This window comes from Rhodanobacter ginsengisoli (assembly GCF_042657065.1).
Lineage (GTDB): Bacteria > Pseudomonadota > Gammaproteobacteria > Xanthomonadales > Rhodanobacteraceae > Rhodanobacter > Rhodanobacter ginsengisoli.
Genome location: NZ_JBHSNF010000001.1, coordinates 1505169 through 1562839, shown reverse-complemented (window position 1 = coordinate 1562839; position 57671 = coordinate 1505169). Strand labels below are relative to the sequence as shown.

Here is a 57671-nt window from a genome sequence, read left to right as displayed (position 1 = left end):
CGCGCCAGCCAGGCGCCGCTGCAGCAGCACTTCAACGAGGTGTGGGACCGCGCCGAACGCGCCAGCGTGCTGCAGACGCTGAATATCTGACCGGCATGGCCCGACCGGCTGAACAGCAGCTGGCCCGATGTTCGCGGGGTCGAACCCCTCCGGGACAACGGCAAACCCCATGAAACAGCAGAGTTCGATGCCGAGGGACGCCGCGCCGTCCGCCAGGATCGCCGCCAGCACTCGCTTCCACGCACTTTGTGGGTTGCCGCGTCGCGGCAGGCCAAGGGTATAATTGTCCGGATTCTCCCCAGTCATCCGTCAGAACGGTCAGTCGGGCTTGAAAACCGACTGAAAACCGCGATTTCCCTGGTCGCACAGATGACTGCAAGCATCCCTTCCCTGCCGGTGGTGACGTGAGTACAAACCTGATCCGCGAGTTCTTCGAATCTTCCCAACTCGCTGGCGGCAACGCCGACTACGTCGAATCCCTCTATGACGCCTGGCTGGCCGAACCCTCGGCGGTTCCCGCAGAATGGGCCAGCTATTTCGAATCCTTCAATGGCCGCGAATCGGGAGATGTCTCCCACCTCGCGGCCATTGCACGTATCGAGGCTGCCCAGAAGCAACGTCACAACGGTGCGGCTGCCGTTCCGATGAGCGACGAGCATGCGCGCAAGCAGGCTGGCGTATTGCGCCTGCTGACGGCCTATCGCTCGCGCGGCCACCTGGCCGCCGACCTCGATCCGCTGGGCCTCGCCGAAAAGATGCAGGCGCCGGATCTCGGCCTCGCCTTCCATGGCCTGAGCGATGCGGACCTGGATACCGAGTTCGATACCGGCAACTACGCCGGCACCGGCCAGCGGATGAAGCTGCACGAACTGCTGGGCCGTCTGCAGAAGACCTACGCCAGCACGATCGGCGCCGAGTTCATGCACATCAGCAACCACGAACAGCGCAACTGGATCTACAGCCGGCTCGAACAGCAGGCCGGCCGCAGCAGCCTGGACAAGGCCGGCAAGCAGCGGGTGCTCGACGGCCTCACGGCCACCGAGGGCCTGGAGCGTTACCTGCACACGAAGTACGTGGGCCAGAAGCGCTTCTCGCTGGAGGGCGGTGACAGCCTGATCCCGATGATCGATGACGTGGTGCGCGCCGCGGGCGACAACGGCATCAAGGAACTCGTGGTCGGCATGGCCCACCGCGGCCGCCTCAACATGCTGGTCAACATTCTCGGCAAGCCGCCGAAGACCCTGTTCGACGAGTTCGAGGGCAAATTCGAGCATCCCGACGACCCGGCCCATTCGGGTGACGTGAAGTACCACATGGGCTTTTCCGCCGACGTCAAGACGCCCAGGGGCAGCGTGCACGTGGCGCTGGCGTTCAACCCGTCGCATCTTGAGATCGTCAACCCGGTGGTCACCGGTTCGGTGAAGGCCCGCCAGACCCGCCGTCACGACACCATGCACCAGCAGTCGATGGCGGTCCTGATCCATGGCGACGCCGCCTTTGCCGGTCAGGGCGTCAACATGGAACTGTTGAACATGTCGCAGGCCCGCGGCTTCAAGATCGGCGGCAGCCTGCACATCGTGATCAACAACCAGGTCGGCTTCACCACCTCCAATCCGCAGGACGCCCGTTCGACCATGTACTGCACCGACCTGGCCAAGATGGTCAATGCGCCGGTGCTGCACGTGAATGCCGACGACCCCGAGGCGGTGATCGAAGTGACCCGGCTCGCCTACGACTTCCGCAAGCGGTTTCGCCGCGACGTGGTGATCGACCTGGTCTGCTATCGCCGCCATGGCCACAACGAGGCCGACGAACCGGCCGCCACCCAGCCGGTGATGTACAAGATCATCCGCAAGCGCCCGACCACCCGCGACCTGTATCAGCAACAACTGGTGAAGGAAGGCGTGCTGGCCGAAGGCGAGGCGCAGCAGCAGTTCGAGGCTTACCGCGATCGTCTCGAAGCCGGCGCGCCGATGACCGAACTGGACACCTCGCCATCGCGCGACGGCCATGTCGACTGGGCCCGTTTCCTCGGCGGCAAGCTGTCGATGCCGGTCGACACCCGCGTGCCCATGCAGAAACTGCAGGCGCTGGCCGGCAAGATCCTCACCCTGCCCGCCGACATGACGCTGCAGGCGCGCGTGGCCAAGATCTATGACGACCGTCGCAAGATGGCCGCCGGTGAACAGTCGGCCGACTGGGGCTTCGCCGAGAACCTGGCCTACGCCACCCTGATCGATGGCGGTCACAACCTGCGGCTGGTCGGCCAGGACTCCGGCCGCGGCACGTTCTTCCATCGTCATGCGGTGCTGCACGACCAGAAGGACGGCCACACCTGGATGCCGCTGGCGACCGTGCGCGATGGTGCCGATGTCGAGGTGATCGATTCGCTGCTGAGCGAAGAGGCGGTGATGGCGTTCGAGTACGGCTACTCCACCACCGACCCGGACACGCTCAATATCTGGGAAGGGCAGTTCGGCGATTTCGCCAACGGCGCGCAGGTGGTGATCGACCAGTTCATCAGCTCCGGCGAGGCGAAGTGGAACCGCCTGTGCGGCTTGGTGCTGCTGCTGCCGCATGGCTACGAAGGCCAGGGTCCGGAACATTCCTCCGCGCGCCTGGAACGCTTCCTGCAGTTGTGCGCGTTCGACAACATGCAGGTCTGCGTGCCGACCACGCCGGCGCAGGATTTCCACATGATCCGCCGGCAGATGCTGCGCAACGTGCGCAAGCCGCTGATCGTGATGACGCCGAAATCGCTGCTGCGGCACAAGCTGGCGGTGTCCTCGCTGGACGAGCTGGCCAACGGCAGTTTCCAGCTGGTGATCGGCGAACATCGCGAATTGGCAGCGAAGAAAGTCAAACGCATCGTGTTGTGCTCCGGCAAGGTCTACTACGACCTGCTGGAGGACGCCGAGAAGCGCGGGCTGACGGATGTGGCGATCGTGCGCGTCGAGCAGCTGTATCCGTTCCCGCGGCCCGAGGTCACGGCCGAGCTGGACAGGTATCCCGCCGCGAAGGAAGTGATCTGGTGTCAGGAAGAACCGATGAACCAGGGCGCCTGGTTCCAGATCCGCCACCATCTGCAGGCCTGCATCGGCAGCAAGCACAGCCTCTCGTACGCGGGGCGCGCGCGCTCGCCGGCACCGGCGGCTGGCCATTTCAATACCCATGTCGCCGAACAGGCGGCACTCGTCGAACAGGCGCTGACCGCGCCCGTCGGCACCGACCACTCTGCAGAATAAAGACACCCAAGGATCGCTATGTCCATCGAACTCAAAGTCCCCGTCCTGCCCGAGTCCGTCTCCGACGCCACCATCGCCAGCTGGCACAAGAAAGCCGGTGACGCGGTGAAGCGCGACGAGAACCTGGTCGACCTCGAAACCGACAAGGTGGTGCTGGAAGTCCCGTCGCCGGTCGATGGCGTGCTGAAGGAGATCCGGCATGAAGTGGGCGACACGGTGAACAGCGAGCAGATCATCGCGATCATCGAGGAAGGTGCAGCCGCTGCCGCGCCGGCGCCCGCGGCGAAGGAGGAACCGAAGGCCGCTGCCGCACCCGCACCCGCCCCCGCCGCGCCGAAGTCCGCCGGCAAGGGCAACGAGGATCTCTCGCCCGCCGGTCTGCGCGTGGCCACCGAAGAGAAGATCGATGCCTCCAAGGTTGCCGGCACCGGTCGCGACGGCCGGGTGACCAAGGAAGACCTGGTCAATTACGGCAAGAGTGGCGGCGCTCCGGCGGCCGCGGCGCCGGTAGCGAAGCCGACACCGGGCGCGCGTCCGGAAGAGCGCGTGCCGATGACGCGCATGCGCGCGCGCATTGCCGAACGCCTGATGCAGTCGAAGAACTCGATCGCGATGCTGACCTCGTTCAACGAGGTGAACCTGGCCGAGGTGGTGAAGATGCGCAAGGCGCTCGGTGACGCGTTCCAGAAGGAACACGGCATCAAGCTCGGCTTCATGAGCTTCTTCGTCAAGGCGGCCGCCGAGGCGCTCAAGCGCTATCCGTTCGTCAACGCCTCGGTCGACGGCAACGACGTGATCTATCACGGCTACCAGGACATCTCGATCGCGGTTTCCACCGACAAGGGCCTGGTCACGCCGGTGCTGCGTGACGTGCAGGACATGAGCTTCGCCGAGGTCGAGCAGGGCATCGCCGATTACGCCACCAAGGCGCGCGCGAACAAGCTGTCGCTGGACGACCTGCAGGGCGGCACGTTCACCATCACCAACGGCGGCACGTTCGGCTCGCTGCTGTCCACGCCGATCGTCAACCCGCCGCAGAGCGCGATCCTGGGCATGCACGCGATCAAGGAACGCGCCATCGTCGAGAACGGCCAGGTCATCGCCGCGCCGATGATGTACATCGCACTGTCCTACGACCACCGCATCATCGACGGCAAGGATGCGGTGCTGTTCCTGGTCGACATCAAGAACCAGCTGGAGAACCCGCAGCGCATGCTGCTGGGTCTTTGATCGCCGTCTCGGCGATCAAAAAATAGGTAACGGAGCTCTGGTGCCGGACGATTGTTGAAGCAACGCTTTTTGAGTTGCTTTCGCGCCACCAGGGCTCATATCTGCTGCATCTGCGAGCGCAGCTCGCCAGTATCAAGGAACGCACATGAGCGACAAATTCGATGTCATCGTCATCGGCGGCGGCCCGGCCGGCTATCACGCCGCCATCCGCGCCGCGCAGCTGGGCCTGAAGACCGCCGTGATCGACGCCTTCGTCGGCAAGGACGGCAAGGCGGCCCTGGGCGGCACCTGCCTCAACGTGGGCTGCATTCCATCCAAGGCGCTGCTCGATTCGTCCAAGCAGTTCTTCAACCTGTCGCACAACCTGCCCGCTCACGGCATCTCGGTGGAGAACGCCAAGGTCGACATGGCGACCTTCATCGGGCGCAAGGACAAGATCGTCAAGCAGTTCACCGGCGGTGTCGACCAGCTGTTCAAGGTCAACAAGATCGTCAGCTTCTTCGGCAAGGGCAAGCTGCTGAAAGGCAACCAGGTCGAGATCACCGGCAACGACGGCAGCAAGCAGACCATCAGCGCCACCAACGTGGTCCTTGCCTCCGGCTCGGTGCCGATCGAGCTGCCGTTTGCCAGGTTCGACGGCAAGCACATCATCGACAACGCCGGCGCGCTGGACATCGCGGACGTGCCCAAGCGCCTGGGCGTGATCGGTGCCGGCGTGATCGGCCTCGAGCTGGGCAGCGTGTGGAACCGGCTCGGCGCGAAAGTCACCATCATCGAAGCGCTGCCCGATTTCCTCGGTACCGCCGATGCGGATATCGCCAAGGTGGCCCAGCGCGAGTTCAAGAAGCAGGGCCTGGACATCAAGCTCAATGCCAAGCTCAGCAAGGCTGAAGTGAAGAAGGACGGCGTGCACCTGACCTACGCCGACAAGGATGGCGAGCAGAAGCTCATCGTCGACAAGCTGCTGGTGGCCGTGGGCCGTCGTGCCTACACCGACGGCCTGCTGGCCGACGACGTGGGCGTCAAGCTCGACGAGCGCGGGCGCATCGTGGTCGACGAGCATTGCCACACCGGCGTCGACGGGGTGTGGGCGGTCGGCGACGCGGTGCGCGGGCCGATGCTGGCGCACAAGGGCTTCGAGGAAGGCATGGCGGTCGCCGAGTGGATCGCCGGCAAGGCCGGTCACGTCAACTACGACACCATTCCGTGGGTGATCTACACCGAACCGGAAATCGCCTGGGCCGGCAAGACCGAGGCACAGCTGAAGGAAGAAGGCGTGCCGTACAAGGTCGGTTCCTTCCCGTTCGCCGCGATCGGTCGCGCCGTGGCGATGAACGAAGCCATCGGCCAGGTCAAGATGATCGCCCACGCCGAAACCGACCGCATCCTCGGCGTGCACATGGTCGGCCCGGGTGTGTCCGAGCTGATCGCCGAGTGCGTCGTGGCGATGGAGTTCAAGGGCTCGGCCGAGGACATGGCACGTATCGTCCATGCGCATCCGACCCTGTCCGAGGCCGTCCACGAAGCCGCCCTGGCGGTCGACAAGCGAGCGATCCACAAGGGCAACTGAGGCTCGTTGCAGCGCTCGGTCACGGCCCGCTCGTGGCAACATGGGCGGGCCGCTCTTTTTTGGAAATGAGTGAAGAGAAATGAGAACAGGAGTGATCAGCCTCTCTCTCGTTTCTGACTCCTCTCAACTCTCAACCCAGGTGCCCCATGCCCAAACCCACCGCCCTGTGCGTCTACTGCGGCTCCAGCAGCGGCAAGCATCCCGAATACGCCGAGCAGGCACGCGCGTTCGGCACCGAGATGGCCCGACGTGGCCTCGCGCTGGTCTACGGCGGCGGCAAGGTCGGCCTGATGGGCACCGTGGCCGATGCGGTACTGGCGGGCGGTGGCAGGGTGATCGGGGTGATTCCGCGCCAGCTGGTGGAGCTCGAAGTGGCCCATCCGGGCCTCAGCGAGCTGCAGGTGGTGGAGACCATGCATCAGCGCAAGACGCGCATGTATGAGCTGTCCGACGCCTTCGTCGCCCTGCCCGGCGGCTTCGGCACGATGGACGAGATGTTCGAGATGCTGACCTGGGCACAGCTGGGCCTGCATCGCTACCCCTGCGCGTTTCTCGACGTGCGGGGCTACTACAGCTCACTCGGCGCGATGATGGATCACATGGTCGGCGAGGGCTTCGTCAAACCGGGCCAGCGCGACAGCATATGGTTTGGCAAGGACATGACCCGGCTGTTCGACTGGATGGAGCGTTTCGAGGGCAGCTACATGCCCAAGTGGATCGACGACAGCAGCGTGAAGAGTTGATGCGCCCGACCGCCCGCCGGCCCCCATTCCAGAAGGAGTCGCCATGACCGCTTCCACCAACTTTCGCGCCTTTCGCATCCACAACGACGACGCCGGCTACCGCGCCGGCATCGAGACCATGACCACCGACATGTTGTCCGCGGGGGAGCTGCTGGTGCGGGTCGCCTACTCGTCGGTCAACTACAAGGACGCACTGGCTGGCACCGGCAAGGGCCGGATCCTGCGCAGCTACCCGCTCAACGGCGGCATCGACGTGGCCGGTCACGTGATGGCCTCCACCGATCCCGCATTCAGGGAAGGCGACGCGGTGCTGTGCACGGGAAGCGGCCTGTCGGAAACCCGCGACGGCGGCTATGCGCAGATCATCCGCCTGCCGGCGGCGTGGACCATTCCGCTGCCCTCGGGCCTGAGCCTGCGCGAGAGCATGATCATCGGCACGGCGGGGTTCACCGCCGCGCTGGCGCTGCTGCGCATGCAGGACAACCGGCAGACGCCGGCACAGGGACCGATCGCCGTGACCGGCGCCAGCGGCGGCGTGGGCATGCTGGCGATCGACATCTTCAGCCGCGCCGGTTACCAGGTGCACGCGATCAGCGGCAAGGCCGGACACTTCGATTTCCTGCGCGACCTGGGCGCCACCGAATGCGTCGATCGCCATCGACTGGCCTTCAGCGGCAAGCCGATCGACTCCGCCCGTTTCGGCGGCGCGCTGGACAATGTCGGCGGCAGCATGTTGAGTGGCCTGCTGCCGCTGATCAGTCCCTACGGCAACGTGGCGATCTGCGGCAATGCCGGTGGGGTCGAATTCGCCGGCACGGTGATGCCATTCATCATTCGCGGTGCGAGCCTGCTGGGGATCGCCTCGGCCGGCACCGCCCGCGACATTCGCGACGACATCTGGCGGCACCTTGCCAGCGACTGGAAACCGCGGCACCTGGATCGGATCGCCACCCGCGAAATCGGCCTCGACGAACTGCCCGGAATATTCGAGCGCATGCTCGCCGGCGACTCGTTCGGGCGCACCCTGGTACGCATCGACCACACGGTTTGACGAAAGCGTGCTTGGAAGTACCATCGTCACGGCTTAGAATCAGCACAACTCGCAGGGAACCTTTACCTTATGGCACGCATCCTGATCGTCGACGACTCGCCGTCGCAATTGCTGGGCATCAAGCGAATCGTCGAAAAACTCGGGCATGAGACGCTCTCTGCCGAAGACGGTGCCGCCGGTGTCGAGGTAGCCAAGCAGGAAAAGCCCGACCTGATCCTGATGGACGTGGTGATGCCCAACCTCAACGGGTTCCAGGCCACCCGCACGATCAGCAAGAATGCCGATACCGCCCATATCCCGATCATTCTGGTGACCACCAAGGATCAGGAGACCGACAAGGTCTGGGGCATGCGCCAGGGCGCCAAGGCCTATGTGACCAAACCGATCAAGGAAGAGGAACTGGTCAAGGCGCTGAATGAGTTCCTGCCTCACTGAGCAGCCACGGCTGCCGGACACGCAGAAACGGCGCCCTTCGGCGCCGTTTCTGCGTGTGGATCTCCCGATCAAGCGCGCGGGTTGTAGTCCTTGAATTGCTCGTGCAGCGCGGCATAAGAGGCACGCTGCGCATCGGTATCCGCCACCGGGGCGCGGATCGACAGCTCCACCAGCTGATCTCCCGGATGCGCGCCCGGCATGCCGCGTCCCTTCAGACGCAGCTTGCGCCCCGACTGTGAACCGGGCGGAATGCGCAGATCGACGGTGCCCGCCAACGTCGGCACCGGCACCGTGGCGCCCAGTGCAGCCTCCCACGGGGTGATCGGCAACACATGCACCACGTTGCGCCCGTCCAGGCGGAAGCGCGCATCGTCGCGTACCCCCACCTCCAGCAGCAGGTCGCCGTTCGGCCCGCCGGCCATGCCGCCCTGCCCCTGCCCGGACAGGCGAATCACCTGCCCCGGCTGGATGCCGGCAGGAATCTTCACCTCCAGCACGCGCTCGCCACCGGAGGGATCATGCATCGCCAATCGCGTGCGGCCCCCGTTGAAAGCCGTCTGCAGGTCGATCTGCACCGACGCCTGCACATCCTGGCCACGGCGCGGCCGCGGCTGGCCGCGATGATGGCCGGCCGCGCCACCGCGACCGAACAGGCTCTCGAAGAAGTCGCTGAAATCACCTTCCCCGGCATCGCCGAAGCCCTGACTGTGTCCCTGCCAGCCCGGCGGTGGCCGGAACTGCTCACCCTGTCGGTAGCCACCGGAACGCAGCTGATCGTAGGAACGCCGCTTCTCGGCATCCTTGAGCACTTCATTGGCCTCGTTGACGGCCTTGAATTTCTCTTCGGCGCCAGCCTCCTTGTTCTTGTCCGGGTGGAATTTCCGCGCCAGCTTGCGATAGGCCGCCTTGATCTCGGCCTCGCTGGCATCCGGCTTGACACCCAGGATTTCGTAATAATCTTTGAATTCCACGCAAGCTCCCGATCACTGGCATCGCACAGCACAAGGCTGCGGTCCGCAGCGGGTCATTATCCACTGCGGACCGCGCATTGATACAGCGTAGCGATTACCCGGCGGTATTGATGGTAATCCTCCGCGGCGTCGTTTCCGGCTTCTTGGGAATCGAAATCTCAAGCACACCGTGCCTGCCGTGGGCGCTGATGCCATCGGCATCGGCGCTCTCCGGCAACGCGAAGCGGCGATGGAAAACTCCGTAGACCCGCTCCTGGCGGGTCAGCTTGCCGCTGTTTTCGTCATTGTCGACCTTGCGCTCGCCCTTGATGGTGAGAATGCTCTTGTCCATGCTCACCTCGATCGAGGCGGGGTCCACGCCAGGCACATCGACCAGGATCACGAAGCGCTTGTCCTCCTCGCGGATATCCACCCGCGGCGCCCACTGACTGGTTTCCACAGTCGACTGGTCGCTCTCGTCCGGGACGAAAAAGCGGCTGAAGGCCCGCCGGAAATCCTCGGGCAGACCATGGTCCGGGTTCCAGATGGAATGACGGCTCAGATTCATCTCGCTGTCTCCTCGTTTGATTGCGGTGCCACCACCGCCTGCACGGGAAAATATGTGCTCCTCCGGTCGATTCAAGGCGACAGCGTATGGTCGGGCGAATTAGCATGCCCGGATATCCCCATCCCCAACCGAGATCGGCATGAGCATCCAGCCTGGTGAAACCCTCCCCGACATCGCCATCCAGGTCATCGACCGGGAGACCCGATCGCACCAGACCGGCGCCCTGTTCGCGGGGCGCAAGGTCCTTCTGTTCGGGGTCCCCGGCGCGTTCACGCCGACCTGCTCGAACAAGCACCTGCCCGGTTACGTAGCGCACTTTCCCGAGTTCCAGGCGCGCGGTATCAGCGTGATGTGCCTGGCCGTCAACGACGCCTACGTGATGCAGGCCTGGGCTGCCGCGCAGCAGGTGCCCGCCGGCCTGCTGATGCTGGCCGACGGCAATGCCAGCTTTACCCGCGCGCTCGGCCTGGAACTGGACGGCACCGCGTTCGGCATGGGTTTGCGGGCGCGCCGCTTTGCGCTGTATGCCGAAGATGGCGTGGTGCGGTTGTTGCAGGTCGAGGCGCCGGGCGAGCTGCGCGTCTCCACCGCCGAGGCGATGCTGGCGGCCATCGACGGCTGAAGCCGCGCGGGAAACCGGCAAAGAAAAACCCCGGCATGACCGGGGTTTTTCTCGTTCAGGTCACGACCCGGACTTACTCTTCGCCAGTGGTCTGCTCCTCGGCAGCGGCATCATCGCCCGCGGGAGCAGGCGCATCGACGACCTCGCCTTCGATATCGTCGCCGTTGTCCTCTTCCGCATCCAGCCGCATCACGCTGACCAGCGTTTCGTCGGCGGGCAGGCGGATCAGGGTGACGCCCTGGGTGTTGCGGCCGAGCTGGGAGACTTCCGCCACGCGGGTACGCACCAGCGTGCCCTGGTTCGAAATCAGCATCAGCTCGTGCGCCTCGGTGACCTGCACCGCACCGACCAGCGCGCCGTTGCGCTCGGAACACTGGATGCCGATCACGCCCTGGGTACCACGGCCCTTCTTGGTGAACTCGCCCAGCTCGGAACGCTTGCCGTAACCCCGCTCGGTGGCGGTGAGGATGTCGCCCTCGGCGGCCACGATCAGCGAGACCACGTGCGCATCCTTGGCCAGTCGCATGCCACGCACGCCGGCCGCGGTACGGCCCATCGAACGCACGGTGTTCTCGTCGAAACGATTGACCTTGCCGTTGGAGGCGAACAACAGGATGTCGCTGTTGCCGTCGGTGAGCTCGACATTGACCAGCGCATCGTCATCGTTGAGCCTGATCGCGAGCTTGCCCTTCTGCAGCTGGAACGCGAATTCGGTCAGCGGGGTCTTCTTCACCGTACCCTGTCGGGTCGCGAAGAACACGAAACGATCTTCGCCATATTCGCGGATCGGCAACACCGCCTGCACCTTCTCGCCCTCGCCCAGCGGCAGCAGGTTGATGATCGGCTTGCCGCGCGCGCCCGGGCCCGCCTCGGGAATCTGGTAGACCTTGAGCCAGTAGACGCGGCCGGTGCTGGTGAAGGTCAGCAACGTGTCGTGGGTATTGACCACCCACAACTGCTCGACGACGTCTTCGTCCTTCAACGCCGAGGCCGAACGGCCCTTGCCGCCACGACGCTGCGAACGGTAGGTGCTGGCCGGCTGGCGCTTGACGTAGCCGGTGTGCGACAGGGTGACCACCATGTCTTCCGGCGCGATCAGGTCGAGTACGTTGAGGTCTTCCTGCGAATGCTGGATCTCGGTACGGCGGGCATCGCCGAATTCGGCCTTGACCGCATCCAGTTCGCCGCGGATCACCTCGAGCAGGCGCCCGGGGTTCTCCAGGATCTCGATCAGGCCGCGAATGGTCTCCAGGATCTGGCGGTATTCGTCGGAGAGCTTTTCCTGCTCCAGCCCGGTCAGGCGATGCAGACGCATCGCCAGGATTTCCAACGCCTGCGCCTCGGACAGCTGGTAGCCGTCGTCCTTCAGGCCATCGCGCGGATCCATCTCTTCCGGACGCGACGACTCGGCGCCCGTGGCCGAGAGCAAGGCACGCACCAGACCGGCTTCCCAGCGCCGCGAGACCATGCGCTCGCGCGCCTCGGCCGGCGAGGCGGACGTCTTGATCAGCTCGATCATCTCGTCGATGTTGGCCAGCGCGACGGTCAGGCCTTCGAGGATGTGCGCGCGGGCACGTGCCTTGCGCAACTCGAAGATGGTGCGGCGGGTGACCACTTCGCGGCGATGCCGGATGAACGCCTCGAGGATGTCCTTGAGGTTCAGCAGACGCGGCTGGCCGTCCAGCAAGGCAACCATGTTGATGCCGAAGGTGACCTGCAACTGGGTCTGCTGGAACAGGTTGTTCAGCACCACGTCGCCCATCGAATCGCGACGGATCTCGATCACGATGCGCATGCCGTCCTTGTCGGATTCGTCGCGCAGCTCGCTGATGCCCTCGAGCTTCTTTTCCTTCACCAGCTCGGCGATCTTCTCGATCAGCCGCGCCTTGTTCACCTGGTACGGCAGCTCATGGACGATGATCGTCTCACGACCGTTCGCCTCGGTTTCCACCTCGGCCCTGGCGCGCACCAGGATGCGCCCGCGACCGGTGCGATACGCCTCGATGATGCCGGACGAACCGTTGATGATGCCGTAGGTGGGGAAATCCGGCCCCGGGATGTACTGCATCAGCTCTTCGATGCCGAGCGTCGGCTCGTCGATCAACGCGATCGTCGCCGCGATCACCTCGTTGAGGTTGTGCGGCGGGATGTTGGTGGCCATGCCCACCGCGATACCGGCCGAACCGTTGATCAGCAGGTTCGGCACCCGCGACGGCAGCACCAGCGGCTCGCGCTCGCTCTCGTCGTAGTTGAATCCGAAATCGACCGTGTCCTTGTCGATGTCGGCCAGCAGCTCATGGGTGAGCCGCGACATGCGCACTTCGGTGTATCGCATCGCGGCGGCGTTGTCACCGTCGACCGAGCCGAAGTTGCCCTGGCCATCGACCAGCATGTAGCGCAGCGAGAACGGCTGCGCCATGCGCACGATCGCGTCGTATACCGACTGATCGCCATGCGGATGGTATTTACCGATGACGTCACCGACCACGCGGGCCGATTTCTTGTACGGCTTGTTCCAGACATTGCCCAGTTCGTTCATCGCGAACAAGACGCGGCGATGCACGGGTTTCAGGCCATCGCGGACATCCGGGAGGGCGCGGCCCACGATCACGCTCATGGCGTAATCGAGATAGCTCTGACGCATCTCGTCTTCGATGTTGACGCGAATGATTTCTTTGGCGAGTTCTGCCATTGATCGGCTTCCCTGTGGACGAAAAAAGGGCGCTGGCGACGCGCCTCAAGCGCATGCGCAAGCGACCCGAAATCAACCTGAGGAGTGTACCACGTAGCCCGTCAAAATGACAGGATTTAGCTCTTTGAAATCAAGAGCTTATGACGACACCTTGGGGCGCTTGAAAAGCATCCCGCGGGCTGTCGAAAAATTGACCAGTGCCGCCACCGCCGACCCGGCCGCGGCGGCCAGTGCCGGCCAGCGATGCAACCATGGAAAGCGCAGCAGGAGCAACGCGTAAACCCCGTAATTGACCAGCGCACCGACGCCCATCAGTCCCAGCCAGTGCAGCCATTCCGCATGCGCCGCACGATCGCTGCGGCGATCGGAAAAGGTATAGCTGCGGTTCCACCACCAGGTCACCGTTGCGGCGACCAGGAACGAGAGCACGCGGGCAAGGTACGGATTCCAGCCGGCCATGCCCACCAGGGCCTGCACGATCGTGGCATCGACCAGCAGGCCGAGCACGCCGCCCACTGCGAACAGGGCGATTTCGCGCGAAATCTTCAGCATCCGAACATCGCCTGCATCGCGATGCTGTTCGGCCGCTCGATCACCCCGCGTTCGGTGACGATCGCGTCGATCAATTCCGCCGGCGCCACGTCGAACACCGGGTTCCACGCCTTTGCGCCCTCGACCACGGTACGCACTCCGGCGGTAGCGAGCAGTTCAGCCGGGTCGCGGAATTCGATCTCGATCGCCTCGCCATCCCCGGTCGCCATGTCGATGGTGGATGACGGCGCCACGACCATGAATTTCACCCCGTGGTACTTCGCCGCGATCGCCAGCTGGTAGGTGCCGATCTTGTTCGCCGTGTCGCCATTGGCGGCAATCCGGTCGGCACCCACGATCACCCATTGCACTGCACCGGATTTCATCAGATGGGCGGCGGCCGAGTCGGCAATCAGCTGCGCCGGAATGCCGTCGCGTACCAGCTCCCACATGGTCAGCCGCGCGCCCTGCTGCCACGGCCGGGTTTCGCCGGCGTAGACCCGGGCAATCCGACCTGCCGCCACGCCGGCACGGATCACCCCGAGCGCGGTGCCATAGCCGGCGGTCGCCAGCGAACCGGTATTGCAGTGGGTCAGCACGCCCGAGCCGGGGGCGATCAGCGAGGCGCCCAGTTCGCCCATGTGGCGATTGGCCGCCAAATCCTCGTCCTGGATCGCCTGCGCCTCGCGTTCCAGCGCCGCGGCATCCGCACCTGCGGCGATGCGCCGGTTCATCCGGTCCAGCGCCCACATCAGGTTCACCGCGGTGGGGCGCGCCGCGCGCAGCATGGCAAGGGCCGGTTCGAATGCAGCAGCCTGCTGCGCCGCCATCACCACGCCCCAGGCCGCAGCGATGCCGATGGCCGGCGCGCCGCGGACGGCAAGATCGCGAATCGCCTGGGTGACCTGCGCGGCATCGCGGCAATCGATCCAGCTTTCCTCACCGGGTAGCCGGCGCTGATCGAGCAGCCGCAGATGGTTGCCCTGCCACTGCACGGCGCGGATGGAATCGTGGGCTTCGGAGGAATGGGTCATCCGCACATTATCGCCTGCCGTGCGTGGATTGCACACGGCAGACGAGCACGCACCCGAGCGGATTCAGGCGCGCTGGCGCAGCCACTGATGGATCGCCGGCGGCACTTCGCGTTGTGCGCGACCGGACACATAGATGCCGATATGGCCACCCTTGAACGCCAGCGGGGTGTAATCGCTCGTGCCCACGTGCTTGCCCAGCGCACGTGAGGCATCCGGCGGCACCAGGTGATCCTGCTCGGCGAAGATGTTCAGCACCGGCTGGGTCACCATGCCCAGATCCACCGGCTTGCCACCGATTTCCAGCGTGCCCTTGAGCAGCTTGTTGCCCTGGTAGAAATCCTTGATGAATTGCCGAAATGCCTCGCCGGCCTGATCCGGCGAATCGAAGATCCAGCGTTCCATCCGCAGGAAGTTCTCCAGCTCCGCCGGGTTGTCGAGGATATCGACCATGCCGATGTATTTCTGCTGGTTCAGCCGCACCGGTTTCAGGGTCAGGTAGACATAGTTCATCAGCCCGGCGGGGATGTTGCCCATCGTGTCGACGAACTGATCCACATCGAGGTTGCGGCACCAGTGCGACAGCATGTTGTCCGGTGTCTGGAAATCCACCGGCGTGACCATGGTGATCAGGTTCTTCACCTTGTCCGGATGCAGTGCGGCATAGCACAGCGAGAACGTGCCGCCCTGGCAGATCCCGAGCAGGCTGATCGCGTCCAGCTCATGCCGCTGGCGCACCACGTCGACACAACGGTCGAGATAGCCATTGATGTAATCGTCCAGGGTCAGCCAGCGATCGGCACCGTCCGGATAGCCCCAGTCGATCAGGTAGACGTCCTCGCCCTGTTCCAGCAGGTTGCGCACCATCGACCGATCGGCCTGCAGATCGGTCATCCAGACCGTGTTGACCAGCGCGTACACGATCAGCAACGGGGTCTTCGAGGTCGGCTTGCCGTGACCGGTGAAATGCCACACCTTCAGCTTGTCCTCGCTGTAGACCAGTTCGCGTGGCGTATTCGCGTATTCCGGCTCGCGCATGCTGCGCAGATGGCCCATGCCAGCGGCAAGTTTGCGCTGGAAGGCGGCGATATCGCCCAGGGCCTTGGCCGGGTCGATGCGCAATGGCGTGTACATGGATCAGGTCTCCTTACTTGCGCTTGCGCGGGCTGGGGCGTGACTTGGATGCCGGGCCTGGCTTGGTCTTGCTGGCCGCCGTCTTGCGCGCCACGCCGGTCGCAACCTTTCCTGCGGCGGACTTCTTCGCTGGCGCACGCGATGGTTTTGCGGGAGCCGCTTTCTTCGCTCCGGGTGTCTTGCGCACCGCCCTGGTCGCAACCTTCCCGGCGGCGGACTTCTTCACCGGCGAACGCGACGGCCTGGCGGAAGCGGTCTTCTTCACTGCCGACGTCGCCGCCGGGCCGGCGGCCAGCTGGCGTTTCAATGCGGCCAGTTCACGTCGCATCGCCACGACCTCGTCGGCATGACTTTCGGACGATGCGGCCCGGCCGGCGCGAAATTCCCGACGCAACGCCTGCAGTCGCTCACCCAGACTGGATACTTCAGCGCGGGTCGGCACCCCCAGTTGCTGGCAGATCTGCTCGGTCTGCTGCTGCTGCAACTGGCGTACGCGCATCTGCCTGTTGACCATGTCGCCATAGACCTCGCGGAACTCGTCGGACAAGGCAATTTCGGCGTAGGCCTCCTCCGCCGCATCCACCCACAGGTCGTATAGCGCCTTCAGCGAATCGATCTGGCGACCGGGTTCGGCATGCTGGGCCAGCTTGTCCTGCAGTCGCTCCATGCCTTGCGCGTTGGCGCGCTGGATCAACGCCTGATAACGCCCCGAGGCCTGCAACGATTCCATCACGGCCGCGGCCATTTCCTGCTGTTGCATCTGCTGTTCGCGATTGAGCCCGAAGGCCGGGGTGGGTCCCTGCGATGCTCCGGGCATCTCGCCGAAACCACCGTGCTGCGCCGCCTGCATCCAGGACTGCCACTGCCGCGCGAAGCCTTCCGCACCGGCGCTGTCGATGCCGCCGAATGCCTGGGCAAACGGCTGGCTGGCGCCACCGAACATCTGCTGCAGTTGCTGGCGCCAGTCACCGGACTGGCCGGGCATCCCGCCAGCCGCGGCGGCCTGCATCCAGTCGAAATATCCTTTCAGGCCGGACAGAGTGCGCTCCAGCGTGTCGTTGCCGGCGGCCGGCGCCGGCGGCGGCGCGAAAAATGGATTGGCCATCGATGGCGGCGGCTGTTGCTGCTGCAACTGGCGCGTCCAGGCATCCCACGACTGTTGCGCCAGGGCCTGATAGTCCCTGATGAAATCATTTGCCGGGTCGGCCATCGCTGCATCCTCGTCCTGGGTTCCCTGCATCCTAGCAAAACCCTGTTGCACAAAATCGCCGGGCCGGAATGCACAAGGCCCGGCATGTGCCGGGCCTTGTGGAATCACAATGACCTGAAGATCAGGCAGTGGCGCCGTTGGCGCGCTCTTCCTCGGTCACGGCCTTCATCGACAGGCGAATACGGCCCTGCTTGTCGACCTCGAGCACCTTGACCTTGACGATGTCGCCTTCCTTGAGCTTGTCGGAAACCTTCTCGACCCGCTCGTCGGAGATCTGCGACACGTGCACCAGACCATCCTTGCCCGGCATGATCGTCACGAACGCGCCGAAATCCATCAGCTTGGCGACCTTGCCCTCGTAGATGCGCCCCGGCTCGACGTCGGAAACGATCTGCTCGATGCGCTTGCGGGCCGCTTCGCCTGCCTCGCGATTGACCGAGCCGACGATGATCGTGCCGTCGTCGCTGATGTCGATCGTGGTGCCGGTCTCCTCGGTGATCGAACGGATGGTCGCGCCACCCTTGCCGATCACTTCGCGGATCTTGTCCGGGTGAATCTTGATGGTGATCAGGCGCGGCGCGTACTCGCTCATTTCCGTGCGGGCGGTGGTCAGCGCCTTGGCCATCTCGCCGAGGATATGCAGACGACCACGCTTGGCCTGCTCCAGCGCCACCTTCATGATCTCCTCGGTGATGCCGTCGATCTTGATGTCCATCTGCAGCGCGGAGATGCCATCGGCACTGCCGGCCACCTTGAAATCCATGTCGCCGAGGTGATCCTCGTCGCCCAGGATGTCGGACAGCACCACGAAGTCGCCGCCTTCCTTGACCAGGCCCATCGCGATACCGGCCACCGGCGCCTTCAGCGGCACGCCGGCATCCATCATCGCCAGCGAGGAACCGCACACCGAGGCCATCGACGAGGAACCGTTGGATTCAGTGATTTCAGAAACCACGCGCACCACGTACGGGAATTCCTCGATCGTCGGCTTGACGGCCTGCACACCGCGCTTGGCGAGACGGCCATGGCCGATCTCGCGACGCTTCGGCGCGCCGAAGCGACCTGCCTCGCCCACCGAGAACGGAGGAAAGTTGTAATGGAACAGGAACGGATCCTTCGACTCGCCGCCCGGCGCGTCGATGATCTGCGCGTCACGCGTGGTGCCCAGCGTGATGACGACCAGCGCCTGCGTCTCACCGCGGGTGAACAGCGCCGAGCCATGGGTGCGCGGAAGCACACCGACTCGTGCGGTGATCGCGCGCACGTCGTCCAGCTGGCGACCGTCGATACGCACCTTGGTCTTCAGCACGCTGTCGCGCATGGTGTGATATTCGAGCTCGCCGAATTCCTTCGACATCTCGGCGGACGACCAGGCGTTCGCTTCGGCCTGCGCCTTCAGCTCAGCCAGCACGTCGGCCTTGATCGCGGAAATCGCATCGCGGCGCTGCAGCTTGTCGCGCACCTGGAAGGCTTCTTCCAGCTTGTTGCCGACGGCGCCCTTGATCGCGGCCACCAGCGACTCGTTGCGCGCCGGTGCCTGCCAGTCCCACGACGGCCGGGCGGCTTCGGCAGCCAGCTCGGCGATCGCGCGGATCGCGGTCTGCATCTGCTGGTGGCCGAACATCACCGCGCCGAGCATCACGTCCTCGGACAGCAGCTTCGCTTCGGATTCCACCATCAGCACGGCGCCGGCGGTACCGGCGACGACCAGATCCAGCTCCGAGGTCTTCAGCTCGGTGGCCGACGGGTTCAGCAGGTACTGGCCATTGGCATAACCGACGCGCGCCGCGCCGATCGGGCCCTTGAACGGGATACCGGCCAGGCTCAAGGCAGCGGAGGCACCGAGCAGCGCCACGATGTCGCCGTCCACTTCGGGATTCAGCGAAACGACCTGGGCGATCACCTGCACTTCGTTCTTGAAGTCTTCCGGGAACAGCGGACGCACCGGGCGATCGATCAGGCGCGAGGTCAGCGTCTCCTTCTCGGTCGGACGGCCTTCACGCTTGAAGAACCCGCCCGGGATGCGGCCGGCGGAGTAGAACTTTTCCACGTAGTCGACGGTGAGCGGGAAGAAATCCTGACCTTCCTTCTGCTTGGTTGCGGCCACCGCGGTGACCAGCACCACGGTACCGCCCATGCTGGCCATGACCGCACCGGACGCCTGGCGGGCAATTTCGCCCGTCTCCAGTGTGACTTCGTGACTACCGTACTGGAATGACTTGGTTACTTTTGCCACTGGGTTGTTCTCCTCGTCCGGTGAATTAACGGCGCAGGCCGAGGCGTTCGATCAGGGTCTGATAGCGCGCGAGGTCGCGATCCTTCAGATAGCTGAGCAGGCGCTTGCGCTGGTTGACCAGCTTCAGCAGACCGCGACGGGAATGATGATCCTGCTTGTGGTCCTTGAAATGGCCGGTGAGATGGTCGATGCGGGCGGACAGCAGGGCCACCTGGACTTCGGTTGAACCGGTATCGTTCGGCACGCGGCCGAAATCAGCAATGATCTTGCCGGTTTGTTCTGCGGTAAGAGACATGGGTATACGTTTCCTTGGAAAGGCGATGCGAAGCTTGCGCTTGCATCATCGCGATGACGCAAGCGCAAGCTTCGCCTAGATGAATGAAAGCGTTGAAATAACTTGCCTATTCTACTGATGGGAGCGGTGTTACAACAAGTGCGCAGCGGTCGATCGGTGCAAATTCGTCAGTCTGGCGGCAGGTTGAAGCCACGCAGGATGCGGGCGCGCCGCTCGCCATCCAGTTCGAGCAGGGCCAGCAACGCGCCATCGCTGGCAAAAGCCACGCAACGCCCCAGCGGAGATGACGCCGCCAGCTGGATCTGCTGCCCGCGGGAAATGGCCATGCTCTGCGCTTCATCCAGGTGTACGACGGGCAGGTCCGACAGGCCGGCCGCGACCGGCAGCAGCCACGCCAGCAAGGCCTCGTCGCCCTGCTCCGCCGCCTGCTGGAGCTGCTCCAGCGTCACCATGCGCGGTTCGCGGAACGGCTCGACCCAGAGCCGGCGCAAGGCGGTCAGGTGTGCGCCACAGCCCAGATCCTCACCCAGATCCACGGCCAGCGAACGCACGTAGGTGCCTGAGCCGCATTCCACCAGCAACTGCAGCGTGTCGCCGTCACGGGAGAGCAGATCGAGCCGGTGCACATCCACCTCGCGCGGCGGCACCTCGACGGTTTCGCCACGACGGGCCTTCACATACAGCCGCTCGCCGTCCTGTTTCAGTGCCGAGTACATCGGGGGAACCTGCAGGATGCGTCCGCGCAGCCGGGCCAGCGCGGTTTCGACGGTGGCCTCGTCAAGTTCCGGCACCGGCCGCTGCTGCAGGATGTCGCCTTCACTGTCGGCGGTGTCGGTGGTGATACCGAGCCGGCACTCGGCCAGATACGCCTTGCGCGCACCGAGCAGGCTGCCGGCCAGCTTGGTCGCCTCGCCGAAACACAGCGGCAACAGGCCGGTAGCCAGCGGATCCAGCGCACCGGTATGGCCACCCTTGGACGCGCGCAGCAATCGACGCACGGCCTGCAATGCCTGGTTGGAACTCAGTCCCAGTGGCTTGTCGAGCAGCACGATGCCGTGCAGGTCGCGATACTGGATACGCGGCGGGCGATTCATCGGCTTGGCAATACCCAATGCTCCGGTTCAGTCCTGCTTGTCGTCACCAGGCGGAGCGAGGTCGCGCGCCTGCTCACGCAGCAGCGACTCGATGCGCTCGCCCTTGTCGACCGAATCGTCGTACTTGAACTTCAATTCGGGCACCCGGCGCATGCGCATGCCACTGTGTGCCAGGGAATGGCGGATCTCGTGGCTGATCTGGTTCAACGCCTTCACCGTGGGCACGCCCTGCTCGGGCATCAGTGCGGTCACCCACACCGTGGCCCAGTCCAGGTCGCGGGTGATTTCCACATCCGACACACTGACCGACGGCAGACCATGGTCGCGCACGGCCGCATGCACCAGCATGCCGAGCTCGCGGCGCAGTTCCGCACCGATACGGTCGGTGCGCTTGAAATCACGTGATGGCATGAAGGTAAACCTGAGTTGATCGTGGAGAGAAGCGAGAAACGAGAGCGCACGTACACGCCTTCACTCATTTCTCACTTCCCCACACTCATTTCTGCTTTAGAGCGTACGTGCCACTTCGGTGCGTTCGAAGCACTCGATCTGGTCGCCCGGCTTGACGTCGTTGTACTGCTTGACGGCGATACCGCATTCCATGCCGTTGCGCACTTCGTCGACCAGCTCCTTGAACCGGCGCAGCGACTCCAGCTCGCCCTCGAACACCACCACGTTGTCGCGCAGCACGCGAATCGGCTTGCTGCGCTTGACGTGGCCTTCGGTGACCATGCAACCGGCCACGGCGCCGAACTTGGAACTGCGGAACACTTCGCGAACCTCGGCCAGGCCGATGACGTCCTCGCGCACTTCCATGCCGAGCAGGCCGGTGGCCGCCTGGGTCACCTGGTCGATCACGTCATAGATGATCGAGAAGTAGCGCACGTCCAGGCCGGCGGTCTCGATCACCTTGCGTGCCGATGCGTCGGCACGCACGTTGAAGCCGATGATCAGCGCCTTCGAGGCCGCGGCAAGCGTCGCATCGGATTCGTTGATGCCGCCCACGCCCGAGGAAACCACATTGACCCGGACCCGCTCGTTGCCGATCTGGGTCAGCGATTCACGCAGCGCCTCGACCGAACCCTGCACGTCGCCCTTGACCAGGATGTTGAGCGTCTGCTGCTCCACGCCCTGCCCCATCTTGGCAATGATGTCCTCGAGCCGGTTGCTCTTGCTGACCATGCGCGTCTCGCGACGCTTGAGCTCACGCTCCTGCGCCACTTCGCGAGCCAGCCGCTCGTCCTCGACACAGACGAAGTCGTCACCGGTTTCCGGCACGCCGGACAGGCCGAGCACCTGCACCGGAATCGACGGACCGGCTTCCTGCACCTGCTTGCCGGTTTCGTCGATCAGAGCGCGCATGCGGCCGTATTCGATACCGCAGACCACGAAATCGCCCTTGCGCAACGTACCCTGCTGCACCAGCACGGTGGCCACCGGTCCGCGACCACGGTCGAGGCTGGATTCGATCACCACGCCGGAGGCACGGCCATCGGCAACCGCCTTCAATTCCATCACCTCGGCCTGGATCGAGATCGCATCGAGCAGAGCCTCGACGCCTTCACCGGTCTTGGCCGATACCGGCACGAACTGGACGTCGCCGCCCCAGTCTTCCGGCACCACTTCGTGCGCGACCAGACCCTGCTTGACGTTGTCCGGATTGGCGCCTTCCTTGTCCATCTTGTTGACCGCGACGATCAGCGGCACCTTGGCGGCGCGCGCATGCTTCACCGCCTCGATCGTCTGCGGTTTCACGCCGTCATCGGCGGCCACCACCAGGATCACGATGTCGGTCGACTGCGCGCCACGGGCACGCATCGAGGTGAACGCGGCATGGCCGGGAGTGTCCAGGAACGTGATGACGCCCTTGGAAGTCTCCACGTGATACGCACCGATGTGCTGGGTAATACCGCCCGCCTCGCCCGAAGCGACCTTGGTGCGACGGATGTAGTCGAGCAGCGAGGTCTTGCCGTGGTCGACATGCCCCATGATCGTCACCACCGGTGGACGCGTGGTCTTCTCGCCCTCCAGCTCGACGTTCTGGGTATGCGCCGCCAGCGTCTCCTCGGCATTGTTCTGGTTGTCGGCAACCGGCGTATGGCCAAGCTCCTCGACCACCAGCACCGCGGTATCGTGATCGATGGTCTGGTTGATGGTCGCCATGACGCCCATCTTGAACAGCGCCTTGACCACCTCCGAACCCTTGACCGCCATCTTCTGGGCCAGCTCGGCCACGACATTGGCTTCCGTCACCACCACTTCGCGCACGACCGGCGCGGTGGGGCGTGAGAACCCGTGCGGCCCGCTCGGCGCATTGCTGTGTCCGCGCGACAGCATCTCGCGGCCGCTGCTGCGACCCGGCTTGCCGCGCTTGTTGCTGGAAGAGCGGCGCGCGCGGTCGGCTTCGCTCAGGTGCATCTGGCCACCGACAAAGCGCTTGCCCGCACTGTCCCGACCTTCCTTGCCACCAGCACCCGCGCTGTCATTGCGCTCGCGGGCATGCTTGGGCTTGCCACGGGCATCAGCCGCCGCCGCAGGCGCCGCAGCGCTGGCGGGGGTGGCAGCGGCACGGGGAGCGGCAGGCGTCGCCACGGCAGGCGCGGGCGGGGGTGCCGGCGCAGGCACCGGCTTGACCAGCTTTTCGCGTTTGCGCGGCTCATGGATACGCGGCAGGATCATGCCGAGATCGCGCTGATCCATACGCTGCACGGTCCCGGCGGCGTCATCGGCGACCTCCGCGGGAGCGGCCTCGGCGGCCGGCTCCGGCATCGCCGCGGCTTCGACCGGAGCGGCGACCGGCGCCGCACTGGCGGCCTCGGCCTTGCGCTGCTTCTCTTCGTGCTTCTGCTGCTCGTCCAGAACGCGCTGCTGAGCTTCCTGCTCCCGACGCTGCTCGGATTCGACACGCTCGCGCTCTTCCTGTTCGCGCTGCTGCTGCGATTCCTGCAGCTTGCGCACGGCATCCTCGCGCTCGGGCTCGACGCTGGCTTCCTCGGCAATCACGCTGCGCTTGACGTAGGTGCGCTTGGCCCGCACCTCGACATTGACTGTCTTGGCGCTGCCCGCGGCACCGCGGCCACCCGGGGTGGCCACTTTCAGCTCGCCGACCGTTCGCCGCTTGAGGGTGATCTGGCGTGGCGCGCTGTCATCGACCTCCGCAGCGACTTCGCTCTTGCCGTGCGTGCGACGCAGGAAGCCAAGCAGCTTCACCTTTTCGGTGCTGCTGATGACCTGCTCCTGGTCGGAGAATTTCATGCCCGCCTCGCCAAGCTGGGTCAGCAGCTTGTCGACCGGCAAACCCAGTACCTGGGCTAGTTGTTTGATCGTGACGTCCGACATCGTGTTCTTTGCTCCGCCGTTCCCGCGCTTATCATCTGTGCGGCATTATCTGCGCCGCCGCCTCCATCCTTGGTGAAGAGCCTATCGAAGCCCTTCTCGGCACACCCATCCAGGGTGCCGCCGCCCGCGGTTAGCCGCCTTTCTCCAGCCGCGCGATCATCGGCGCACGTGCGGCCATGATCAGCGCTGCTGCGCGCTCCTCGTCCATGCCCTCGATATCGATCAGGTCGTCCACCGCCAGATCGGCCAGATCGTCCACCGTACTCACTTCACGTGCAGCCAGGGTATAAGCCGTCGCCTCATCCATGCCCTCCAGCGCCAGCAGCTCGGCGGACGGTTGATGCTCCTCGACCCCTTCCTCCACCGCCAGTGCCTCGGTCAGCAGGGCATCGCGGGCACGCGCACGCAGCTCCTCGACGATGTCTTCGTCGAACCCTTCCACCGCCAGCAACTCGGCGCTGGGCACATAGGCGATTTCCTCGACGCTGGAAAAACCTTCCTGCACGAGGATAACGGCAATCTCCTGGTCCACCTCGAGCTTGTCCATGAACAGCTGGCGCGCGGCCTCCTGCTCGGACTCGCTCTTGGCGGTAACCTGGTCCTGGGTCATCACGTTGAGCTGCCAGCCGGTCAGTTTGCTGGCCAGCCGCACGTTCTGGCCACCGCGACCGATCGCCTGGGACAGCTTGTCCTCGGCCACCGCGATGTCCATCGAGTGCTTCTCCTCGTCCATGATGATGGACTGCACTTCAGCCGGCGCCATCGCATTGATGACGAACTGCGCCTGGTTCTCGTGCCACAGGATGATGTCCACCCGCTCGCCGTTGAGGTCGTTGGAGACTGCCTGGACGCGCGAGCCGCGCATGCCGATGCAGGCACCGATCGGATCGGTACGGCTGTCGTGGGCCAGCACGGCGATCTTGGCGCGATCACCGGGATCACGGGCGCAACCCTTGATCTCGACCAGGCCCTGGCCGACTTCCGGCACTTCCAGCTTGAACAGCTCGATCATGAATTCCGGCGCAGCGCGCGACACGAACAGCTGCGGACCGCGCACTTCGGACTTCACTTCGTAGAGATAGCCACGCACGCGGTCGCCGACGCGGGCCGATTCGCGCGGAATCGTCTTGTCGCGCGGAATGAAGGCCTCGGCGTTGCTGCCCAGGTCGAGGTAGATGTTGCCGCGCTCGACCCGCTTGACGATACCGGTCACCAGTTCGCCGACCCGATCCGCGAAGGCGTCCACCACCTGCTGGCGCTCGGCTTCGCGCACGCGTTGCACGATCACCTGCTTGGCGGCCTGTGCCGCTATGCGACCGAATTCGGCGTTCTCGACCTGCTGCTCGATGTACTCGCCCACCTGCGCGTCGGCGCGCTCGTCCAGCGCATCCATCAGACGCAACTGGTAGGACGGCGATTCCATCTCGCCATCGTCGGCAATGATTTCCCAGCGACGAAACGTCTGGTATTCACCGGTGTCCTGGTCGATCGAGACACGGATATCGGGCTCCTCGTCCGGATAGCGCTTCTTCGCGGCCGAGGCCAACGCGGCCTCCATCGCTTCGAAAATCACTTCCAGCGGCACGCCTTTTTCATTGGCAACCGCGTCGACGACCAGCAAAAGTTCTTTGCTCATTGCAGCAACTCCATAGGCGCCTGACGGCGTCCAATCGATCTTGATGAATTATCTTGCACTTATTACTTCGGAGCCTTCGGGACCACTGGCTTGCCACCGCGCTTGGGCTGCGGCGCATAACCCAGTGCCACCCAATCCGGCACCACACGCGCACTTTCCACCAGCGCGTGATCGAATTCGAATGTCTTGCCTTCCGCTTCCAGCACGATCCGCTCGCCTTCCACCGAAACCAGCTTGCCGCGCAGGCGACGACGCCCTTCCAGCGGCGCCTTCAGCAGCAATTTCACTTCCTGCCCGCTGACCTTCGCAAACTGCGCGGCGGTAAACAGCGGTCGATCGATGCCCGGCGAGGAGACTTCCAGCACGTAGTGGCCCGGAACCGGATCTTCCACATCAAGCAGCGCGGACAGCTCGCGGCTGGCGGTCTCGCAATCCTCGATACCGATTTCGCGGCGCTCACCATCCGCCGCCTTGTCCGGGTCGCCCTTGTCGAGCAAATCCAGGTAAACCCGCAGGGTACTCTGCCCGTGCGACGGGGTGAACTCCACGCCAAGGCATTCCAGGCCCAGATCGGCCAGTACCTCGGTGAAGCGTTGTGCCAGTGCCTGTGTATCCATGAACTCACCTGATCCAGATCGCGGAAACAAAAAATGGGCTCCAACGGCCCATTTCCTTATCTCGCCGATGTTCCTGCTCATGCAGCTCCTTCCGGTGCCCGCGGCTGCCATGCAGCCCGGCACGACGCATCCTTGCGCCCAACAAAAAAGCCTCACGAGGAGGCTTTCTTGTATCAAGAAAGATCTGGTAGCGGGGGCAGGATTCGAACCTGCGACCTTCGGGTTATGAGCCCGACGAGCTGCCAGACTGCTCCACCCCGCATCAGAGTCCGAAGAGTTTAACGGGGTGGCCGGTTTCTTGCAAGCCTCAACTTCAACCAATCGGCATGCAACGAACAATCGACCGCTTCATCATCGTCTCGCCGCCCACCCGCGACACTGTCACAGGCCGAATGCGCGCCGGCACCAGCCCAGCAAGGGCCCCCAGTACAGACCAAGTGCCAGCAATGACAGGGCGTTGAGTGACAGTGCCACGCGCAGCGGCTTGTCCTGCTGCACGGTCAACGCACTGCCCTCGGCCGGCTTGTCGAAGTACATCACCTTGATCACGTGCAGGTAGTAATACAGGCCGATGATCGCGAACACGATGCCGACGATCGCCAGCCACATCATGCCGGCATGGATCGCCGCCTCCAGTACCAGTGCCTTGGCCCAGAAGCCGAACAGCGGCGGCACGCCGGCCAGCGAGAACATCGCCAGCAGCATCAGGAATGCCATCCACGGCGACTTCTGGTTCAAGCCCTTCAGGTCGGCGATTTCCTCGCACTCGAAACCCGTGCGGGACAAGGCCAGGATCACGCCGAACGCGGCCACGCTCATCAGCGCGTAGCAGATCGCGTAGAACATCGCGGCGGCATAGCCTTCCGGGCCGGCAGCCGAGAGTCCCAGCAGCAGATAACCCATGTGCGAGATGGTCGAATACGCCAGCATCCGCTTGAGGTTGGTCTGCACGATCGCGACCAGGTTGCCGATCGCCAGCGAGATGACGGCGAGTACCGCCAGCATCAACTGCCAGTGCTGCGAAAGATCGCCCATGCCGCCATCGAGCAGGCGGTAAGCCATGCCGAAGGCGGCCAGCTTGGAACCGGAGGCAATGAACGTGGTGACTGGCGTCGGCGCGCCCTGGTAGACGTCGGGAATCCACATGTGGAATGGCGCGGCGCCCAGCTTGAAGCCGATGCCGGCGACCATGAAGATCAACCCGAACAGCAGCAGGGTCGGAGCCTTCGTGTAGGTCATCACGTGATGCAGCTGCGCCAGATCCAGGCTCGGCGTGCCGCCCATGCCGGAGGCGCCGTAAACCATCGACATGCCGTACAGCAGCATGCCCGAGGCCAGCGCACCCAGCACGAAGTACTTGATCGCCGCTTCGGACGGCAACCTTGCATCGCGATTCAGCGCCACCAGCGCATACGAGGACAGCGAGAGCAGCTCCAGCCCCAGATAGACGGTGACCAGGTTGCCGGCCGAGACCAGCAGCATGATGCCGATCACCGCGAAGATCATCAGCGTGTAGAACTCGCCGCCGAGCAGCTTGCGATCGATCAGGTACGGCCGCGCATACACCATCACCAACGCGGTGGTGCCCAGCGCGAAGACCTTCAGGATGTCGGAGACGTCGTCGCGCACGAACATGCCGCCGAACGCGCTCACCGCCTGATCCGGCTGACCGACGATCACCAGGTAGATCGCCACCAGCAGCACGACGATGGAGATCCAGTGCAGCAGTGGCCGCTGCGCAGGCTTCATGAAGGCGTCCAGCAGCAACAGCAGGCACGCCGCCGCGATCAGATAGAACTCCGGCAACAGGATCAGGATGTCATTCAAGTTCGGCATGTTCGATCCTGCTTAAATCTTGTGAATGGCGAGCTGTTGCACCAGCTGCGACACCGAACTGTCCATCAGATGGACCAGTGGTTGCGGCCAGATGCCCAGCGCCAGCACCGCAACGGCGAAGGCGGCCAGCACGAAGGTCTCGCGACCGTTGATTTCCTTCATCTCGGCCACGTGCGGGTTGGTGATGTCGCCCCACAGCACCCGCTTCACCAGCCACAGCGTATAGGCCGCTCCGATGATCAGGGTGAAGGCGGCGAACAGCGCGATCCACGGATTGGCGCTGAAGCTGGCCAGGATCACCATGAACTCGCCCACGAAACCGCTGGTGCCCGGCAGGCCGCAATTGGCCATCGCGAACAGCACGTAGAAGAAGCCGAACCAGGGCATCACGTTGATGACGCCGCCGTAATCCTTGATCGAGCGGGTATGCATGCGGTCGTACAGCACGCCGATGCAGGTGAACATCGCACCCGAGATGAAGCCATGCGAGATCATCTGCACCATCGCGCCCTGCATGCCCAGCAGGGCCATCCCGGTGCTGCCCTGCTCGCGCACCAGCCAGAACGCGATGAAGATGCCCAGCGTGACGAAACCCATGTGGGCCACCGAGGAATACGCCACCAGCTTCTTCATGTCCTCCTGCACCAGCGCGACGTAGCCGATGTAGACGATCGCGACCAGGCTCAGCACGATCACCAGCCAGGCGTAGTGCGCACCTGCATCCGGCACCATTGGCAGGATGAAGCGCAGCATTCCGTAGGTACCCACCTTCAGCATCACCGCGGCAAGCACCACCGAACCGCCGGTCGGCGCCTCGACATGCGCATCCGGCAACCAGGTGTGCACCGGCACCATCGGTACCTTGATCGCGAACGCGATCAGGAACGCGAAGAAGATCCAGGTCTGCTCCTTCATGGTCAGCGGCAGCGCCGCCAGCGTGGCCATGTCGAACGTGCCTGCCTTCTGGTACAGGTACAGCAGCGCGATCAGCATGAAGACCGAGCCGAAGAACGTGTAAATGAAGAACTTCAGCGTGGCGTAGACGCGCCGCGGCCCACCCCAGATACCGATCAGGATGAACATCGGGATCAGGATCGCCTCGAACAGCGCGTAGAACAGCAGCGCATCGGTGGCACAGAACACGCCGATCAGCAGGCCTTCCAGCATCAGCATCGCGGCCATGTACTGGTGCGGCTTGTCCTGGATGACCTCCCACGCGCCGGCGATCACCAGGATGCCGACGAAGCTGGTCATCAGGATCAGTGCCACCGAGATGCCATCGACCGCGAGGCTGTAGTGGACGCCCCACGAGGCGATCCACATGTAGCTTTCGGTGAGCTGCATGCCGCCTGCATCGGCGTTGTACTGCAGCAGCAGGAACAGGCTGACCACGAAGGTCAGCACCGCCACCAGCATGGACAGCCAGCGTGCCAGGTGGGGTCGAGCCGTGCCGGCAAGCAACACCGGGATGGCACCGACGACGGGAAGCCAGATCAGCAGGCTGAGCAAGTGATTGAACATCGATCGTGATTCCCTTATTGCCCGACCAGCCCGTGACCCATGAAACCGGAGTCCACCAGCCAGTAACCACCCAGCAGCAGGATCAGGCCGAGGATCATGGCGAAGGCGTAGTGATAGAGATAACCGGACTGCAGCCGGCGCATCGTCGCTGCGATGCGGTGCACCAGACCGACCGAACCGTTGACCATCACGTCATCGATCGCCGCCGTGTCGCCCGCCTTCCAGAACAGCCGGCCGAGCCGCGTGGAGCCACGGGCGAACACCACGAAGTACAGCGCGTCGAACCAATACTTGTGATTGAGCACGTTGTAGAACGGCTTCAATGCGTTCTTGATCCGGTCGGCCATCGCCGGATTGAACAGGTAGACGTAGGTGGTGATGGCGAATGCGGCGAGCACCAGCAGGAACGGCAGCTGGGTGAACCCGTGCAGCGCCATGGCCAGTGAACCGTGGAACTCCTGGCCGAGCTCGCCCAGCATGTTGTTCGCCTCGTCGACGTGGATCGCGCTGCCGAACCAGCCACCGAACAGCACCGGCCCGACGGTGAAGAAACCAACCAGCAGCGACGGAATCGCCAGCAGGATCAGCGGCAGCGTGACCACCCAAGGAGACTCCTTCGGCACCTCGTGCATCACGCCCGGCTCGTGGTGGCCATGGTCGTCGCGATGCTCGACATGCGCGCCATGCCCGTGAGCGGCCACGACCGTGAAGCGCTCCTTGCCATGGAAGGTCAGGTACATCTGGCGGAACGTATACAGTCCGGTCACCAGTGCACCGGCCATCACGCAGAAATAGGCGTAATGCGCGCCCCAGCGATGCGACAGGCCGACCGCTTCGATGATCGCGTCCTTCGAATAGAAGCCGGAGGTGAACGGCACCGCCACCAGCGCCAGCGAGCCGATCCACATGGTGATCCAGGTGATCGGCATGTACTTGCGCAGGCCGCCCATGTAGCGCATGTCCTGCTCGTGATGCATCGCGATGATCACCGAGCCGGCGCCGAGGAACAGCAGCGCCTTGAAGAACGCATGGGTCATCAGGTGGAACACCGCACCGCTGTACATCGACACGCCCAGCGCCACCGTCATGTAGCCCAGCTGCGACAGCGTCGAATAGGCGATCACCCGCTTGATGTCGTTCTGCACGATACCGATCAGACCGGTGAACAGCGCCGTGGTGGCACCGATCACCAGCACGAAGCTCAGTGCGGTCGAGGACAACTCGAACAGCGGCGACATCCGCGCCACCATGAAGATGCCGGCGGTAACCATCGTTGCCGCATGGATCAGCGCCGAGATCGGAGTCGGGCCCTCCATCGAATCGGGCAACCACACATGCAACGGCACCTGCGCCGACTTGCCCATCGCGCCGATGAACAGGCAGATGCAGATCACCGTGGCCGCATCCCAATGGGTGCCGGCGGTGATCTGCAGGGTCTTGCCGAGCAGACCCGGCGCCGCACCGAACGCGGTGGCGTAATCCAGCGTATGCAGGAAATAAAGCACCGCGGCGATGCCGAGCAGGAAGCCGAAATCGCCCACGCGGTTGACCAGGAACGCCTTGAGGTTGGCGAAGATCGCGGTCGGCCGCTTGTACCAGAAGCCGATCAGCAGGTACGACACCAGGCCCACCGCTTCCCAGCCGAAGAACAGCTGCACGAAGTTGTTGCTCATCACCAGCATGAACATCGAGAAGGTGAACAGCGAGATGTAGCTGAAGAAGCGCGTGTAGCCGTCGTCGTCGGCCATGTAGCCGATGGTATAGACGTGCACCAGCAGCGACACCAGGCTCACCACCACCAGCATCATCGCCGTCAGGCGGTCGACCAGAAAGCCCACGCTGGCGTTCAGCTGGCCGATCTGGAACCAGGTGTAGATGTTCTGGTTGTAGACCTCGGCACCACCGAAGCTCAGCTGGTACAGCACGTAGAACGACAGCGCGCAGGAGATCGCCACGCCCAGGATGGTGACGCTGTGCGAGCCGGCCCGGCCGATGAATTTGCCCAGGAAGCCGGCCAGCAGGCAACCGACCAGCGGCGCCAGGGCGATCGTCAGCAGGATGGAGGTCGAAAGACTCATGTGATCAGCCCTTCATGCTGTCGATGTCGGCGATATTGATCGTGCTGCGATTGCGGAACAGCAGCACCAGGATCGCCAGGCCGATGGCGGCTTCCGCCGCGGCCACGGTGAGGATGAAGAACACGAACACCTGCCCCGAGACGTCGCCGAGAAAACGCGAGAACGCCACGAAATTCATGTTCACGGCGAGCAGCATCAATTCGATCGACATCAACAGCACGATCACGTTCTTGCGATTGATGAACAGGCCGGCGACGGCGATGCAGAACAGCACCGCGCCAAGCACGATGTAATGCGCGAGGGAGATCATGGGCGCGGCTCCTTTGGGGCGTTGTCGTCGGCAGCAGGCGACGCGTCGTGGCGCACGGCCGCCATCTTCACGATGCGGACGCGGTCACGCGGATTGACCTTGACCTGCTGGCTGGCCGACTCGTAGCGCGCGTCGCCACGCTCGCGCAGGGTCAGCGCCACCGCGGCGATCACGCCCACGGTGAGGATCAGCGCGGCGATCTCGAACGGCAGCAGGAAACGGGTATACAACGCGAGGCCAAGCCAGGTGGTGTTGGAGACACCGGCGACCGCGGCCGGGTCGGCACCCATGAGCTGGGCATGCATCGCGCGCACGCCGATCAGGCCGAGCATCTCCGCCAGCATCACCAGCGCCACGATCAGGCCGACGGGAAGGAACTTCACGAAGCCCTCGCGTATTTTCTCCTGGTCGATGTCGAGCATCATCACCACGAACAGGAACAGCACCATCACCGCGCCGACGTAGACCACGATCAGCGCCAGCGCGAGGAACTCGGCGTCGAGCAATATCCACAGGCAGGCCGAACTGAAGAAGGTGAGCACCAGCGCCAGCACCGCGTGCACGGTGTTCTTCAGCGTGATCACCGACAGCGCGGCGGCCACGGTGACGAAGCCGAAGGCGTAGAAACAGATGAGTTGAAGCAGTTGGGGATTCATCGTGGGCCTCAGCGATACGCCGCATCTTGCGCGCGGTCAGCGGCGATCTGCTGCTCGAAGCGATCGCCGATGGCAAGCAGTTGCTGCTTGTTCACCACGTTCTCGCCACGGTGCTCGAAATGGTATTCATGGATCGACGTCTCGACGATCGAATCCACCGGGCAGCTCTCCTCGCAGAAACCGCAGAAGATGCACTTGAACAGATCGATGTCGTAACGCGTGGTGCGGCGCTGGCCATCCGATTCGCGCGGCGCCGAATCGATGGTGATCGCCAGGGCCGGGCATACCGCCTCGCACAGCTTGCACGCAATGCAGCGCTCCTCGCCGTTCGCGTAGCGGCGCAACGCGTGCAGGCCGCGGAAACGGTTCGACTTGGGGATATGCTCCATCGGGTAGCGCACGGTGTACTTCGGCTTGAACATGTAGCGCATGGTCAGTCCCATGCCCTGGAACAGCTCGATCAGCAGCAGACTCTTGAAATAGCGGGTTACCGAATTCATTGCTTATACCCCTGCGCCGATGCTGACCCAGCCGAAATACTTCATGCAGCCGGCAACCATCACCCAGGCGATCGCGATCGGAATGAGCACCTTCCAGCCCAGCCGCATGATCTGGTCATAGCGGTAACGCGGGAAGGTGGCGCGGAACCACAGGAACAGGAAGCTCATCACGAACGCCTTGATGAACAGCCAGATGAAGCCGCCGGTCCAGATCCAGTTGATCCAGCCCGGCGCATCGGCGTGGATCCAGCCCTGCAGCGGGCTCAACCAGCCGCCAAGGAACAGGATCGAGGCCAGGAAGCTGACCAGGATCATGTTGGCGTATTCGGCCAGGAAGAAGATCGCGAACGCGGAACCGGAATACTCCACGTGGAAACCGGCCACGATCTCCGACTCGCCCTCGGCCACGTCGAACGGCGCGCGATTGGTCTCGGCCACGCCGGAGATGAAATAGATCACGAACACCGGCAGCAGCGGCAGCCAGAACCAGTCGAACAGGCCCTTGCCGCCGGCCTGCGCGTTGACGATGTCGCTGAGGTTGAGGCTGCCGGCCAGCACCAGCACGCAGACCAGGCACAGGCCCATCGCCAGTTCGTAGGAGATCACCTGCGCGGCCGAGCGCATCGCGCCGAGCAGCGCGTAGCGCGAGTTGGAAGCCCAGCCGGCGATGATGATGCCGTACACGCCCAGCGAGGTCATCGCCAGCAGGTAGAGCACGCCCGCGTTGGCATTGGACAGCACCATCCTGCTGCTGAACGGGATCACCGCCCACGCCGCCAGCGCCGGAATCAGCGCCAGCAACGGCGCCGTGAAGTACAGGAAGCGGTTCGCCTTGGTCGGCAGGATCACTTCCTTGATCAGCAGCTTCACCACGTCGGCAAAAGCCTGCAGCACGCCGAACGGACCGATCTTGTTCGGCCCCATGCGCACGTGCATCCAGCCGATGACCTTGCGCTCCCAGTACACGAACATCGCCACCGCGATGATCAGCGGCAGCACGATCGCAAAGATGTACAGGATCGGCAAGCCGAGCTGATGGATGAGTTGATCAAGCATCTGCTTAAGCCTTGCTCAAGGTGATGGACGCGCCATACGGCGGCAACGCGGCGGTGAGGTCCTGGGCCGCTTCGATCCAGACCGCGCCGTCCGGCACGGCAATGTCGACCACCAGCGGCAGGCATACGTCGTTGATACGCACTTGACCGCCGTCGACCAGCGCCAGTCGCTGGGCCTCCAGCGCGTTCAGGCGCACCGCCGGGGCGCGATTGAGCGGGTGCGCGTTCAGCGCCGTGGCCCGCCGCAGCACCGCATCGCTGCGATAGATCGGCCAGGTGGCAAGACGAGTCAGGCCGCCAGCGGTCGGGCGCGTGGCCAGACCGCTGCGCGGCGTCACCGCCCGCTCGCCGATGCCGTCGCGCAGACCGGCAAGATCGTCGAACTCGAATCCGGCCAGTTGCAGCGCGCCGCCCAGTGCGCGCAGCACCTTCCAGCCCGGCCGGGTCTGTCCGGCGGCCTTGGCGCCGGCGCCGACGCCCTGGGCCAGGCCATCCACGTTGACCAGGGTGGCATCGATCTCCGGCAGCAACGCGATCGGCAGGATCACGTCGGCCACCTCGCGCAAGGCGGCACTGGCGTAGGCGCTGAACGCCACCACCTGTTCCGCCTCGTGCAGCGCCTTCAACGTGGCCGCGCCATCGGCAAAATCATGCGGCGGCTCGACGCCATACAGCAGGTAGCTCTTGCGTGGCTGGGCCAGCATCGCCTGTGCATCGAGCCCGCCGTTGCCTGGCACGACGCCGAGTCGGGCCAGCCCGATCGCATTGGCACCGACCGGCAATTCGTTGTAACCGGCGCCGGTGGCGTCGGCGATGAACCGGGCGATCGCCCGCAGCCAGGACGCCTGCGGATGGGTTACCGCCGCTTCGCCGAGGATCACTACCGCCCTGCCCGACTTCAACGCGGCAATCGCGTCATCGTCACCCTGATCGCCCTGCGCCGCGTCGATCGCCCCGGCCAGTGCCGCAGGTGCCGTGGTGCCCGCGCTGACGGCCGCCCTGGCCAAGCCCAGCAGCGCATCGACCATCGCCTGTGGCGCCACGATCGACTCACCGGCCAGCGCGTAGTTGAAATCGAAATGCGCCGGGTTGACCGCGTACACCCGGGCGCCCAGCTTGGTCGCCTGATGCACCCGATGATTCAGCAACGGCATCTCGTAACGCAGGTCCGAACCGACCAGCAGGGCCGCCCGGATCTGGTCGACTTCCGCCACCGGCAGCGCAAACGGCTGCGCCACGGCGTTGTCGGCGAAGTCGAGCTGGCGCACGCGATGATCGACGTGGGCGCTGCCCAGCCCGCGGGCCAGCCGCATCAGCAGATCGCCCTCCTCGTTCGAGGTCGCCGGGTGCACCAGCACGCCCAGGTCGCTGCCCGGCGCCTTCTTCAGCGCCTCGCCGGCAAACTGCAGCGCATCTTCCCAGCTGGTCGCCTGCCATTGCCCGTTGCGCTTGACTTCCGGTGCGCTGATGCGGTCGTCGGCATACAGGCCCTGATGACTGTAGCGATCGCGATCGGACAACCAGCACTCGTTGACCGCCTCGTTGTCGCGCGGGACCGTGCGCAGCACCTCACCGCGGCGCGTGTGCAGCCACAGGTTGGAACCGAGCGCATCGTGGTAACCGATCGACGGCTTGGCGATCAGCTCCCACGCGCGCGCCTTGAACTGGAACGGCTTGTTGGTCAGCGCGCCCACCGGGCAGACATCGATGATGTTGCCGGACAATTCGGTCTCGACCGTCTTGCCGATGTAAGTGCCGATCTGCAGGTTCTCGCCACGGCTCATGCCGCCGAGCTCGTAGGTGCCGGCGATCTCGCTGGTGAAGCGCACGCAACGCGTGCACTGGATGCAGCGGGTCATCTCGGTGGCGACCAGCGGGCCGAGGTTCTCGTCGGCCACCGTGCGCTTGCGATCGGTATAGCGCGACACGCTGCGGCCATAGCCCAGCGCCACGTCCTGCAGCTCGCATTCGCCACCCTGATCGCAGATCGGGCAATCCAGCGGATGGTTGATCAGCAGGAACTCCATCACGTCCTTCTGGAATTTCAGCGCCTTGTCCGAGCGCGTCATCACCTTCATGCCCTCGGCCACCGGCGTGGCACAGGCCGGCTGCGGCTTGGGCATCAGCTTGCCGCCCATCTCCACATCGACCAGGCACATGCGGCAGTTCGCGGCGATCGGCAGCTTGCGGTGGTAGCAGAAACGCGGGATCGACACGCCGATCGCGTCGGCGGCCTCGATGATCATGGCGCCCTTGCGGATCTGCGTGGGCTTGCCGTCGACCTCGATGTTGAGCAGGTCGGTTGCCTGGGTGGTCGGTTGCGCACTCATGCGGCGACCTCCCGGGTGGATTTCGCAAGCTGGTCTTCGGTCATCGAGCGGCCGTGTTCCACAAAGTATTCGAATTCGTTCCAGAAACGCGCCAGGAATCCCTGTACCGGCCACGCAGCCGCTTCGCCGAACGCGCAGATGGTATGACCCTCGATCTGGCCGGCCACGGCCTTCAGGCGATGCAGGTCATCCTGGGTGCCCTTGCCTTCGACGATGCGCGTGAGCACGCGATACATCCAGCCCGTGCCCTCGCGGCACGGCGTGCACTGGCCGCAGGATTCGGCCATGTAGAAACGCGAGATGCGGTGGCAGACCTTGACCATGCATGTGGTCTCGTCCATCACGACGACGGCGCCGGAACCGAGGCCGGAACCGGCCTTCTGCAGGCAGTCGTAATCCATCGTGCTCTCGAGCATCACGTCGGCCGGCAGCACCTTCATCGAGGAGCCGCCCGGGATCACCGCCTTGAGTTGGTGGCCGTTGCGCACGCCACCGGCCATGGCCAGCAGATCCTTGAAGGAGGTGCCCAGCCGGACCTCGAAATTGCCCGGCTTGTTGACGTGGCCGGACACCGAGAAAATCTTCGGGCCGCCATTGTTCGGCTTGCCCAGATTGAGGAACCAGTCGGACCCGTTGCGCATGATCGCAGGGACCGAAGCATAGGTTTCCGTGTTGTTGATCGTGGTCGGCTTGCCGTACAGACCGAAGTTGGCCGGAAACGGCGGCTTGAAGCGCGGCTGGCCCTTCTTGCCTTCGAGCGACTCCATCATCGCGGTCTCTTCGCCGCAGATATACGCGCCAGCGCCCAGCGCGGTATGGATGTCCACGTCGATGCCCGTGCCCTGCACGTTCTTGCCCAGCAGACCCGCCGCGTAGGCTTCCTTCAGCGCTTCCTCGAAGTGCTCGTACGGCTCGTGATGAAACTCGCCGCGCAGGTAGTTGTAGGCGACGGTGGAGCCGGTGCAGTAGCAGGCGATCGCCAGGCCCTCGATCACCGCATGCGGGTTGTAGCGCAGGATGTCGCGGTCCTTGGCCGTGCCCGGCTCGGATTCGTCCGAGTTGCACAGGATGTACTTCTGCATGTTGCCCTTGGGCATGAACGACCACTTCAGCCCGGTCGGGAACCCCGCGCCACCGCGGCCACGCAGGCTGCTTTTCTTCACTTCGTCGATCAGTGCCGCCGGGTCGGGCTTCTCGGCAAGGATCTTGCGCCAGGCCTTGTAACCGTCCACCTGCTCATAGCTGGCCATCGCCCACGGCTTGTCGAAATGCAGCGTGGTGTAGACGACCTGGTGTTCCTGGGGTGCGGGTCCGACTGCCATGGCTTACTCCAACCCGTCCAGAATTTCGTCGAGCTTCTCGGTGGTGAGGTGCTCGTGGTAATGCCCGTTGACCGTGGCCGCCGGAGCGTAGACACAGGCAGCGATGCATTCCTCTTCCTGCTTGAGGTACACGCGGCCGTCCGGCGTGCTCTCGCCGAGCTTGATACCCAGCTTCTTCTCGCAATGCTTCACCAGACCCTCGGCACCGTTGAGCCAGCACGAGATGTTGGTGCAGATCGCCACGTTGTTGCGCCCCACCGGCTTGGTCTCCAGCATCGAGTAGAAGCTGGCCACCTCGTAGGCCCACACCGAGGGCAGGTCGAGATATTTCGCCACCGCGGTAATCAGCTCGTCGGTGAGAAAGCCCTGGTTCTGCTCCTGCGCGACAAACAGACCCTGGATCAGCGCCGAGCGCTTGCGATCCGGCGGGAACTTGGCCACCCATTCGTCGATGTGATGGCGGGTGTGCTCGGTGAGTACGACGAGCGGATCGACGTTCCTGACCTGCTCGAAATGTCCGGTGGCTTTCATGCGTTTCTCCGTCGTGCCGGCTCAGCGATCCACTTCGCCGAACACGAGGTCATAGGTTCCGATCATGGCCACCACGTCGGCGAGCATGTGGCCGCGCACGATGGTGTCCATGGAAGACAGGTGGGCGAAGCCCGGGGCGCGAAGATGCGCGCGGAACGGCTTGTTGGCGCCGTCGGAAACCAGGTAGCAGCCGAACTCGCCTTTCGGCGCCTCGACCGCGGCATAGGTCTCGCCGGCGGGCACGCAATAGCCTTCGGTGAACAGCTTGAAGTGATGGATCATGGCTTCCATGTCCTCCTTCATCTCGACCCGCGACGGCGGCGCGACCTTGAAGTTCTGCACCATCACCGGGCCGGGGTTCGCCCGCAGCCATTGCACGCACTGGCGGATGATCCGGTTCGACTGGCGCATTTCTTCCACGCGGCACAGGTATCGGTCGTAGCAGTCGCCACCGACGCCCACCGGGATGTCGAAATCCATCTCGGCGTACTTCGCGTACGGCTGCTTCTTGCGCAGGTCCCATTCGACGCCCGAGCCGCGCAGCATCACGCCGGTCATGCCCCACTGCTGGGCCAGCTCCGGCGAGATCACGCCGATACCGACCGTGCGCTGCTTCCAGATGCGGTTGTTGGTGAGCAGTTCCTCGTACTCGTCCACCTTCGACGGGAAATCGGCGGTGAACGCATCGAGGTAGTCCAGCATCGAGCCTTCGCGCCAGCTGTTGATGCGCTTCAGATCCTGGCCCTTGTGCCACGGCGACTCGCGGTACTGCGACATCTGCGCCGGCAGGTCGCGATAGACGCCGCCGGGGCGGTAGTAGGTCGCATGCATGCGCGCGCCCGATACAGCCTCATAGACGTCCATCAGCTCTTCGCGCTCGCGGAACGCATACAGGAACACCGCCATCGCACCCAGATCGAGCGCATTGGAACCGATCCACATCAGGTGGTTCAGGATGCGGGTGATCTCGTCGAACATGGTGCGGATGTACTGGGCACGCTCCGGCGCCTCGATCCCCAGCAGGTTCTCGATGGCACGCACGTAGGCATGCTCATTGCACATCATCGAGACGTAGTCGAGCCGATCCATGTAGCCGATCGACTGGTTGAACGGCTTCGACTCGGCCAGCTTCTCGGTACCCCGGTGCAGCAGGCCCACATGCGGATCGGCGCGAACGATGGTCTCTCCGTCCATCTCCATCACCAGACGCAGCACGCCGTGCGCGGCCGGATGCTGCGGGCCGAAGTTCATCGTGTAGTTGCGGATTTCCTGCATGCTCAATTCTCCCGCCAGTGGTCGGCGGCTTCGGCCCTGGCCTGCATCAGGTCGGCGTCGTTGCGGATGGTGCGCGGTACCAGCACGCGCGGCTCGATCGACACCGGTTCGTAGATCACGCGCTTCTGTTCGGGGTCGTAGCGCACCTCGACATTGCCGATCAGCGGGAAGTCCTTGCGGAACGGGTGACCGACGAAACCGTAGTCGGTGAGGATGCGGCGCAGATCGGGGTGGCCATCGAAAAGGACGCCGTACAGATCGAATGCCTCGCGCTCGAACCAGTTCACGCCCGGCCACACCAGGGTCAGTGACGGCACCATCGGCAGGCTGTCGTCCTCGCAGAACACGCGCAGGCGCAGGCGACGGTTGTGCGCGATCGAAAGCAGCTGGATCACCACCGCAAAGCGGCGCGGCTGAGTGATGCCACGCGGGCGCTCGGCCCAGTTGAAGCGGCCCTGTGCCTGGCCCTCGACGCCCCGCGAAAAACCGGTTCCGGAAACGGTCTCGGTATCCCACTCGGTCTGGCCATAACCGAGATAGTCGATGCCGCACAGGTCGATCAGCTCGCTGAAACGGAACGCCGGCTCGTCGCGCAGGGCCGTGGCCACCGCGATCAGATCGGCGGCGGCCAGTTCGGCGGTGATTTCGTTGCGTTCCGTGCTGATGGTCAGCGTGTCGCCGAATCGCGCGGTGAGGTGCTCGGCCAGCGAGGTCGCAGATGTATCGGACATTTCAGTGCCTCACGAACGCGCGATGGTGCTGGTACGGCGGATTTTCTTCTGCAACTGCAGGATGCCGTGGATCAACGCTTCGGCCGTGGGCGGGCAGCCCGGCACGTAGATGTCGACCGGCACGATGCGATCGCATCCGCGCACCACCGAATAGGAATAGTGGTAGTAGCCGCCGCCGTTGGCGCAGCTGCCCATCGAGATGACCCACTTCGGCTCGGGCATCTGGTCGTAGACCTTGCGCAGGGCCGGCGCCATCTTGTTGACCAGGGTCCCGGCCACGATCATCACGTCCGACTGGCGCGGGCTCGGCCGGAAGATCACGCCGTAGCGGTCCAGGTCCAGGCGCGCCGCGCCGGCATGCATCATTTCCACCGCGCAGCAGGCCAGACCGAACGTCATCGGCCACATCGATCCGGTACGCGCCCAGTTCATCAGCTCGTCCATGCGTGCCGTGGCAAAACCGCGCTGGACCACCGGGTTGTCGCCGGCCGGGCGCAGGATGTCGTCGACCACGTTCAACGGCTCCGGGTTGTGCATCACCCGGCTGACGGAATCGATCACTCCCATTCCAGCGCTCCCTTCTTCCACACGTAGGCAAAACCGATCACCAGCAGCAGCAGGAACAGCCCCATCTCGATCAGCGCGATCAGCCCGATCTGCTGGAACACCACCGCCCATGGAAACAGGAAGGCGATTTCCAGGTCGAAGATGATGAACAGGATGGCGAGCAGGTAATAGCGCACATCAAAGCGCATGCGGGCGTCCTCGAATGCCTCGAAGCCGCACTCGTAAGGCGCCAGCTTCTCAGCCTCGGGGCGGCGCGGACCGGCCAGCAGGCCGACTGCCAGCAATACCAGGCCCAGGCCGCTGGCAACGCCGATGAACAACAGAACAGGCCAATATTCGGCAAGCACGATGCAACGTACCTCCGCGCCGTCAGGCGCATCAGTGACCGTGAGGACTTCAGTCCCACCAACTCACGATCCGGCGATTTCGATTCGGCAGGCCCGTGCGGCCATGGGCCGCCCGAGCATGCTTGGACGGCTGAAGCCGCAAGCACCCGATGTTCCGCGAGATGAGTTCGCGAATCCGGTTATTGTATCAGTGCGCTTGGGTACAACAAGCCTTGACGGCCGATCCGATGCGGATTAACGCCGATGTATTTGCGACCGGGCGGTCGCGGCGTCACATGGTGTGGGTAGCGCGCTCGGAGGTCAGCGTGCCGGCCAGAATATTCTCGATCCGACTGCGCGCCGCCTCGGCGTCACTGGACTCGTTGAAATGGATGCCGATGCCGGCGGTACGGTTGCCCTGCGCACCGACCGGGCTGATCCAGACCACCTTGCCGACCACCGACAGCCGCTCGGTCTCCTCGGCAAGGGTCACCAGCAGCACCACCTCGTCACCCAGCGCATAGGATTGTGCCGTCGCCGCGAACAGCCCGCCATGCCGGAGAAACGGCATGTACGCGTTGTACAGCGAGGCTGCGTCCTTGATTTTCAATGAAATGATGCCCTGACGGGCAGCCATGGGTTTCATGCTGGGCTCCAGCCGGACGTCCTGAGCGTCCGGTCATTGAGGATGATCTTAGATGTTGTGCGTCGGCTGTACCACTGTTGCCGCATTCCCCCCGAACGCAAGCGGCGACCTCAACGCCCGTCCGGCTGATCGGCCAGCAGCGACTGTCGCTCGTTGACCAGGCTTCCCCACGATGCCGGCGGCGCCCAACTGGCCACCCACGCCGGCACTGCTTCGCCCGGCATCGGCCTCGAGATCGAGAACCCCTGCAACTGGTGACAGCCCAGCGAGGCCAGCAGATCGCCCTGCTCCGCCGTCTCGACGCCTTCGGCAATGACCATCTTGGCCAGCATGCGCGCAGTGGTGATGACACCCGCTGCAATCGCCATGTTGCGCTCGTCATCGAGAATATCGCGCACGAAGCTCTGGTCGAGCTTGATGTGTTCGATATCGAGCTGCTGGATGTGGCTCAGCGAAGCCGAGCCCGTCCCGAAATCGTCGAGGCCGACGCGGATGCCCCGCCGGCGGCATTCCTCGATCACGATCTTGGCGCGTGCGTGATCCATGCTGGGGCCGGTTTCGGTCACCTCGATGCCGAAACCCACATCCATCACATCGGGATAGGTTTCCAGCACCGCATCGATGTCATTGAAGAAGGCCGGATGCAGCAGATGGCGGGTACTGATGTTGATCGAGACCGGAATCGACACCCCGGCCCGCAGCCATGACTGGCAGTACCTCAGCGCTTCATCGAGCACATAGCGGCCGATCGGCCGTGCCAGTTGCGGGTCGTCCAGCACGTGCATGAAATTGGCGGGCTCGATCAATTCCTTGCCGCTGTCATTGAGCCGCAGCAGCGCCTCCATCCCGGCCACGCCCTGTGACCCGGCCAGGCCATCGATATAGACGATCGGCTGGAATACCAGTTGCAGATGGGACCGCAGCAGGGCCTGGGCGATCCGTTCGCGCATCGCCTGCAGCCGCTGCAGCTCCATCTCCATCGCCGGCTCGTACAGCAGGCCGCGATCCTTGCCCTCTTCCTTCGCGGCGTACATGGCCATGTCGGCATGCCGCACCAGACCTTCGGAGTCGGAGGCGTCGAGCGGATACAGGGTCCAGCCGATGCTGGCGGACAGATAGAGCTGCTCATCCATCAGGTTGAACGGTGCGCGCAAGGCCTGCAGGATGCAGCGGCTGATCACGTCGAGCTGCTCGCGGCTGTCGAGACCGTAGATCAGCAACGCGAATTCGTCGCCGCCAAAGCGGGCCAGCACATCGGCTTCGCGCAACATGCCGAGGATTCGCGCCGAAGCTTCGGCCAGCACATGATCGCCGCCGCCATGTCCGATCGTGTCGTTGACACTCTTGAACCGATCGAGGTCGAGCACGCCGATGGCCAGCAGGGAACCCTCGCTGGCGGCTCGCTCACGCGCCTGCCCCAGCAACTCGAACAGCAGGCGCCGATTCGGCAGGCCGGTGACAACGTCGTAGAAGGCCAGTCGCTCGACCCGCGCCTCGTGCATTTTCTGCTCGGTGATGTCGCGCTGCTGCCATATCCGTCCCTGCAGGACTCCGTTGATCCTGATCGGGGTGAAATCGCGCAGGAAGATGCGCCCACCCTTGATGGCGACTTCGTCGCCCCTGACCGGCTCGTTCCTGTCCACGATGGCCTTGACCCGCGCGATCTCGCGGTCAGGGTCCTCGTAGACCTCCCTGATCCGTGCATAGATGGTCGATGCCGGGCAGCCTTCGAGATCCGCTGGCGATTGCGCGAAGCCATACAAGGCACAGAACGCCTCATTGACGAATTTGACGACCCCGTCGTCGGAGATCACCAGCAGGCCGGCATGCTGGTTGGAAAGGATCGTGCGAAAGTGCTCCAGGTTGAATTGCAGATCCTGCTCGGCGACGCGTCGGGCGGCCCGCGCCCGCTGGATCTGCATGCCGAGCCCCAACTCGACCGCCATTTCCTGGAAGACCTGGGTCTCGACCGGCGTAAACGACTCGGACTGGGTCGCACCGATGACGAAGGTGCCCACGATGACGCCATCCACCCGCAAGGGCAGCGCGAGTATCGCGTGCAGGTCGGGAATGCTGTCACCCAGGGGCCAGTCCCGGGACACGTCGGTCGGCAGGTGACAGATGCTGGGCTGGCCGGTCGACAGGGCGATCACGGCCGCGTCCTCGCGACGCTCGGGATCGGCCAGGATACATCGCTGATCCGCGACGACCTCCCCCGGAAAACCGGCGCGTGCGCGCAGTCGCAGAACGCCCGGGTCATCGTCCTCCAGCAGGCCGATCCAGGCGAAACGATATCCACCGGCATCATGGGCCACGTCACAGCTATCGGCCAGCAGGACCTGCTCATCGGTGCTGCGCGTGACCACCTTGATCATCTCGCTGAGCAGGCGCAAGGCCCGGCGCTGGCGTGCCTCTTCGCGCACCGCCCGCAGCAGCATGCGACGCTGCGCGTGTGCCTCGAGCCCCAGGCCGATGCTGGCGCCAGCCTGTCGCAGCAACTCGATCATCTGGGTGGAAAAGAAGCTGGCGTGGGACGAACGGATCACCAGCGCCGCACTTACCTCACCGAATTTCATCACGGGTACGGCGACGACGGAGACCACGCCATGCCGGACATACGCCTGCCGGTGCATCTCCAGGCCCGGCGCGTGGCGGATGTCCGATTCCAGTTGCGGTATGCCCTGCCAGAACGTCGGCTGTGCCACCGCGAACGGCAGGCGCTCCGGATAGATGTCCTGCATGCCGGCGGGCACCTCGGCCGGGGCGATCCGGCGAAACCAGCCAGTGGCGTGATCCACCTCGCCGACCATGACCAGCAAGGCTCCGATGCGTCGTTCGAGTACCTCGATGATCGCCTCGTAGAGTTCCAGCGGCTCGAGCGAACGCACCAGCAGCTGGCCAATCTCCGACAGCGCCGCATAGAAGCTTTCGCTGGATGCGGCCACTGCCCCGGCGTTGACCTGCATCGAATGTGGACCCTGATTGTGCATTCACGAGACCAGACAGATGATGAAACCATTCACGGCTGCCCTGATCCGGCGCACCCGTCTCACCTGTCCGACCGCCAGCCAAAGGTGAGGCCACGCGGCAGGATGGGGTGATGGGTAGTGCAGTGATCGTATTCCCCTCACGTCCCAAGCTAGCTCGGTCAATCAGGCTATGCAAGGCCAGTGTCAGGGAGACGGCCGGCAACCGGACAGTGCGCACCATCCCCAGTGGTCGAATATCCACAGCGAAGGCAGGGTGAAGGCCAGCCTCGCAAAACCCGGACATGCCGTCGCCGCGACCGGGAGCGACAATTGAAACGACCCCGACCGGTCGCGCTGCAACGGTGCGTCGCGCCAGCGCCAGGTTTGCGCTCCCGTCGGGCTGACCACGCTCAAGCGCAGCCATGGCCGCACCCACGCCCAGGGTTGCCACGGCAAGCTCGCGGTGGACCCTTCCGCGGTTTCCGACACCACCGCATAGCGCTCGGGGCGAGCAGCCAACCGGTGCATGCGTTTGCCGCTCAGGGCCATCTGGCTGCGATGAGCCGCAAGGGCTGCTCGCTTGTTCGCCAATTGCCCGTCGGTGGCGTGGATTTCGAGGGGACTGGTGCCCGGGTCATGACCGTGCACCAGATACGCCAGCAATGTCGGCCGCGTCGCCCGGCCGGCCAGGGCCAACCGCACCAGCACGTGCGCCGAACCATGATCGGGATGGCGGTCATCCAGGGAGGGCATCGCCAGCAGACTGGGCTGAAACTGCTCGATCGCCGCCGCAAGCGTCGGCACCGCGTCGCTGCCCGACCGCAGCAGCATCCCGGTCACGCCGAGATCGGGCCAGCCCAGCAGTTGCAAGGACTGCGGCGGCACGCCAAGACACGCCAGAGCCTGCAGTATTTCGGCGTGCCGGCGACGCCCCCATCGCTGTCGATCCGCCGCGCCGATCCACAAGCGCCGCTCCAGCCAGCGTTGCGGCCAGGGGTTGTTGTCGCCGGCGGTCAGCAGCAGGATCCGGACCTCGCCACCGGCCGCCTGCACCTGCTGGATCAACAGGCCGGTCGCGATGGTTTCGTCATCCGGATGCGGTGCCACCACCAACAGACGAGTCTGCGCTGAAAACGCCGGCAAGCCGCGCTGCGGGGTGACGGCCATCAACGCCACTGTGCCAGCAGTTCCAGCAGCAGGAGGTCGCCGCGCAACGGCCCGCGCAGGCTTTCTCGGGTGCGATTGACCGCGTTGTACCAGTGACCCAGTGCCTCGACATCCATCGCGCTGGTCAACGGCCCGGCCGTCTCGGTCGCGCGCGCCCGGATTTCGTCGGCGGCAGCCTGGGCAGCAAACCACAGCCGTTGCGCCGGCTCGCTGTCCAGCCAGCGCTTGACCACTTCCTGCGGCTGACCGCGGCCCGCGGCGAGCGCCGCCAGATCCTTGCGCACCTCCTGTCGCCGATCCAGCGCACCCTGCTGCGCCCAGATGCGGGCCAGTCCCGGATTGCCGCCGGCGGCAATCAGCGCCGCCTCCGCATCCCGTACCCCTTCCGTCCGCAACCAGGCCAGCGCGACGGCGGAGTCAGGCAGGTGGAACTCAATTCGCTGGCAACGGCTGCGGATGGTCTGCGGCAACCGCCACGGCGCGTCGGCCAGCAGGATCAGCATGGTCTGTGCCGCCGGCTCCTCCAGCGTCTTCAGCAGCGCGTTGGCCGCGGCCGGATTCATCGCATCCGCCGGATCGATGGTGACCACCTGCCAGCCGCTGAACTGGCTGCTCATCGCCAGCCGGACCGACAGTTCGCGAATCTGGTCGACCACGATCTCGCTGCGCTGCACGCCGTCCTTGCGCAGGCCGAAACTCAACGAAAGCACGTCCGGATGCGTGCCCGCCGCAATCAGCAGGCAGCTGCGGCAATGCCCGCACGGGTCGCCTTCGGCCGGCTCGGTGCACAACAATCCCTGCACGAAGCGCTGCGCGAATGCCCGCTTGCCCAGGCCCGCCGGGCCGCACAGCAGCAGGGCATGCGCCAGGGCGTCGCGTTGCCGCCGCGCCTGCAACCGTGCCCAATGCTCGGCATGCCAGGGCAAACCGCTCATGGACGCACCTCCGCCACCAGCGTGGCCAGCGCCCGCGTGGCGGCCTGCAACACGGCGGCCGGCGACTGGCTGGCATCGATCACCCGGAACCGCTCCGGTTCGGCCGCCGCACGTTCGCGATAAGTCGCCCGCACGCGCTCGAAAAACGCATCGGCCTCGGTCTCGATCCGGTCGGCCTCACCGCGCCCGGCGGCACGTGCCCGCCCGGTGGCCACCGGCAGGTCGAGCAGCAGGGTCAGGTCGGGCTTCAGCCCGTCGCAGGCCCATCGCTCCAGCTCCGCGATGCGCTCGAGCGGCTGGCCGCGGCCGCCGCCCTGGTAGGCATAGCTGGCATCGGTGTAGCGATCGCACAGCACCCACTGTCCCGCACGCAAGGCCGGCGCGATGACCTCGCGCACCAGTTGCGCGCGCGAGGCGAACATCAGCAGCAGCTCGGTCTCGGCAGCCAGGCCGTGCTGCGCCGGATCGAGCACGATCGCGCGCACCGCCTCACCCACGCCGGTGCCACCGGGTTCGCGGGTCTGCACCAGGGCGATGTCGTGCTGTTCGAGGTAATCGCGCAGGCCGGCCAGCAAGGTGCTCTTGCCGGCACCTTCGCCACCTTCGAGACTGATGAATTTGCCTTGCCCGGCGATCATCGGCACCGCTTCCGCTGGTAGCAGTCGACGTTGCGGTTGTGTTGCTCCAGCGAGCTGGCAAACACATGCCCGCCATCGCCACGGGCGACGAAATAGAGTGCGTCGCCGGGCGCCGGATGCAGCGCCGCCTCCAGCGCCGGCTTGCCCGGCAGCGCAATCGGCGTGGGCGGCAAGCCGGCACGGGTGTAGGTGTTGTAGGGCGTGTCGGTGGTGAGATCGCTCTTGTGGATATTGCCGGCGTAGCTCGCCCCCATGCCGTAGATCACGCTAGGATCGGTCTGCAGCAGCATGTGGTCGCGCAACCGCCGCACGAACACCCCGGCGATCTGCGCACGCTCGTCGGCCCGGCCGGTTTCCTTCTCCACGATCGACGCCAGGATCAGTGCATCGTACGGCGTGGCCAGCGGCAGGTCCGGGGCGCGTTCCGGCCACAGCGCAGCCAGTGTCCTGACCATGGCGCCATGCGCGCGCTTGAGGATATCCAGGTCGCTGTCGCCCTTCACATACGCGTAAGTTTCCGGCAGGAAACGCCCCTCCGGTGCCTCGCCGCCGGCACCGATTTTCTGCATGATCGCGGCATCGTCGAGCCCGGCGCTGTCGTGCCGCAACTTCTCGGCCCTGGCCAGCGCCTGGCGCAACTCGTTGAAGGTCCAGCCGTCGACGATCGTGAAATCGCGCTGCAGGACCTTGCCCGCCGCCATGTTGGCGAGCAGCTGGCGTGGTGTGAGGCCCGGCGCGAGTGCGTACTCGCCCGCGTGCAGCTTGCCGGCCACATGCATCTGCTCGGCCAGCAACCGCCAGTACAACGGGCTGGCCGCGCTCAGCTTGCGCTGGCGCAGTTCGGCGACGATGTCCTTGAAGCTGCTGCCGCGGCTGATGTCGACGCTGTCGCCCTGCGCGGCCACGTTCAGCGGGGCGCTGCTGAAACGATTGAAATCATTCCACCCGTAAAACAGCGCACCGACCACCGCCAGCAGCACGATCAGCAGCAGCAAGCGCGGCAGCACCCGTCCACGCATCGGTTCGTTGTTCATCCACCCTGCTCCATCGAAAATCCCAGATTGCGCCAGTGTTGCTGCAGTTGCCGGGTCAGCGCACCCGGCTCATAGAGCCGCCCGGCCACCGACTGTACCGGCAGGATGCCGCGTACGCTCGAACTGAGAAAGACTTCCGTGGCACTCAGCAGGGCATCCAGGGACAACTCGCCGACCTTCGCCTGCGGGCAGGTCGAGAGCACTTCGGCACGTGCCACCCCGGCCACGCCGCAACGATCCACTGCCGGTGTCAGCAGCACGCCGTCGATCAGCGCGAACAGGTTGGCCATGGTCGCCGAAATCACCCGGTCGTGGCTATCGCGCAACAGGCCTTCGGCGATCGCCGGGTCAGTCCATTCCGCCCGCGCCATGACTTGCTCGAGCCGGTTCAGGTGCTTGATCCCGGCAAGCAGCGGTTGCTCGGCCAGCCGGATGTCGCACAGCCTCACGCGCACGCCGAACTCATGAGCCTCCTCGGCGATGCGCGGCGGGGCGAATGCCGCGACCACCCGCGTCGGCCGGACCGTCGCGGGCGCAGCGTAGCCGCGCTCGCCCACGCCGCGGGTGATGGTGATGCGCAGCACCGATTGCGGCATGTCGTGCGTCGCCTGCAGCGCCTCGCGCCACAACTGCGCCGCATCGGGCAGCGGCAAGCGCAGGCGTTCGCAACCCTCGCCGAGCCGCTGCATGTGACGTGACCACAACGGCGCCACCGCCCCGACCAGCCGGATGCTTTCAAACAGGCCATCGCCATACGCCAGGCCACGATCCAGCGCCGAGATCTGTTCGGCCGGCTCGCCGTTGACCAGCATGCGCACGGTCATCAGTCCGGTACTCCCAGCGCACGCAGCAGGCCGCGCGCCTTGGCGCGGGTTTCATCGAGCTCGCTCGCGGCGACCGAATCGGCAACGATGCCGGCGCCCGCGCGCAGGCTGACTTCATTGCCAGCCAGGGTCAGGGTACGGATCAGGATGTTCAAGTCGAGGTCACCATTGCGATCCAGATAGCCCAGTGCGCCGGTATAGGCACCACGCGGTGCGTGCTCCAGCCCGGCGATGATTTCCATGCAGCGCACCTTGGGACAGCCGGTGATGGTGCCGCCGGGAAAGGTCGCCGCGATCACTTCACCCGGCGTCACCCCGGCACGCAGGCGCCCTCTTACATTGGAGACAATGTGGTGAACGTGGGCGTAACTCTCCACCGCCATCAGCTCGTCGACCTCGACCGTGCCCGGCACGCAGACCCGGCCGAGATCGTTGCGCTCCAGGTCGATCAGCATCACATGCTCGGCGCGCTCCTTCGGGTGCGCGCTCAACTCGCGGATGCGTGCCAGTTCGTCATCGCCGGGCAGGCGCGGGCGGGTGCCGGCGATCGGCCGCGTCTGTGCCAATCCCCGGCGTACCTCGACCAGTCGCTCCGGCGAGGAGCTCACCACCGACCACCCCGGTTGCTGCAGCAGGCCGGCAAACGGCGCCGGATTGGCACGGCGCAGCAGCGCGTACAGTGATGCCGGCGTGGGCGACTGCGCATAGCAGGCGCGCCAGGCCCGCGACAGGTTCGCCTGAAAGATGTCGCCGGCATAAAGGTGCTCGTGAATGCGTGCCACCCCCTCCAGGAAGAGTTCCGGTACATCCTCCTCCCAGGTGACCGGAGCGGCCAGCGCGGGAATCTCAAGCGGTGCGGCGGCAAGATCGGCCTCCAGCGCGTCCAGCAGGTTCTCGTGGCCCGCTTCGGCGACCAGGATCGTGCAGTCGCTTGCATGGTCGACGATCACCGCGGCCGGGCAGCGCACGGCCAGCGCCACCGGCAACACGGAGGGTGCCGACAACTTCAGCGTCGGCTCGATTTCTCCAGCCAGCTCGTAAGCCAGCAGCAGCACCCAGCCGCCGTGGAATGGCAGTTCGTCATCGGCCGGCGGCAATCGCCCGGCCTGCCAGGCGGCATCCAGCGCATCGAGAAAGCGTTCCCCGGGCAACTGCCCCGAAGCATCCTCCAGCTGGCCATCGCCATGCAGGGTGAGCCGATCGCCCGGGAACGCAAACAGGATGTCGTAGCGCGACTGCGCGGTACCGCGCACCACGCTTTCCAGCAGGCAAGGATAGCGTTCCGGAAACGCTGCGGCCGGCGCGAGCAAGTCGCGCCGGCCGCTCAGGACACGGCGATGGCAGGTCACGCTCAGACGCGACGGAATGCCAGCGTGCCGTTGGTGCCGCCAAAACCGAACGAGTTGGAAATCGCCACGTCGAGCTTCGCCTCGCGCGCCGTGTTCGCCACGAAGTCCAGATCACAGCCTTCGCTCGGCTCATCCAGGTTGATCGTCGGCGGCAGTACCTGATCGCGCAACGCCAGGATCGTGAAGATCGCCTCGACGCCGCCGGCCGCACCGAGCAGATGCCCGGTGGTCGACTTGGTCGAGCTCATCGCCAGCTTGTAGGCATGGTCGCCGAAGACCTTCTTCGCGGCCATCACCTCACCCAGGTCGCCGAGCGGGGTCGAGGTACCGTGGGCGTTGACGTATTGCACCTCGGTCGGGGCGATGCGGGCGTCGTCCAGCGTGCTCTGCATGCAACGCGCCGCGCCTTCGCCACCCTCGCTCGGTGCGGTCATGTGGAAGGCGTCGCCGCTCATGCCGAAGCCCGCCAGCTCGGCGTAGATCCGCGCACCGCGCGCCTTGGCGTGCTCGTACTCTTCCAGCATCAGCACCCCGGCGCCGTCGGACAGCACGAAGCCGTCGCGGTCCTTGTCCCATGGCCGGCTGGCCCGGGTCGGGTCATCGTTGCGGGTGGACATCGCCTTGGCCGAACAGAACCCGGCCATCGCGGTGCCGGTGGTGGCGAACTCGGTGCCGCCGGCGATCATCGCATCGGCATCGCCGTACTGGATCATCCGTGCGGCCAGACCGATGTTGTGGGTGGCCGTGGTGCAGGCGGTGACGCAGGCGATGTTCGGCCCCTTCAGGCCGAACATGATCGACAACTGACCCGACACCATGTTGATGATCGAGCTTGGCACGTAGAACGGCGAGACCCGACGCGGTCCCTTCGCGGCCAGTTCGAGCGTGGTGGCTTCGATCGTGTACAGCCCGCCGATGCCGGCGCCGACCGCCACGCCGATGCGCGGCGCATTCGCCTCGGTCACTTCCAGCCCGGAATCACGCAGGGCCTGCGTGCCCGCCGCGACGCCGTAATGGATGAACGGATCCATCTTCTTGACGTCCTTGAGCGGCATCCATTGCGATGGATCGAAGCCGCTGACCTGGCCTGCAATGCGCGTGGAATAGGCGGAGGTATCGAAATGGGTGACCGGCCCGATACCGCTCTCACCCTTGAGAACACGCTCCCAGGCGGTGGCGATGTCGTTGCCGACCGGCGAAATGATACCCATGCCGGTGACTACTACTCGACGCTTGCTCATGCTGTCTTCCTTCGTGATTCCGTAAATCCGTCGTCGGCGGCTGCTTTCGCGACGCGGATCGCAAATACGTCATCCCAATCGGCAGGGACACACCCCGTACACCATACGGGGTCGGACGTTACAAAATGCAGAAACGAAAACTGCGCCAAGAAGGCGCAGCGTTCGATATCGCCACATGAACCGGCTGGCCAGCGCGGAGCCTGCCAATGCGACATGTCGCGATCAATCTTGAATCAACCGAGCCCGAGACAATCAAGCCAGGATCAATCCATACCGTACCAATCAATCCTTGGAATGGGCCTTGATATAGTCAACAGCCTGCTGAACGGTGGTGATCTTCTCGGCATCCTCATCGGGAATCTCGGTCTCGAACTCTTCCTCGAGCGCCATCACCAGTTCCACCGTGTCCAGCGAATCTGCGCCAAGATCGTCCACGAACGAAGCGTTCGCCGTGACTTCATCCTCTTTCACGCCCAACTGCTCTATGACGATTTTCTTCACGCGCTCTTCGATGGTGCTCATGTTGCCCATACCTCTCAAGGAGTAAATGTTTGTCTGTGCCGGCGGGATGCCTGCAAAAGGCCGGCGGCATTGTAGTGGCTAAACCGCGAGGCCGCCACGATTCGCCGGTGATACCAGGACAAGGTCCCGGTAACCCGGCGCGAAAGCGCAATTGTCGCCTAAAACGAGTCCGCTGGCGACAACTACCTGCACAAGCGTTACGGCATGTACATGCCACCGTTGACGTGCAGGGTCTCGCCGGTGATGTAGGCCGCGGCCGGGGAAGCGAGGAATCCCACCGCCTTGGCGATATCGGCCACCTCGCCGAGCCGACCCAGCGCGATCTGCCCCAGCAGCGCCTGCTTCGATTCCTCCGGCAGCGCGCGGGTCATGTCGGTGTCGATGAAGCCCGGCGCGACCACGTTGACGGTGATCCCGCGGGATCCGATCTCGCGCGCCAGCGACTTGGAGAAGGCGATGACGCCGGCTTTGGCCGCGGCATAGTTGGACTGTCCCGGATTGCCGGTCAGCCCGATCACCGAGGCGATCGAGATGATGCGGCCCTTGCGCGCCTTCATCATCCCGCGCATCACCGCCTTCGAAGTGCGGTAGACCGAGCTCAGGTTGGTGTCGAGGATGATGTTCCAGTCCTCTTCGCGCATGCGCATCAACAGCTGATCGCGGGTGATGCCGGCGTTGTTGATCAGGATCGAGATCGCGCCGAACTGCTTTGCGACCGCGTCGATCAGCGCATCGACCGCCGCGCCGTCGGTGACATCCAGCACACGGCCATGACCGCCCTGCGCTGCCAGCCGTTCGCCGATCGCGACGGCACCGGCTTCACTGGTCGCCGTGCCGATCACGGTGGCGCCCATCGCCGCCAGCTCGTCGGCGATCGCCGCACCAATGCCGCGACTGGCGCCGGTGACCAGCGCGATTTCACCTTGCAGTGGGTTGCTCATCTGTAGTGGTTCCTTCGGGAATCGGGAAAATCAGAAAATGTGAACGTCGGATCCGGAAACGAACGGCCGGCTCACGCCCATTCGGCACAGACCGCGTCCAGATCGACCGGGGTACCGATGGCACGCGCATCGAGACTCCTGTCGATGCGCTTGACCAGGCCGCTCAGTACCTTGCCCGGACCGCACTCGGCGATCCGGGTGGCACCACCGGCGGCCAACGCCTGCACGCATTCGGTCCAGCGCACCGGCAGATACAACTGTCGCTGCAGCGCACCGCGGATATCGTCGAGATCGCCGTAGGTACGCGCCTCGGCATTCTGCAGCACCGGGATCGACGGCAACCGCCAGTCCAGCGAGGCCATCCGCTCGCCCAGACGATCCGCCGCCTCGCGCATCAAGGCACAATGCGATGGCACCGAAACAGCCAGGCGAATGGCCTTCTTCACGCCCAATTCGGCAAGCCTCGCCAGTGCGCGATCCACCGCCTGCGCATGGCCGGCAATCACCAACTGGCCGGGGGAATTGAAATTGGCCGGCGAAACCACCTGCCCTTGCGCCACTTCCTCGCACACGGCGGCGATCTGGGCATCGTCTCCCCCGAGGATCGCCGCCATCGCGCCCACCCCGGCCGGGACGGCCGCCTGCATCAGCCGGCCGCGCTCGGCCACCAGCGCTGCCGCATCATGCAGCGACAGTGCACCGGCGCAGACCAGCGCGCTGTATTCGCCCAGACTGTGTCCGGACAGTTGCGCCGGCTGCGCGCCGCCCAGCTTTTGCCATACGCGCCACACCGCCACGCTGGCCGCCAGCAGTGCCGGCTGGGTATTTTCGGTACGGTTGAGCTGGTCTTCCGGCCCCAGCGAACTCAGCGCCCACAAATCGAGTCCGGCGCCTTGCGAAGCCTCTTCGAACGTCGCCCCGACTTCGGCATGCGCGGCAGCCAGTTCGGCCAGCATGCCGACCGACTGCGAGCCCTGACCGGGGAAAACGAAAGCGAGCGAAGCAGAAGTTGAACTCATGGACACGCGGACTCCATCGACTAAAGCGGCCATGGTGCCAGCATCCCCGCCCATACGCAGCTGTATTCCATGTTCCGCCGGCTGGAAAACGCGATGCCGCCCGGAGGCGGCATCGTCGGAAACATGCGGGACGGGCGGGCAGACCTCAATAACGCAGCAACGCCGAGGCCCACGTGAAGCCGCCGCCGAACGCTTCCAGCAGCAGGTTCTGACCGCGCTGTACCTTGCCCGAACGCACCGCCAGATCGAGCGCCAGCGGCACCGAGCCGGACGACGTGTTGGCGTGCTTGTCGACCGTCACGATGACGCGATCCATCGACATCTTCAGTCGCTTGGCGGTGGCCTCGATGATGCGCAGATTGGCCTGATGCGGAATCAGCCAGTCGATATCCGACTCCTGCATGTCGGCCGCGAGCAGCGTCTCGCCCACCAGCGAGTCGAGCGTCTTCACCGCAACCTTGAACACTTCCCGTCCGGCCATGTTGATGCGCACGCCATGGTTGGGCTCGTCCTTGAAACCGACCGAAACACCGACCGGGTTGTACAGCAGGTGCTTGTAGCCGCCGTCGGCGTGCAGACAGGTGGCATAGATGCCTGGCTCACTGGAAGCCTCCAGCACCACCGCGCCGGCACCATCACCGAACAGCACGCAGCTCTCGCGCTCGGTCCAGTCGACCATCCGGGTCAATGTCTCGGCGCCGATCACCAGCACCTTCTTCGACTGTCCGCTGCGGATGAACTTGTCGGCAATACCCAGCGCGTAGACGAAGCCCGAGCAGGCTGCATTGACGTCGAACGCCGCGCAGCCGTTCGCACCGAGACGGTGCTGCACGAGGCAGGCGGTGGACGGAAAGATGATGTCCGGGGTGGTTGTCCCGAGGATGATCAGATCGAGTTCGGATGCCTTGACACCGGCCGCTTCCAGGGCGTTCTGCGCAGCCTGGAAGGCAAGATCGCCGGTGGTCTCGCCGTCGGCCACGATGTGCCGCTGGCGGATGCCGGTGCGGGTGCGGATCCACTCGTCACTGGTATCGACGATCTTTTCCAGATCGGCGTTGGTTACGACACGTTCGGGCAGCGCACTGCCGGTGGCGATGATGCGGGCGTAGATCTGGGCCATTCAGCTATCCATCAGCGAAAACAGGGGGTCGAACATCGAGTCGGCGTCGGCGCGGTACCGCAACGTTACGTCGCGGTACCCGTCAACGCAAAACGGCGCGTCGCCGCGCCGTCTCGCATGATCGTACATCGGGAACCCCGCGGGATTCCGTCGAGCCGATCAATCCTCGACCGACACCGCACCCTTGGTCTCGATCACTTTCTTGCCGCGATAGTAGCCATCCTTGGTGACGTGGTGGCGCAGATGCACCTCGCCGCTGGTCGGATCGGTGGACAGCTGCACGGTCTTCAGCGCGTCGTGCGAACGACGCATGCCGCGGGTGGACGGGGTACGGCGGCTCTTGGCAACTGCCATGGCATTTCTCCAACTGAAACTGAATGATCTGAAATCGAGATGACCAGGATCACTGACCCGGGTCGGTGGTTACTTCTTCAGTTCGCGCAACACCGCAAACGGATTTTCGGAGCGCCCCTCGCCGGCAAGATCCTCGTCCGGGTCGTGACCTGTCACTTCGTCGGGCAAACTGCTGTCCGGATTGACCGGAACCAGCGGCAGCGCCAACAGCAATTCGTCTTCAATCACATCCGCCGGCTTCAGCCGGCCATCCTCGGCCACCAGCAGCGGCTCGCAATCAGGCGGCAAACCGGCCTCATCGCGCTCCTGCCTGATCAGGCCGAGCCGCGTATCCAGCGTGATCGGCAGGACAAACGGTTCCAGCGTGCGCTGACAGACCAGGGTCAACGAGGTTTGCGCACGCACATCGACATAACCGATGCCGAGGTTGTCGCGCCCGAAATCCAGCTCGAACTTCACCTCTCCATCCGCACTTGCCAACACCTCGCACAGGCGTGGCAGGGTCGCGATGGGTAGCGTTCCCTCGAACGAACGCCGCGCCGAGACCATGCGCCAAGCGTCCACGGACTCTGGCAGTGTCACGGACATAATCGAGAAATATTAGGTTTGAAGTGACCTGAAGTCAACCGGCAGGATAGCGCAGCCATGAAAATCAGCCTCTTGACCTGTCTATTTTGCCTGATCCGGGCCCAATGCGGCAGACTGAATCCCCCTGCCGCCTGAGCCGCTGCCCTTGAATTCCTATCTGACGCTCGGCCTGGCCGCGTTCCTCGCCCTGTTGATTGTCCTGGCTGGCCTGGCCTTGCTGCTGCGCCGACGCCAGGCCCGGCGCGGCAGCAGCCTGAAAACCCTGCTCGATCTGGCCGACCGGCTGGAAACGGATCTGAAGACCTGCCGGTCGGGCCTTCAGCAGGCCCACGCGGTGATGTCGCTGAATCCAGACCTGCCCGCCGCCAGCGAGCAGGAGGCACGACACGCCATCGAAGGTGGGCTGCGCGCCTTGCTGCAGCAGCGCCTGTGGATCCGCGATCGCTCGCCAAGGGCCAGCCAGCGTGAACTGGACGAGGCCGCCGCCTCGATGCGAAGCACCCGCGACCGCCTGCAACCCCTGCTGCAGGCGCTCACCCAGGCCCAGAGCGATCTGAACAGTGCGATGCGCGAGCACATCCGGCGCGAATCGGACACATGACCCCGACCCATCCCGCACCGCCGCCCATCGTGCTCGGCTCCACGTCGCGCTATCGAGCCGAGCTCTTGCGCCGACTGGTCGCGGAGTTCGAACAGTCTGCCCCGGGCACGGATGAATCGCCTCGAATCGATGAGTCCCCGGCGGAGCGCGCATGGCGGCTGGCCGTGGCCAAGGCCGAGGGCGCCGCTGGAGGTCGGCGCGATGCGCTGGTGATCGGCTCCGACCAGGTGGCCGAGTTCGATGGCCTCATCCTCGACAAGCCCGGCACGGCCGAACGCGCCCGCGCGCAGCTCGCCGCCTGCTCGGGTCGCGAGGTGCACTTCCATACCGCGCTGTGCCTGTTCGATACCCGCACCGGCCAGCGACACGTCCACGTCGATCACACCCGCGTGCGGTTTCGCGAACTCGCCGCAGCGGAAATCGCCCGCTATGTCGAACGCGAGCAGCCCCTCGATT

Annotated in this window: 53 protein-coding genes and 1 tRNA gene (2 of these 54 cut by a window edge); 10 read left to right on the top strand and 44 right to left on the bottom strand. The window is 64.7% G+C overall.

The window, feature by feature from the left end; genetic code table 11:
- The 7 genes from ACFPPA_RS07155 to ACFPPA_RS07125 all read left to right on the top strand — a co-directional run.
- Nucleotides 1-90: the end of a GNAT family N-acetyltransferase gene (locus ACFPPA_RS07155; protein WP_377318670.1), read on the top strand. Its footprint begins 864 nt before the window's first position; the window shows 90 of its 954 coding nt (coding positions 865-954); its start codon lies beyond the left edge, outside the window; the stop codon is at nucleotides 88-90.
- Between the two features lie 314 nt (nucleotides 91-404).
- Nucleotides 405-3245, top strand: coding sequence for a 2-oxoglutarate dehydrogenase E1 component (locus tag ACFPPA_RS07150; RefSeq protein ID WP_377318668.1), 2841 nt, complete (start codon nucleotides 405-407; stop codon nucleotides 3243-3245).
- An 18-nt stretch (nucleotides 3246-3263) separates the two neighbouring features.
- The gene (odhB, locus tag ACFPPA_RS07145) at nucleotides 3264-4475 is read left to right on the top strand and encodes a 2-oxoglutarate dehydrogenase complex dihydrolipoyllysine-residue succinyltransferase (protein ID WP_377318666.1); all 1212 of its coding nucleotides are present in this window, start codon (nucleotides 3264-3266) and stop codon (nucleotides 4473-4475) included.
- A 145-nt stretch (nucleotides 4476-4620) separates the two neighbouring features.
- Nucleotides 4621-6045, top strand: a complete 1425-nt coding sequence (lpdA, locus tag ACFPPA_RS07140) for a dihydrolipoyl dehydrogenase (protein ID WP_377318664.1) — start codon at nucleotides 4621-4623, stop codon at nucleotides 6043-6045.
- A gap of 146 nt (nucleotides 6046-6191) precedes the next feature.
- Complete coding sequence (locus tag ACFPPA_RS07135; RefSeq protein WP_377318662.1) at nucleotides 6192-6788, top strand: LOG family protein; 597 nt, start codon at nucleotides 6192-6194, stop codon at nucleotides 6786-6788.
- A 43-nt stretch (nucleotides 6789-6831) separates the two neighbouring features.
- The gene (locus ACFPPA_RS07130; protein ID WP_377318660.1) at nucleotides 6832-7839 is read left to right on the top strand and encodes an acrylyl-CoA reductase family protein; all 1008 of its coding nucleotides are present in this window, start codon (nucleotides 6832-6834) and stop codon (nucleotides 7837-7839) included.
- Nucleotides 7840-7908: 69 nt separating this feature from the next.
- Nucleotides 7909-8274, top strand: a complete 366-nt coding sequence (locus ACFPPA_RS07125) for a response regulator (RefSeq protein WP_377318658.1) — start codon at nucleotides 7909-7911, stop codon at nucleotides 8272-8274.
- Nucleotides 8275-8342: 68 nt separating this feature from the next.
- Here the strand turns inward: ACFPPA_RS07125 and ACFPPA_RS07120 are convergent, their stop codons facing one another.
- Both ACFPPA_RS07120 and ACFPPA_RS07115 read right to left on the bottom strand, forming a co-directional pair.
- Nucleotides 8343-9245, bottom strand: a complete 903-nt coding sequence (locus ACFPPA_RS07120; protein ID WP_377318656.1) for a DnaJ C-terminal domain-containing protein — start codon at nucleotides 9243-9245, stop codon at nucleotides 8343-8345.
- A 94-nt stretch (nucleotides 9246-9339) separates the two neighbouring features.
- Nucleotides 9340-9792, bottom strand: a complete 453-nt coding sequence (locus ACFPPA_RS07115; RefSeq protein WP_377318654.1) for an Hsp20/alpha crystallin family protein — start codon at nucleotides 9790-9792, stop codon at nucleotides 9340-9342.
- A 139-nt stretch (nucleotides 9793-9931) separates the two neighbouring features.
- On the opposite strand from ACFPPA_RS07115, the gene ACFPPA_RS07110 reads away from it, so the two are divergent.
- The gene (locus tag ACFPPA_RS07110; protein ID WP_377318652.1) at nucleotides 9932-10414 is read left to right on the top strand and encodes a peroxiredoxin; all 483 of its coding nucleotides are present in this window, start codon (nucleotides 9932-9934) and stop codon (nucleotides 10412-10414) included.
- Between the two features lie 73 nt (nucleotides 10415-10487).
- Here ACFPPA_RS07110 and gyrA read toward each other — a convergent pair whose 3' ends face one another.
- From gyrA to ACFPPA_RS06900, 42 genes are all read right to left on the bottom strand, one after another.
- On the bottom strand, nucleotides 10488-13106 hold the full coding sequence (gyrA, locus tag ACFPPA_RS07105) for a DNA gyrase subunit A (protein ID WP_377318650.1): 2619 nt from the start codon (nucleotides 13104-13106) through the stop codon (nucleotides 10488-10490).
- Nucleotides 13107-13244: 138 nt separating this feature from the next.
- Entirely contained in the window at nucleotides 13245-13658 is a 414-nt protein-coding gene (locus ACFPPA_RS07100; RefSeq protein WP_377318648.1) for a GtrA family protein, read from the bottom strand.
- The gene (gene mtnA / locus ACFPPA_RS07095; protein ID WP_377318646.1) at nucleotides 13652-14671 is read right to left on the bottom strand and encodes an S-methyl-5-thioribose-1-phosphate isomerase; all 1020 of its coding nucleotides are present in this window, start codon (nucleotides 14669-14671) and stop codon (nucleotides 13652-13654) included. The genes ACFPPA_RS07100 and mtnA overlap by 7 nt, the downstream gene beginning before the upstream one ends.
- Before the next feature lie 63 nt (nucleotides 14672-14734).
- Nucleotides 14735-15802, bottom strand: coding sequence for a class III poly(R)-hydroxyalkanoic acid synthase subunit PhaC (locus ACFPPA_RS07090; protein ID WP_377318644.1), 1068 nt, complete (start codon nucleotides 15800-15802; stop codon nucleotides 14735-14737).
- 13 nt (nucleotides 15803-15815) lie between these two features.
- Complete coding sequence (locus ACFPPA_RS07085) at nucleotides 15816-17042, bottom strand: poly(R)-hydroxyalkanoic acid synthase subunit PhaE (RefSeq protein ID WP_377318642.1); 1227 nt, start codon at nucleotides 17040-17042, stop codon at nucleotides 15816-15818.
- Between the two features lie 91 nt (nucleotides 17043-17133).
- Nucleotides 17134-19248, bottom strand: coding sequence for a polyribonucleotide nucleotidyltransferase (gene pnp / locus ACFPPA_RS07080; protein WP_377318640.1), 2115 nt, complete (start codon nucleotides 19246-19248; stop codon nucleotides 17134-17136).
- A gap of 25 nt (nucleotides 19249-19273) precedes the next feature.
- On the bottom strand, nucleotides 19274-19543 hold the full coding sequence (gene rpsO, locus ACFPPA_RS07075; protein ID WP_008435593.1) for a 30S ribosomal protein S15: 270 nt from the start codon (nucleotides 19541-19543) through the stop codon (nucleotides 19274-19276).
- 167 nt (nucleotides 19544-19710) lie between these two features.
- A complete protein-coding gene (gene truB / locus ACFPPA_RS07070) occupies nucleotides 19711-20637 on the bottom strand; it encodes a tRNA pseudouridine(55) synthase TruB (RefSeq protein ID WP_377318638.1) in 927 nt (308 codons plus the stop codon).
- 27 nt (nucleotides 20638-20664) lie between these two features.
- Nucleotides 20665-21048, bottom strand: a complete 384-nt coding sequence (gene rbfA / locus ACFPPA_RS07065; RefSeq protein ID WP_377318636.1) for a 30S ribosome-binding factor RbfA — start codon at nucleotides 21046-21048, stop codon at nucleotides 20665-20667.
- Nucleotides 21049-21144: 96 nt separating this feature from the next.
- Nucleotides 21145-23976: a translation initiation factor IF-2 gene (gene infB, locus ACFPPA_RS07060; RefSeq protein WP_377318634.1), complete on the bottom strand. Its 2832-nt coding sequence runs from the start codon at nucleotides 23974-23976 to the stop codon at nucleotides 21145-21147.
- 130 nt (nucleotides 23977-24106) lie between these two features.
- Nucleotides 24107-25612 (bottom strand): transcription termination factor NusA, encoded by a 1506-nt coding sequence (nusA, locus tag ACFPPA_RS07055; RefSeq protein ID WP_377318632.1) that lies wholly within the window; start codon nucleotides 25610-25612, stop codon nucleotides 24107-24109.
- A gap of 62 nt (nucleotides 25613-25674) precedes the next feature.
- Nucleotides 25675-26229 carry a ribosome maturation factor RimP gene (locus tag ACFPPA_RS07050; protein ID WP_377318630.1) on the bottom strand — a complete coding sequence of 185 codons (555 nt, stop codon included), beginning with the start codon at nucleotides 26227-26229 and terminating at the stop codon, nucleotides 25675-25677.
- 185 nt (nucleotides 26230-26414) lie between these two features.
- Nucleotides 26415-26491 (bottom strand) — tRNA-Met (locus ACFPPA_RS07045).
- Between the two features lie 119 nt (nucleotides 26492-26610).
- Entirely contained in the window at nucleotides 26611-28065 is a 1455-nt protein-coding gene (gene nuoN, locus ACFPPA_RS07040; RefSeq protein WP_377318628.1) for an NADH-quinone oxidoreductase subunit NuoN, read from the bottom strand.
- Nucleotides 28066-28077: 12 nt separating this feature from the next.
- The gene (locus ACFPPA_RS07035; RefSeq protein WP_377318626.1) at nucleotides 28078-29586 is read right to left on the bottom strand and encodes an NADH-quinone oxidoreductase subunit M; all 1509 of its coding nucleotides are present in this window, start codon (nucleotides 29584-29586) and stop codon (nucleotides 28078-28080) included.
- Between the two features lie 14 nt (nucleotides 29587-29600).
- Nucleotides 29601-31664: an NADH-quinone oxidoreductase subunit L gene (gene nuoL, locus ACFPPA_RS07030; RefSeq protein WP_377318624.1), complete on the bottom strand. Its 2064-nt coding sequence runs from the start codon at nucleotides 31662-31664 to the stop codon at nucleotides 29601-29603.
- Nucleotides 31665-31668: 4 nt separating this feature from the next.
- Complete coding sequence (nuoK, locus tag ACFPPA_RS07025) at nucleotides 31669-31974, bottom strand: NADH-quinone oxidoreductase subunit NuoK (RefSeq protein ID WP_007081808.1); 306 nt, start codon at nucleotides 31972-31974, stop codon at nucleotides 31669-31671.
- Nucleotides 31971-32630 (bottom strand): NADH-quinone oxidoreductase subunit J, encoded by a 660-nt coding sequence (locus ACFPPA_RS07020; protein ID WP_377318622.1) that lies wholly within the window; start codon nucleotides 32628-32630, stop codon nucleotides 31971-31973. The genes nuoK and ACFPPA_RS07020 overlap by 4 nt, the downstream gene beginning before the upstream one ends.
- 8 nt (nucleotides 32631-32638) lie before the next feature.
- The gene (gene nuoI, locus ACFPPA_RS07015; protein ID WP_377318620.1) at nucleotides 32639-33130 is read right to left on the bottom strand and encodes an NADH-quinone oxidoreductase subunit NuoI; all 492 of its coding nucleotides are present in this window, start codon (nucleotides 33128-33130) and stop codon (nucleotides 32639-32641) included.
- A gap of 3 nt (nucleotides 33131-33133) precedes the next feature.
- Nucleotides 33134-34186: an NADH-quinone oxidoreductase subunit NuoH gene (gene nuoH, locus ACFPPA_RS07010; protein WP_377318618.1), complete on the bottom strand. Its 1053-nt coding sequence runs from the start codon at nucleotides 34184-34186 to the stop codon at nucleotides 33134-33136.
- A 4-nt stretch (nucleotides 34187-34190) separates the two neighbouring features.
- Nucleotides 34191-36515, bottom strand: coding sequence for an NADH-quinone oxidoreductase subunit NuoG (gene nuoG / locus ACFPPA_RS07005; RefSeq protein WP_377318616.1), 2325 nt, complete (start codon nucleotides 36513-36515; stop codon nucleotides 34191-34193).
- Nucleotides 36512-37837 (bottom strand): NADH-quinone oxidoreductase subunit NuoF, encoded by a 1326-nt coding sequence (nuoF, locus tag ACFPPA_RS07000; RefSeq protein WP_377318614.1) that lies wholly within the window; start codon nucleotides 37835-37837, stop codon nucleotides 36512-36514. Before nuoF ends, nuoG begins: the two co-directional genes overlap by 4 nt.
- Before the next feature lie 3 nt (nucleotides 37838-37840).
- Nucleotides 37841-38368 (bottom strand): NADH-quinone oxidoreductase subunit NuoE, encoded by a 528-nt coding sequence (gene nuoE / locus ACFPPA_RS06995; protein WP_377318612.1) that lies wholly within the window; start codon nucleotides 38366-38368, stop codon nucleotides 37841-37843.
- Nucleotides 38369-38389: 21 nt separating this feature from the next.
- A complete protein-coding gene (locus ACFPPA_RS06990) occupies nucleotides 38390-39643 on the bottom strand; it encodes an NADH-quinone oxidoreductase subunit D (RefSeq protein ID WP_377318610.1) in 1254 nt (417 codons plus the stop codon).
- A 2-nt stretch (nucleotides 39644-39645) separates the two neighbouring features.
- A complete protein-coding gene (locus tag ACFPPA_RS06985; protein ID WP_377318608.1) occupies nucleotides 39646-40374 on the bottom strand; it encodes an NADH-quinone oxidoreductase subunit C in 729 nt (242 codons plus the stop codon).
- A gap of 9 nt (nucleotides 40375-40383) precedes the next feature.
- Entirely contained in the window at nucleotides 40384-40941 is a 558-nt protein-coding gene (locus ACFPPA_RS06980; RefSeq protein ID WP_377318606.1) for a NuoB/complex I 20 kDa subunit family protein, read from the bottom strand.
- Nucleotides 40932-41288, bottom strand: a complete 357-nt coding sequence (locus ACFPPA_RS06975; protein WP_377318604.1) for an NADH-quinone oxidoreductase subunit A — start codon at nucleotides 41286-41288, stop codon at nucleotides 40932-40934. Before ACFPPA_RS06975 ends, ACFPPA_RS06980 begins: the two co-directional genes overlap by 10 nt.
- A 271-nt stretch (nucleotides 41289-41559) precedes the next feature.
- Nucleotides 41560-41913, bottom strand: a complete 354-nt coding sequence (locus ACFPPA_RS06970) for a PilZ domain-containing protein (protein WP_377318602.1) — start codon at nucleotides 41911-41913, stop codon at nucleotides 41560-41562.
- Between the two features lie 110 nt (nucleotides 41914-42023).
- On the bottom strand, nucleotides 42024-44903 hold the full coding sequence (locus tag ACFPPA_RS06965; protein ID WP_377318600.1) for a putative bifunctional diguanylate cyclase/phosphodiesterase: 2880 nt from the start codon (nucleotides 44901-44903) through the stop codon (nucleotides 42024-42026).
- 183 nt (nucleotides 44904-45086) lie between these two features.
- Complete coding sequence (locus tag ACFPPA_RS06960) at nucleotides 45087-46049, bottom strand: PIG-L deacetylase family protein (RefSeq protein ID WP_377318598.1); 963 nt, start codon at nucleotides 46047-46049, stop codon at nucleotides 45087-45089.
- A complete protein-coding gene (gene holB / locus ACFPPA_RS06955) occupies nucleotides 46049-46984 on the bottom strand; it encodes a DNA polymerase III subunit delta' (RefSeq protein WP_377318596.1) in 936 nt (311 codons plus the stop codon). Before holB ends, ACFPPA_RS06960 begins: the two co-directional genes overlap by 1 nt.
- Nucleotides 46981-47622 (bottom strand): dTMP kinase, encoded by a 642-nt coding sequence (gene tmk, locus ACFPPA_RS06950; RefSeq protein WP_377318594.1) that lies wholly within the window; start codon nucleotides 47620-47622, stop codon nucleotides 46981-46983. Before tmk ends, holB begins: the two co-directional genes overlap by 4 nt.
- Nucleotides 47619-48656 carry an endolytic transglycosylase MltG gene (mltG, locus tag ACFPPA_RS06945; RefSeq protein WP_377318592.1) on the bottom strand — a complete coding sequence of 346 codons (1038 nt, stop codon included), beginning with the start codon at nucleotides 48654-48656 and terminating at the stop codon, nucleotides 47619-47621. The genes tmk and mltG overlap by 4 nt, the downstream gene beginning before the upstream one ends.
- Entirely contained in the window at nucleotides 48653-49480 is an 828-nt protein-coding gene (pabC, locus tag ACFPPA_RS06940; protein ID WP_377318590.1) for an aminodeoxychorismate lyase, read from the bottom strand. Before pabC ends, mltG begins: the two co-directional genes overlap by 4 nt.
- On the bottom strand, nucleotides 49480-50829 hold the full coding sequence (locus ACFPPA_RS06935; protein WP_377318588.1) for an aminodeoxychorismate synthase component I: 1350 nt from the start codon (nucleotides 50827-50829) through the stop codon (nucleotides 49480-49482). Before ACFPPA_RS06935 ends, pabC begins: the two co-directional genes overlap by 1 nt.
- 2 nt (nucleotides 50830-50831) lie before the next feature.
- Nucleotides 50832-52070, bottom strand: coding sequence for a beta-ketoacyl-ACP synthase II (fabF, locus tag ACFPPA_RS06930; protein WP_377318586.1), 1239 nt, complete (start codon nucleotides 52068-52070; stop codon nucleotides 50832-50834).
- A 282-nt stretch (nucleotides 52071-52352) separates the two neighbouring features.
- A complete protein-coding gene (gene acpP, locus ACFPPA_RS06925) occupies nucleotides 52353-52592 on the bottom strand; it encodes an acyl carrier protein (RefSeq protein WP_007805185.1) in 240 nt (79 codons plus the stop codon).
- Nucleotides 52593-52789: 197 nt separating this feature from the next.
- A complete protein-coding gene (gene fabG, locus ACFPPA_RS06920; RefSeq protein ID WP_377318584.1) occupies nucleotides 52790-53533 on the bottom strand; it encodes a 3-oxoacyl-ACP reductase FabG in 744 nt (247 codons plus the stop codon).
- Nucleotides 53534-53604: 71 nt separating this feature from the next.
- On the bottom strand, nucleotides 53605-54552 hold the full coding sequence (gene fabD / locus ACFPPA_RS06915; protein ID WP_377318582.1) for an ACP S-malonyltransferase: 948 nt from the start codon (nucleotides 54550-54552) through the stop codon (nucleotides 53605-53607).
- Between the two features lie 145 nt (nucleotides 54553-54697).
- A complete protein-coding gene (locus tag ACFPPA_RS06910) occupies nucleotides 54698-55672 on the bottom strand; it encodes a beta-ketoacyl-ACP synthase III (protein WP_377318580.1) in 975 nt (324 codons plus the stop codon).
- A 159-nt stretch (nucleotides 55673-55831) separates the two neighbouring features.
- The gene (gene rpmF / locus ACFPPA_RS06905) at nucleotides 55832-56026 is read right to left on the bottom strand and encodes a 50S ribosomal protein L32 (RefSeq protein WP_077441856.1); all 195 of its coding nucleotides are present in this window, start codon (nucleotides 56024-56026) and stop codon (nucleotides 55832-55834) included.
- A gap of 69 nt (nucleotides 56027-56095) precedes the next feature.
- Nucleotides 56096-56614: a YceD family protein gene (locus ACFPPA_RS06900; protein WP_377318578.1), complete on the bottom strand. Its 519-nt coding sequence runs from the start codon at nucleotides 56612-56614 to the stop codon at nucleotides 56096-56098.
- 145 nt (nucleotides 56615-56759) lie between these two features.
- Here ACFPPA_RS06900 and ACFPPA_RS06895 point away from each other — a divergent pair, with 145 nt between their 5' ends.
- The gene (locus ACFPPA_RS06895) at nucleotides 56760-57215 is read left to right on the top strand and encodes a hypothetical protein (protein WP_377318576.1); all 456 of its coding nucleotides are present in this window, start codon (nucleotides 56760-56762) and stop codon (nucleotides 57213-57215) included.
- Nucleotides 57212-57671 carry the 5' portion of a Maf family protein gene (locus ACFPPA_RS06890; RefSeq protein WP_377318574.1) on the top strand. Its footprint extends 140 nt past the window's final position, so 460 of the gene's 600 nt are visible here — the first part of the coding sequence; its start codon is at nucleotides 57212-57214; its stop codon lies beyond the right edge, outside the window. The genes ACFPPA_RS06895 and ACFPPA_RS06890 overlap by 4 nt, the downstream gene beginning before the upstream one ends.

Excerpts from the sequence above, each read along its gene's own strand:
- nuoI (WP_377318620.1), bottom strand. The coding sequence starts at position 33,130 with ATGAATTCGGTAACCCGCTATTTCAAGAGTCTGCTGCTGATCGAGCTG.
- nuoL (WP_377318624.1), bottom strand. The coding sequence starts at position 31,664 with ATGAGTCTTTCGACCTCCATCCTGCTGACGATCGCCCTGGCGCCGCTG.
- tmk (WP_377318594.1), bottom strand. The coding sequence starts at position 47,622 with ATGATCGCCGGGCAAGGCAAATTCATCAGTCTCGAAGGTGGCGAAGGT.
- lpdA (WP_377318664.1), top strand. The coding sequence starts at position 4,621 with ATGAGCGACAAATTCGATGTCATCGTCATCGGCGGCGGCCCGGCCGGC.
- ACFPPA_RS07130 (WP_377318660.1), top strand. The coding sequence starts at position 6,832 with ATGACCGCTTCCACCAACTTTCGCGCCTTTCGCATCCACAACGACGAC.
- ACFPPA_RS07085 (WP_377318642.1), bottom strand. The coding sequence starts at position 17,042 with ATGCAGGGAACCCAGGACGAGGATGCAGCGATGGCCGACCCGGCAAAT.
- nuoF (WP_377318614.1), bottom strand. The coding sequence starts at position 37,837 with ATGGCAGTCGGACCCGCACCCCAGGAACACCAGGTCGTCTACACCACG.
- odhB (WP_377318666.1), top strand. The coding sequence starts at position 3,264 with ATGTCCATCGAACTCAAAGTCCCCGTCCTGCCCGAGTCCGTCTCCGAC.
- truB (WP_377318638.1), bottom strand. The coding sequence starts at position 20,637 with ATGAATCGCCCGCCGCGTATCCAGTATCGCGACCTGCACGGCATCGTG.
- ACFPPA_RS07110 (WP_377318652.1), top strand. The coding sequence starts at position 9,932 with ATGAGCATCCAGCCTGGTGAAACCCTCCCCGACATCGCCATCCAGGTC.
- rpmF (WP_077441856.1), bottom strand. The coding sequence starts at position 56,026 with ATGGCAGTTGCCAAGAGCCGCCGTACCCCGTCCACCCGCGGCATGCGT.
- ACFPPA_RS07125 (WP_377318658.1), top strand. The coding sequence starts at position 7,909 with ATGGCACGCATCCTGATCGTCGACGACTCGCCGTCGCAATTGCTGGGC.
- nuoH (WP_377318618.1), bottom strand. The coding sequence starts at position 34,186 with ATGCTTGATCAACTCATCCATCAGCTCGGCTTGCCGATCCTGTACATC.
- fabG (WP_377318584.1), bottom strand. The coding sequence starts at position 53,533 with ATGAGCAACCCACTGCAAGGTGAAATCGCGCTGGTCACCGGCGCCAGT.
- ACFPPA_RS06965 (WP_377318600.1), bottom strand. The coding sequence starts at position 44,903 with ATGCACAATCAGGGTCCACATTCGATGCAGGTCAACGCCGGGGCAGTG.
- ACFPPA_RS07100 (WP_377318648.1), bottom strand. The coding sequence starts at position 13,658 with ATGCTGAAGATTTCGCGCGAAATCGCCCTGTTCGCAGTGGGCGGCGTG.
- acpP (WP_007805185.1), bottom strand. The coding sequence starts at position 52,592 with ATGAGCACCATCGAAGAGCGCGTGAAGAAAATCGTCATAGAGCAGTTG.
- fabD (WP_377318582.1), bottom strand. The coding sequence starts at position 54,552 with ATGAGTTCAACTTCTGCTTCGCTCGCTTTCGTTTTCCCCGGTCAGGGC.
- infB (WP_377318634.1), bottom strand. The coding sequence starts at position 23,976 with ATGTCGGACGTCACGATCAAACAACTAGCCCAGGTACTGGGTTTGCCG.
- ACFPPA_RS06985 (WP_377318608.1), bottom strand. The coding sequence starts at position 40,374 with ATGTCCGATACATCTGCGACCTCGCTGGCCGAGCACCTCACCGCGCGA.
- ACFPPA_RS07035 (WP_377318626.1), bottom strand. The coding sequence starts at position 29,586 with ATGTTCAATCACTTGCTCAGCCTGCTGATCTGGCTTCCCGTCGTCGGT.
- nuoN (WP_377318628.1), bottom strand. The coding sequence starts at position 28,065 with ATGCCGAACTTGAATGACATCCTGATCCTGTTGCCGGAGTTCTATCTG.
- nusA (WP_377318632.1), bottom strand. The coding sequence starts at position 25,612 with ATGAGCAAAGAACTTTTGCTGGTCGTCGACGCGGTTGCCAATGAAAAA.
- rbfA (WP_377318636.1), bottom strand. The coding sequence starts at position 21,048 with ATGCCATCACGTGATTTCAAGCGCACCGACCGTATCGGTGCGGAACTG.
- ACFPPA_RS07135 (WP_377318662.1), top strand. The coding sequence starts at position 6,192 with ATGCCCAAACCCACCGCCCTGTGCGTCTACTGCGGCTCCAGCAGCGGC.
- nuoG (WP_377318616.1), bottom strand. The coding sequence starts at position 36,515 with ATGAGTGCGCAACCGACCACCCAGGCAACCGACCTGCTCAACATCGAG.
- mltG (WP_377318592.1), bottom strand. The coding sequence starts at position 48,656 with ATGAACAACGAACCGATGCGTGGACGGGTGCTGCCGCGCTTGCTGCTG.
- gyrA (WP_377318650.1), bottom strand. The coding sequence starts at position 13,106 with ATGGCAGAACTCGCCAAAGAAATCATTCGCGTCAACATCGAAGACGAG.
- holB (WP_377318596.1), bottom strand. The coding sequence starts at position 46,984 with ATGAGCGGTTTGCCCTGGCATGCCGAGCATTGGGCACGGTTGCAGGCG.
- ACFPPA_RS07090 (WP_377318644.1), bottom strand. The coding sequence starts at position 15,802 with ATGTACACGCCATTGCGCATCGACCCGGCCAAGGCCCTGGGCGATATC.
- ACFPPA_RS06970 (WP_377318602.1), bottom strand. The coding sequence starts at position 41,913 with ATGAAACCCATGGCTGCCCGTCAGGGCATCATTTCATTGAAAATCAAG.
- pabC (WP_377318590.1), bottom strand. The coding sequence starts at position 49,480 with ATGACCGTGCGCATGCTGGTCAACGGCGAGCCGGCCGAACAGATCTCG.
- ACFPPA_RS07020 (WP_377318622.1), bottom strand. The coding sequence starts at position 32,630 with ATGAATCCCCAACTGCTTCAACTCATCTGTTTCTACGCCTTCGGCTTC.
- ACFPPA_RS06910 (WP_377318580.1), bottom strand. The coding sequence starts at position 55,672 with ATGGCCCAGATCTACGCCCGCATCATCGCCACCGGCAGTGCGCTGCCC.
- rpsO (WP_008435593.1), bottom strand. The coding sequence starts at position 19,543 with ATGTCTCTTACCGCAGAACAAACCGGCAAGATCATTGCTGATTTCGGC.
- ACFPPA_RS07050 (WP_377318630.1), bottom strand. The coding sequence starts at position 26,229 with ATGGATACACAGGCACTGGCACAACGCTTCACCGAGGTACTGGCCGAT.
- ACFPPA_RS06900 (WP_377318578.1), bottom strand. The coding sequence starts at position 56,614 with ATGTCCGTGACACTGCCAGAGTCCGTGGACGCTTGGCGCATGGTCTCG.
- ACFPPA_RS06960 (WP_377318598.1), bottom strand. The coding sequence starts at position 46,049 with ATGGCCGTCACCCCGCAGCGCGGCTTGCCGGCGTTTTCAGCGCAGACT.
- ACFPPA_RS06990 (WP_377318610.1), bottom strand. The coding sequence starts at position 39,643 with ATGCAGGAAATCCGCAACTACACGATGAACTTCGGCCCGCAGCATCCG.
- nuoK (WP_007081808.1), bottom strand. The coding sequence starts at position 31,974 with ATGATCTCCCTCGCGCATTACATCGTGCTTGGCGCGGTGCTGTTCTGC.
- ACFPPA_RS07115 (WP_377318654.1), bottom strand. The coding sequence starts at position 9,792 with ATGAATCTGAGCCGTCATTCCATCTGGAACCCGGACCATGGTCTGCCC.
- nuoE (WP_377318612.1), bottom strand. The coding sequence starts at position 38,368 with ATGAAAGCCACCGGACATTTCGAGCAGGTCAGGAACGTCGATCCGCTC.
- ACFPPA_RS06980 (WP_377318606.1), bottom strand. The coding sequence starts at position 40,941 with ATGGGAGTGATCGATTCCGTCAGCCGGGTGATGCACAACCCGGAGCCG.
- fabF (WP_377318586.1), bottom strand. The coding sequence starts at position 52,070 with ATGAGCAAGCGTCGAGTAGTAGTCACCGGCATGGGTATCATTTCGCCG.
- mtnA (WP_377318646.1), bottom strand. The coding sequence starts at position 14,671 with ATGACCCATTCCTCCGAAGCCCACGATTCCATCCGCGCCGTGCAGTGG.